The following is a 56,414-nucleotide window of genomic DNA, read 5'->3' as shown; positions in this document are numbered from 1 at the left end:
CGGCGGTGTTCAACAACGCCGGTGTCGCGATGTCCTCCTCGGTGCTCGACGCCGTCGCCGACGACGACGAATGGCTGCGGCGGATCAACTTCGACGGCGTCGTCAACGGCACGCGCGCCTTCCTGCCCATCCTGGTCGAGCAGGATCACGGCGTGATCGTCAACACCTCGAGCGTATTCGGGCTGCTGGGCATGCCCAATCAAAGCGCTTACTGCGCGGCCAAATTCGCGGTGCGCGGATTCACCGACGCCCTGCGCCAGGAACTGCGCGGCACCGGTGTCTCCGCGGTGAACGTCCACCCCGGCGGCATCAAAACCAACATCGCGCGCAACGCCCGCGTCCGCAAGGACCCCGAGGGCCGGGGCCGGACGCACGAGCAGATGGCCGCGGAATTCGAGACACTGGCGCTGACCACGCCGGAGAAGGCGGCCGAAATCATCTGCCGCGGAGTCGAACACGGCAAGTCCCGGATCCTGGTCGGTCCCGACGCCTACCTGTTCGATGCCTTGGCGCGGGTGACGCCCACCCACTACTACGGTGTGGTCGCGCTGCTGGAGCGCCGCCTGCGGGCCCGCGACGCGAAAGGGGCGCGGGCATGAGCGAACACCTCGACGTCCTGATCGTCGGCGCCGGCCTCTCCGGCATCGGCGCGGCCCACCACCTGCGGGCGGCCTTCCCGCACCGCACCTACGCGATCCTCGAGGCGCGCGACACCCTCGGCGGTACCTGGGACCTGTTCCGCTACCCCGGAGTGCGCTCGGACTCCGACATGCACACCCTCGGGTACCGATTCCGCCCGTGGACGCAAGCGGAAGCCATCGCCGACGGGCCCGCGATCCTGCGCTACATCCGCCAGACGGCCGCCGACGCCGGCATCGACCGGCACATCCGGTACGGGCATCGGGTGATCGAAGCGTCCTGGTCCAGCGCCGAGTCCCGCTGGAGCGTGCTGGCCGAACACGACGGCGACACGTGCGAACTCACCTGCGACTTCCTGCTGGTGTGCAGCGGCTACTACCACTACGACGAGGGCTACACGCCGCGGTTCGCCGGAATCGGCGACTTCCGCGGACAGGTGGTGCATCCGCAGCACTGGCCAGAGGACCTCGACTACACGGGCAAACGGGTGGTCGTGATCGGCAGCGGCGCCACCGCGGTGACCCTGGTGCCCGCGCTGACCGACAACGCCGCGCACGTGACGATGCTGCAACGCTCCCCCACCTACATCCTGCCGGTGCCCGCGCGGGACGCGCTGGCCGGCCGGCTGCGCGCACTGCTGGGGCCGAGACGGGCCTACACCGTCGTCCGGTGGAAGAACGTGCTGGTCAGCACCGTGATCTACCAGCTGAGCCGGCGACGTCCACGACTGATACGAAAGTTCATCCGCGACCTGACCGTCAAGCAACTGCCGCCGGGCTACGACGTCGACACCCATTTCAAGCCCGTCTATCAGCCGTGGGATCAGCGGCTGTGCCTGGTGCCGGACGCAGACCTGTTCCGCGCGATCCGCGGCGGCCGCGCCTCGGTGGTCACCGATCGCATCGAACGGTTCACCCCGACCGGGCTGCTCCTGGCCTCCGGCCGCGAGCTCGAGGCCGATGTGGTGGTGACCGCCACCGGGCTGCGGCTGCTCGCGCTCGGCGGCATCCGGCTCACGGTGGACGGGCAGCAGATCGCGCTGCCGCACACCATGGCCTACAAGGGGATGATGCTCAGCGGAGTGCCGAACTTCGCCTTCACCATCGGCTACACCAACGCCTCCTGGACCTTGAAAGCCGATCTGGTCAGCGAATTCGTCTGCCGGCTGCTGCGGCACATGGACGCGGGCGGCTACCGGCAGACCACTCCGTGGCCGGACTCCACCGTGACGCCCGCACCGCTGCTGGACTTCCAAGCCGGGTACGTGCTGCGCGACATCGACCGATTCCCCAAAGCGGGCTCCCGGGCTCCGTGGCGGCTGGGCATGAGCTACGCCCACGACGTGCTCACCCTCCGCTACGGCCGCATCGATGACGGCACCATCCGCTTCACCCGCGGCGGCGCACCGCCCGACGATCACCACACCGTGGCATCGGGACACGACAACCGCCCGGCCACGGGTTCGGGCCGGGCATGAGCAACCGAAGGGAGTAACTAACCTGATTCTCGTGACCCGCGCCGCGCCCGTAACCCGCACCTCCGCCGACAACGACTCGGATTCGGGGTTCCGCCGCCGCCTGCTCGACGCCATGGCCATGGCGGTGTGCGAACGCGGCTACCAGGACACGACCGTCGCCGACGTGGTCCGCCACGCCCGCACCTCGCGCCGCACCTTCTACGAGCACTTCACCAGCAAACAGGACTGCTTCATCGCCCTGCTGAGCGAGCACCACAAGCAGATGATCCAGCGGATCGATGCCGCGGTCGACCCGCACCAGCCCTGGCGTAGCCAGGTGCGTCAGGCCATCGAAGCGTGGATCCGCGTCGCGCGCGAAGAGCCGTCCTTGACGCTCAGCTGGATCCGCGTCGTCCCCGCCCTCGGCGACGACACCCGCCAGTTGCAGCGCGAGGTCGGCGAGGCGTTCGTGACGCTGATCCAGAAACTCGCCGACACACCGGAATTCGCCGCCGCGGGACTGCGGCCGCCGTCGCGGCAGGTGGCGACGATCCTGTTCGGCGGTTTCCGGGAACTCATCGCCACCACCGTGGAGGACGGCGACGACATCGCGGGCATCGTCGACGTGGCGGTCGAATCCGCGATCGCGCTGGTCGGACCGCACCGCTAGCACCCACTCGACGGCGACCGCCCGGCTCACCGGCCGGCGGCGGCGAACGCTCCGTCGGTCAGCACCGGCACCACCTCGCTGCGGTCGAGCTCGGTGGCCACCGCGACATCCTGCGCGAACCCGCCTTCGATCAGTTCCCGGCCCGAGGCGCAGTCCCGGATCAGCGCCGCGACGTCGGCGATCCCGTCGTGCGCCACGGCGGCGGCATGGGCTTCCGGAGACAGCGGTCCGGCTCCGAGACGCGCCAGCGCCGCGGCGACCGCCCCCGCGCCGAGCCAATCCTCCACCGCGGGCCGCAGGCCGGCGCGGCCGGGCCATTGCTCACCGGCGGCGATCACGGCGACCGGCTGCCGTGCGCTGCCCCATCCTTGCCCGGCGATCCAGCCGGCGACCGCGCTCGCGTTGCGCAGGCACGCCGCGACGACCGGCACGCCGTTGACGGCGGCGGAGATGGCCGACCCGTTGGGTGAGGGCAGCACCAGCCGCTCGGCGACCGGTGCACGGCGCAACGCCGCCGCAGACAGCGACCACGGCTGTTGCTCGGACACCGCTCGCCGCCCCACCGCCAGCGCCGCGCCCTGCCGCGCGGCGAATCCGCCGCGCCGCCGTCCCGCCACGGGTAAGGAAGCACCCGCGTCCCCGCTTCGACAGCGACCGACACCGCCGTCGTGAACGACAGGACATCGACCACCACTACGCACGCGCTACCGGGCCCGAGCGCGACCGCACCTGCCGAACCCCACTCCAGCCGCACACCCCACGACCGCTGACGCGCCCACTCGGCGATCTCCGGCATGCCCTTTCCCTCCCACTGCTGACCCGTCCACCCGTTCAGCCCTGCTCGGTCCGCTCCGGCCGGTAGAACCACTCCTCCAGACCGAAATCCTCCCGGATCTTCTTCTGCTCCACGAGGAACTGCTTGGTCCCCGTCAGCAACTGGATGCCCGACGGCGCGAAGATCTCGTCGGGAATGTAGCTCTGACGCGCGGTGGCCCGCACCACCGCCTCCGGTGACTTCGACTGGGTAACTTCGTAGTTCACGTAGTCGTCCCAATGCTGCTTCGCATACCGGTTGGCCTCACCGATCACCGACTGCCACGCGGCGCCGAACCGCGGATGGCTGTCGAGGAAGTCCTGACTGCTGACCGAGGAGCTGGTACCCGCGAGATCGGGATGGTTGTCCTGAATCGAGTCGACCTGGTGGAAACCCTTGGCCAGGAACGCGTGGAAGAACGACGACGGGTTCACATCCGGCAACGCGACCGCCGCGACATCACCGCCGTTGAGCGGCGCCTCCGCGTCGGTGGCCAGCAGGTGCACCAGCTGCGCCTGGATCCCCTCGGCCTTCAGCGCACCCTGCAGGTAGCGGTCGATATAGGAACCGGATTGCACCCCGATCTTCTTGCCCGCCAGATCCTTCAGCGTCCGGATCGACGGATCCTTGGCCACCACACCAGCGTTGTAGTTCACCGCCGCGATGGCCAGCAGCCGCGTCTTCAACCCGCTGCCGCGCGCGACCAGCGCGGGCGTGTCACCGTAGGTGGCGACATCGAGGCGGCCCCCGACCAGCGCCTGGTTCAGGTCGGGCCCGTTGGGGAAGCTGTAGACCTCGATGCTGTCCACACCCAACGGCTTCAGCGCGGGCAGCAGGGCGCCGCGCTGATGGGCGAAGCCCACCGGCCCGGTGAGCACGTTGCCGGTGCCGATGGTGCCGATGCGGAGGGTCTTGATCTCGGCGCGGGTCGCCGAGCCCGCGTCGTCGGCCCCGCAGCCGGTGAGTACCAGCAGCAGAGCCGAAACGACAGCGGGCACGATCAGCCGGATGATGCGCATGATTCGCTTTCGTTGTTCAGAGTTCGGACAGCCGCGGCGGCGGAGCGCCGTGCGGAAGGCGTGGCCCGACCGCGACCAGGCTGCCGGGCTTGCGCCCACGGCCCCAGCCGAGTTCCCTGCGGTAGCGGCCGATGTTCTCGTCGCGGACCGTCTCGTGATCGGCCAGCGGAGTCGCCTCCGGATCGACGTACAGCGCGTCCGTAGGGCAGTACGCCTCGCACATGAAGCAGGTCTGGCAATCGGATTGCCGTGCGATGACCGGGATTCCGCTGTCGGTGCGGTCGAAGACGTTCGTGGGGCACACGTCCACGCATTTGTCGCAGGCGATGCAGTCCCCCGCGCGCAGGATCTCGATCATCCCGCCACCGCCAGGGTGCCGGAGGCCGCGGCCGTCGCCGTCCACACTTCGTCGAGCCCGCCGGACAGGATGTGGTGGTGCTGCTTCGGATCCTGATCCGGGTGGTCGGCGCGTTTGCTCATTCCGCGCGTCTCCGTGCGCGCCAGCGTGGACCGGTACATCAACCGTCCCACGGCGGTGATCGCGGCGGCCTGCCGGGCGCGCACCCGCTCGTCTCCGGTGCCGCCGCCCAGACCGAGGGTGGCGTGCTCCCAGACGCTGTCCAGCTCGGCGAGCGCGGGCCGGATCCGGTCGCCGTGGCGCAGGTAATTCTTCTCGAACGGAATCAGTTCCCGCTGCGCGGCCTCGACCACGTCCTCGGCACGGACCGACGCACCGTGCTGCGGGCGCAACCCCGCGCGCCCGGCCCCGTGCAGATCGGCACTGCGAGCGCGGGCCGTGCGCAATGCGAACGCCGCCGCTCCACGGCCTGCCCAGCTGCCCGAGGACATCGCCCACGCCGAGTTGTGGCTGCCGCCGCCGGTGAACCCACCGCAGATCCGTTCCCTGGTCGCCGCGTCCCCCGCCGCGTACAAACCCGCGACCGTGGTGGCGCAGTCGTCATCGACGACATCGATGCCGCCGGTGCCGCGGACGGTGCCCTCGGCGAGCAGGTCCACCTCGAACCGGTCGGTGAACGGGTCGATGCCGCGCCGGTCGAACTGCAGGAAGAAGTTCGGCTGCCCCAGCCGCATCTGCGCCTGCACCGTCGCGTCGGCGCGATCGAGCTGCGCGAACACCTTCTCCCGCAACAACGTCCGCGCGATCACCGAACGCCCCTTGGTCGAGCCCGCACCCTCGAGCACCCGCCCGTCCTCGTGGAAGAACGTCGCGTATCCGTAGTAGGCGGTCTTGGTGATCGTCGACCCCTTCGGCACGATCGCGTAGGCGTTGGAGAACTCCATGCCCGAGAAGCGAGCACCCACCTCCGCCGCCATCAGCGCGCCGTCACCGGTGTCGACGTTGGTGCCCAGCGCCCGGGACAGGAACGCGCAACCGCCGGTCGCGAGGACCACGGCACCGGCCACAACGCGGTAATCGCGGTCGGCCTGGCGCTGGTAGCCCGCCGCGCCGCGCACCACGCCGTCGTCGTCCACCAGCAATTCCAGCGCGGGCGAGTGGTCGAGGATGCGCACTCCGATCCGTTTCACCCACGCCCGCATCCGGCGCATGTATTCCGGGCCCTGCACGCCGGTGCGGATCTGCTCACCGGTGGCGGGGTCCACGGGGAATGGATAGCGCCCCTCCACCGCGAGCCGGTTCATGTTCGCGTAGGTCTGATCGAGCACCCGGTCCATCCAGTAGTGGTCGGCCAGATGCCCGCCCAGCGCCTCTCGGCTGGCCTTCGCGTTCGCCCGCGCGGCCGCTTCCGGCGCCACGTACCACACGCCGGTGCCGGACGGGGCGGTGGCGCCGCTGGTCCCGCAGTACCCCTTGTCCACCAACGTCACCTCGGCGCCGGCCTCGCGGGCATGGATCGCGGCCCAGCAGGCAGCAGGCCCGCCGCCGATCACCAGAACGTCGGTGCTGATCTGCAACGGTTCACTCATGCTTCTGCTCCTGTCGGTGCCTCGGGATTCACGCCGAGTGCGAGCAGCAGCCGGCGGCGGAGTGCGGAGAATGCGGGGTCGACCACCGACCGCGGGCGGGCGACGGTGATGTCGAAGGATTCGGCGATGCGGCCGTCGCGCAACACGAGCGCGCGATCGGCCAGCAACAGCGCCTCCTCCACGTCGTGGGTCACCAGCAGCACCGACTGCCGGTGCAGCGTCCACAGGCGAGCCACCAGGGCTTGCACTTTCAGCCGGGTCAACGCGTCGAGCGCGCCGAACGGCTCGTCCAGCAGCAGCAGCTCCGGATTGCGGACCAACGCTCTGGCCAGGGCCACACGCTGCGCCTCACCGCCGGACAACGTGGCAGGCCACGCATCCGCTTTCGCGGTGAGCCCCACTTCCTCCAACGCTGTGCGCGCACGCGCCTTGGTCGCCCCGTCGACGCCGAGAACGACGTTGCGCCACACGCTGATCCAGGGAATCAGCCGATGCTCCTGGAACACGATCGCTTTCGATCCGGGCACGTCGAACGACCCGCTGAAGCCGCGGTCCAGGCCGCCGATCCCGCGCAGCAGCGTGCTCTTACCGGAGCCGCTGGCGCCGAGCAGCGCCACGAACTCGCCCGGCGCGATATCCAGATCGACCTCGCGCAGCACCGTGCGGCCGCCGAATGCGCGCGCCGCCCCACGGATGCGGACACCGGTCCCGATGGTCGCGGTCATCTACTTCCCCTCATATCCGGTGCGCCAGGACAGGAACCGGTGTTCCAGCACGCGCACCACCAGGTCGGTGAGCAGCCCGAGCACCGCGTAGATCACCAGGACCAGGAAGATCTGGTCGGTGCGCAGGAACTCCTTGGCATCGTTCATCAAGAAGCCGAGCCCGACCGGCGTGGTCTGCATCTCCGCGACCACCAGGGTGAGCCAGCCGATGCCAAGCGCCTGCCGCAGTCCCACGAAGATCTGCGGCAGCGCGCCGGGCAGAATGATCTTCGTGGTCAGCTCGAATCGGTTGAGGCCCAGCGATTCCGCCGCCTCCACCAGCCGCCGGTCCACCCCGCGGATCCCGGCCAGCACGTTCAGGTAGATCGGGAAGATGGGCGCGACGATGATCAACGCGATCTTGAACGAATCACCGATGCCGAACCAGATGATGAACACCGGCACCAGCGCCAGTGTCGGCAACATCCGCAAAGCCTGCAACGGACCGTTGACCAGATCCTCCGCGATCCGGAACAGTCCGGCCGCCACACCGAATACCAGGCCGATGCCGATGCCGATCGTCAGCCCGACCGCCACCCGGCGCCCGGAGGCGGCCAGATGCTGCCAGAGCTCACCCGAGCGGACCAGCTCCCATCCGGCCTCGAGCACCTCGGTCGGCGCCGGGGTGGTCGTGCCGAGCCAGGATCGTGCCCCGAGTTGCCAGATCAGTACCGCAAGAATCAGTCCGGAGGATGCTCGGGCCGGGCCCAGCAGCTTGCGAGTGAACGGGGCCGGGTTTTCGGTGGTCGCCGCCTCGGCCGGGTCGGAAGATGGCGCCGATGTGATCGGATCCAACTGCAATGTCATCGGACACAGTCCTCACATGAGAAGTACTGTCCCGAACAGTAAGGTGCGCGACCAGTGCGCAGAATGATTGCGATCAGCGCGACCTGAAACCGCCGACCGTGTCAACCCCCGAAGGTCTGCGCTCGAAAGAGTTGCCCCTCGCCACCCCAGCCTCTCCTGTCCCATGCCGGGAATCCGGAGCGCCGCGCAGACGCTCCTCCGGAGGCAGAAAAGCCAGGTGAGACTCGAGTCACCTACAAGGTACCGATGCGGCGGATCTACCTACGTCTCTTAGCCTTGCCGGACCTAGCGCCGTTGAGAAAGTCACACCGATGGTCAGCATCACCCGAACCGCAGCTTGGCTGGGCAACCACTTCGCACCGTTCATCACCACTTCCCTTCCCGGACGAACGGCCGGACCGACGACGTTTCCGGTCGTCGCGGCAGCCGTCTACCCTCAGCTCACGCCCGAAATTCATCTACCGTTGACCACGCGAATGCTGCTGTACGGTGACGGCTCCACCACGCTACTTCTCCAGCAGATCGCGGGGTCGGATATCGCTGCCGATGTATTGCCCTCGCGCACTATCGATGCCGACGAACTCCGCATTTCCTGCTCGGTTTGCGACGACCCGGCCCCCAGTACGCTCAGGGTGCGACACACCAGATTGCGGGATGTGGCTGGGAATGTCCTCAGCGAGAACCTGATCACCTACCGGGAAGCGGACGAGTCGACGCTGATGCCGCCGGACGGTGTCCCGTTCGGAATCCATATCCGTCGGCTGGGCGCATTCGAACGCAGACGCATTGTCGCCACCGGCGTGACGTGTCATCCGTTCGGGCTCTTTCCCGCAGCCGCCGCAGCGCGCGTGTACGAGATCGCGTTCTCGACCCAGCAGAGTGTGCTCGTGCACGAAGTCTTCAACCCCGCGGTGGTCGGCACTCGAACCTGGGGTCACCGCAGGTCCACACCGATCGTCATGGCACGCACGCTCCGCACTTCGGGTGCGGGCACCGGCCTGCACGGCATCGGTGGGCACCTATCCGGCGCGCTCGGAGCGAGGTCGCACAATATGCCGTCGGAAAGATCGATCGAGACCTCGACCGCGGCACACTGAAACGGGGACGCGCTTGCCGGGGGAAGCCTCGACAAGTGCGTTCGCCTATTCCGGCCCCACCCGTCCTAGCAGGCGGCTTCCGCTCGGATCTAGCCAGCCCGCGACCGCTCTCCGGTCATCCGGAGTCAGTCGCAGCGTCACGCTCTCCGTCGAATCGGTACAGGTGATGTGCATGCGTCGACGCTGATCGGAATCCGACAGCAGCAGGCTTCCGCAGCGCGGCAATGCGGAGCAGCCGGGTCGATCGCTACCGATCGAACCCCGCGTCGGCCGCGCCCGCGGTGAGCGCGTCCAGGCCGAAGGCGTCCACCGGACCGAGCGCGCCAGCGGCGAGCAGGCCGTCGTCCAGCGCAGTCTGCGCGCCCCAGGCGAGAATCGCGGCCGTGAAGTCGTAGGGGTCGCCGCCGGTCAATGTCACCGACGCGAGGACGCGTCCGGAGTCGTCGAAGGTCTCGGCGACCGCCCAGGAGCGTGTGCGGGCCCGCGACTCCGGCGTCGGTCCGCCGGTCGAGCCCTTCACGACGCGTTCCAGCACACCGTCGGCCAGCCGTTTCACCGGCGCCACTCGTGCGACGGCGCCGGTGAGCAGCGAGCCCACTTGCAGACCACGAGCGGCCGCGGGCGGCAGGCCGAGGAAGACGTCGGCCTCGCGCAGCCGCGAGGCGGAGCGACTGAGCGCGAAATGTTCCGACCCCGGGATCGACACTCCCGTACGCGCGCGGCCCGCGACGTCGAAAGTGCGAATCCGTGAGCCGGTCCGCTCGGGCACGACCCGGCCACCGCGCAGGGCGAAGCCGTGTTCGAACAGCATCCCGGCCATGGAGGCGCGGGTGCCACCGCTGGTGCCGGGGCCGGCCATGAAGTAGCCGATATCCGCGCGGACGGCCTCCGGCGCTTCGCGTAGCGCGAGACCGGCGGCCAGATTGCCGGGCACGTAATCGAACCCGAACGCGGTCAGCAAGCCCACTCCCGCCTTGCGCGCCTCCTCGTCCCGCTCGAACACGCTGCGGATGAACGGGCCTTCCCCCGTGGAGTCGAAGTAGTGCGCACCCGCCGCCACGGCTGCCGCCAAGGCGGGTCCGCCGTAGCGCAGGAACGGCCCGACCGTCGTCACCAGCACGTCGCCCCGGTCCAGCAGGGCGCGCACCGATCCGGGGTCGGTCACGTCGGCGACCGCGATCTCCGCGCCGCCGAGGTCGGCAGCCAGCTTCTCGAGCGCGGTCGCGTTCCGAGCGGCCAGCACGGGCGCGGCGCCACGGGCGATCAGGGCTTCGGCGGTCAGGCGGCCGGTGTACCCGGTGGCGCCGAACAGCACGATCTTCGGCATTGGCAGTCACCTACGTTCTGGTCGATAGCTCTCGTCGCATGGACGACTCGAGTGCATCCTTCCAGGGTCGCGTGTGCCGACTGGATGACCGCGTGGCCGACTCCTCGTCGACCGCGCGCCGCGAGAGCGTCAGCGCGGGCACCCGATCAGCAGGTCACGTCCCCTACCGCCGCCTTGTCGAACGACACGTGAACATGGTCGTAGTGATTGGCGGTCGGGCTCCCGCGGTCTTCCAGATACGACCAGCCGTGGCCATCGTTGTACCGCTGCCGCCAGATCACGTAGGTCACGCCGAAACGCTGCTGATTGGCGAGTACGAAATCGGCGATCGCGTCGCCGCGCGCGGGATCGGGTGTCATGAGGTCCAGCGCCAAGCCGGCGCCGTGGTCGCCGTCGCTGCGGCCGTTGGCGCCGCCGATGTCGGTGAGGGCGAATGTCTTCTTCAAAAGGTTGCCGACCTGTGCCACGTGCGGCCGAGTGCCGGCGAGTTCCGTAGAACAAGACACCGGCGGGGGCGGTGGGGGCGGGTGCTGTACGGCTTCTCTGGCAGATGGTGGTGGTTGCCCGGCAGCAGCCGCGGCCGCGCCCGCGACCGGCTGCGGCACCGCCGGCGCGGTGGTCGTGACCGTGCTCGACGCGACGGGCGCGGACGGCGGCGAATGGACCGCCGCGGCGTGCTGCGTGACCGGGCCCGGCCGCATCACCGCCCACGCCACGACAGCGACGCCCGCCGCGATGCCGCAGACGGCCAGGAGTACGAGCCTCCGGGCATCGGTTCTTTTGCGGTGTTGACCAGGCATGATGTCGCTTACCGGTTACTGTCGAGAATAGGTCACCGATACATTACGAAATGGTCGCGGAAATGTCACGCCCAGCCGTCCGCGCGTCACACCCATGGCCGATGCCCGCTCGTTCCATGGCGAACAGCAGCGCGGCGGCGACATGCCCGGTGCCCGTGATGACGCGTGGGTGACTCCGAGAATGGCGGCCGTCCGGGTTCACGATGCTGATGGTTCTGCCCGACGACGCGTTCCGAGACCGACGGAGGGGCGGGCTCCCCCACCCGCCGGCCGCCGCCGCGGACACCGACCCTCCGAGGCCCGGCGAACGGATCCCCTACTTCCCGGCACCGGTCGCCGATCTCGCGCCCACGGGTATTCGGCGCCCGCGGCTACGGCCGAAGGCGTTCCGGACTCGCGCGGGTTACCGTCCGTACCGGGATGCCGCGGGTGACGGCGGCGATGTGGGACTGGTGGTTCGGCTGACACTCGGTGGAGTCGGCCAGATACAAGCCCGGCCCCTGGACCTGATGCTGCACTGCGGCCGAGAGATGAGCCACCTCGCCCAGTTCCTGCTCGAGCTCTACAGCCAGTTCAGTGCTCGAGCCGGGAGTTGCCCGTCCAGCCGAGAACCGACCGGCTCGAGGTCACAGGCTCAGCTCCACATCGCTGATCGGATACGCCACACACGAATGGGTGTAACCGAATTGCGCGTCGGACAGCCGCAGCTTCGCTTCTTCGGCGGTGTGCACCTCACCCTTCAGAATCCGTATCCGGCACAGGCTGCATTCGCCGGATCGGCAGGCGGCCTCGGGGCGAATGCCGTTGTCCTCCAGAGCATCCAGCAGCGGCCGGTTGCGGGGGGTGCGGAAGGACACGCTCCCGGCTGTGACGGTGACCTCCGCCGCGGGATCGACATCGGTGGGCCAGTGCGACTGGACGGTCGGGTCGGTAGGTGCGCCGTTGGCCTCGAAACGAATGCGCTTGCGCGGATGACCGAGCGCCGTGAGCTGCTCGAGGGCGTACGGGTACAACGCCTGTGGACCGCACACGTACACCATCCGGCCGTCGAGCTCGCCCGCCAGCCGGGCGATGGTGCCTGCGGTGAGGAAGCCGGTGGCCCCGGTCCAGCCGGTACCGGGTTCGGCGATCACGTGGTCGACGTGGATGCCCGGGTGCGCGGCGGCGATCTCGTTCAGTTCCGGGCCGAAGATGATGTCGGAGGCGTCGCGGGAGCCGTAAACGAGGTGAAACGAGCGGTCCAGACCGCGTTCGGCGATCTCGCGGATCATGCTCATGGCCGGGACCACGCCGGAGCCGCCCGCGAGGAACACCACGGCGCTGCCGTGGAACAGCGGGTTGTGGTGGAAGGTGCCCATCGGCCCGGTAGTGGTCAGCACCTGACCGATCCGGGCGCTGTCGAGCAGCAGATTGCTGACGCGCCCGCCACGGACACGGCGGACGGTCAGGTCGTAGCGGGTCAACCGCGCCGGGCTGGAGGAAATGGCGTACGGGCGGCTGGTGCCGTCGATGAAGACGTTGATGTACTGGCCCGCCAGGAAAGGGGGCAGCTGTTTCTTGTCGAGGCCTTCGAGTCGGATCGTTTTGGTGGAGGCGGTCTCGTCGATGATGTCGGTGACTACCAGCCGGAGGCGTTCGGGATGGTAGGCGTCGATGGTGGCGCGCGTTTCGGCGAGGTGGTCGCGGGTGTCGGGGACGCGGGCATCGATCTCCGCGAGGATCTCCGCCGCTCCGTCGAACCGTGCGGCGAGTGGGTGTTTCATGAGTCGTCCTCGGGTCAGGCGGTTTTGGTGCGCAGGAGACGGCGGGCGACCCGCGCGCCGGCCTCCAGGGTGGGTTGGAATCCGCCGATACCGGCCCAGGATCCGGCCAGATGCAGTCCGGGAACGTGGGTTCGGCGCTCGCTGTCGCGGAACAGCCAACCCTCGGTGGCGTCCTGGTCGTAGCCGTAGATCGCTCCGCCCGGGTGTCCGAGGTAACGCATCATGGTCAGCGGTGTCGCGACGTCGACCTCCTCGATGGCGTCGCGGATGCCGGGAGTGATGGTTTCGCACAGGTCGAGCAGGGTTTCGGCGTAGGCGAACTTGGTGCGCGCGTACTGCGAGGGAGCGACGTTCTTCCAGATGTCGGCGTACTGCAGCGTCATCAGGCTGACATGCGTGGCTCCGGTGGGGGCGAACCCGATGGGCGCGACATCGTAGGAGCTGACGCAGATGCCCCGCGCGGGCTCGAACGATTTCCACGCGTTGTAGGTGCGGTCGTCGTCGGTGTCCCTGTTGACGAACGTGGTGCTGGTGGTGAACCCCAGCTCGGCGGGAGTGGCGTCCAAGCCCATGTGCAGCACGAACCCGGAGACGCCGATCCGCCTGCCCGCCAGGTCGTCGCGCACCTCGGCCGGCACGTCCATCCCTTCGAGCATGCCGTAGGTGCTCGGCAGCGACGCGTTGGACACCACGTCGGGCGCGGTGACCTCCGAACCGTCTTCCAGCCGCACACCCAGGACCCGCCCGGACTCGGTGAGCACCGCCTCGACGCCCGCGTTGAACCGCACCTCACCACCGGCGGCGAGGAAGGCGTCCAGGATGGCGGTGGACATCGCCTGCGACCCGCCGCGCACATGCCAGGGTTTGAATTCGAAGTAGGCGTACAAGGTCAGCGCCAGATCCTGGAAACGCAGTTTCGACGGCGGCTGTCCGATGTAGGTCCAGTACATGCCCAGCGCGACCTTGAGTCGTTCGTCGTCGAAGAACTCGTCGAGCACGACCTTCAGCGGCCGCAATCCGTACTCGAACAGCACCGGGTCGATCTGCTCGACCGGCATCCCGCGCATGGCGGCGATCTGCCAGAAGGTCACCGCCTTCAGCAGGTCGAAGAACTTCGCGACCCGATCGCGATGCCCCGGGAACTCGGCCTCGACGGCGTCGATCGCGCTGTCCCAGTCCGCGGGCAGGGTGAAGTCCAATTCGCCGGGAATCACGGCGCGGTACAGGTCGTGCTCGCGGACGAACTCCAGTTTGTCGGCGATTCCGAGCTGCTGGAACAGACCTTCTCGCAACGAGATCGGCTGCCCCTCGACACCGACGCCCGACAACTGATGCAACGCGACCTCGAACTCGAAACGCCCGCGGCGGAACGAGGTCGCGCAACCACCCGGAACATTGTGCCGCTCCAGCAGCAGGGTGCGCACGCCCGCGCGTTGCAGCGTCGCGGCGGCGGTCAGGCCGGCATTGCCCGCACCGATGACGATGACGTCGTAGTCGCTCACCCTCCGTGCGCCTCACCCTCGAACTGCGCGGCGGCCTCGGCCTTGATGCGCTCGAACTGTTCACCCATGCGCACCGCGAGCGCCTGCGCCGCCGACAGAGGGCGCACCATGACCATGAAGTCGTCGATCTTGCCGTGCTCGTCGAAGTGCAGGAAGTCGCAGCCGGTCAGCTGCTTGCCATCGACGGTGGCCTCGAACACGAACGCGTGATCGCGACCGTTCGCGTCGGCGATCTCACGCACATAGCGGAAGTCCTCGAACACGCGGATCACCGCGCGCAGGATGGCCGCGGTGATCGCCTTGCCTGGATACGGCTTGAACGCCACCGGACTGGTGAACACCACCGTGTCGGCCAGCAGCGCCTCGATGGCGGCCTCGTCACGAGCCTCCACGGCTGCCCGGAAGGGATGCATAACCCACCTCTCATATGCAACTAATTTAGTAATCAATGCTGACACTAACGAGGCCAGCTGCACATGTCTAGAGGGAAAAGGTCAACTTCTTGAATAATCCCCTCCACTGGTAGCCTGGGCAGATGGCGCTACGCAACGCGGTGTTGGCCGCCCTGCTGGAAGGTGAGGCGTCCGGATACGACCTGGCCAAGAGCTTCGACGCCTCGGTGGCCAACTTCTGGATGGCCACGCCCCAGCAGCTGTACAAGGAGCTGGAGCGCATGGCGGCCGACGGCCTGATCACCACCCGGATCGTGGAGCAGGAGCGCAGACCCAACAAGCGCCTGCACGCCATCACCCCTGCCGGGCGGGCAGCGCTGCACGAATTCATCGCAACGCAGGCCAAGCCCACCGCCATCCGCGACGAGATGATGGTGAAGGTGCAGGGCATGGACATCGAGGACGCCCCCACCGTGCGCGCCGCGGTAGCCGACAAACTGGAATGGTCGAAAGCGAAACTGGCCCGCTACGAACGCCTGCGCTCCCGACTGCTGGACGGCCGCAGCGAGCAGGCGTACCTGGCCGAGGCCGAACGAGTCGGCCCCTACCTCACCCTGCTGCGCGGAATCTCCTTCGAACAAGAGAACATTCGCTGGGCCGAGTTCGCACTGGCGGTGATCGATCGGCGGATCGCCGCGCGACTGTGACGACTACGACACAACGCGCTTCAAGACAGACCGACGGCCGGATGAGCTGCCGACGGCGCCGCCGCCACTCGAATCTCCTGCAAACGCTCGGCGAGGGCAGGCAGAACCGTCGAGCATCCGGCGTCCAGCATGAGCGCGGCCAAATCGTCACCGCGCGTGCGGCCACGATTGACGATCACCACGCGACGACCGTGCCTGGCGGCATAGCGCACGAAACGTAGCCCCGACATCACAGTCAGCGACGACCCGGCGACCAGCAGCGCGTCCGCGGCGTCGACCAGCTCGTAGGCCGCGGCGACCCGATCCTTGGGCACGTTCTCCCCGAAGTACACGATGTCCGGCTTCAGCATGCCGCCACAGCGCGCGCAGTCCACCATCCGGAAGCTACCGGTGTCGCCCACCACCGCGTCGGCGTCGGGCGCGACCTCGAGCCCATCGGTACTCACGGCCTCCGCGAAACCCGGATTGGCCGCCTCCAGCCGGTCGGCCAGCGACATCCGCGAAACCAGCAGCGCGCACCCCAGACAGCGCACCCGCGCATAAGTGCCGTGCAAATCGATCACCCGCCGATGCCCCGCCTTGGTATGCAACAGGTCCACGTTCTGGGTGATCAACCCGGTGACCACGCCCATCCGCTCCAGCCGCGCCAAGGCGCGATGCCCCGGATTGGGCCGCGACCCGTCCATCCGCCGCCAACCGACGTGGTTGCGCGCCCAGTACCGCTGCCGGAACACCGGATCGCCGACGAACTGCTGGTAAGTCATCGGATTGCGGGGCGGTGACGAGGGACCGCGATAGTCCGGGATCCCGCTGTCGGTCGAGATCCCCGCACCGGTCAACGCGACGACCCGGCACCCGTCGAGCAAGCCCACCAGCCGCTCGAACCCGGCGCCCAGCGGCGTCTGCACGAAGTCCGGCATGCCGTTCAGGGTACGGCGGCCCACGCGGGAAGGCAGGCCGGGTATCCCACCCGGGCCGCCTTCGCCCAGCTCAAACCCGCCGCATCACCGACACGACCTTGCCGAGCACCACCGCCTCGTCGCCATCGATCACCTCGTAGGCCGGGTTGCGCGGCTCCAAGTACACATGACCGTTGCGCCGCCGGTACACCTTCACCGTCGCCTCCCCGTCGATCATCGCCGCCACGATCTCACCGGAATGCGCCTCCTGCTGCCGACGCACCACCACGATGTCGCCGTCACAGATCGCCGCCTCGATCATCGAATCGCCGCGAACCCGCAGCCCGAACACCGTGCCCCGCCCGACGAGCTCACGCGGCAACGTCATCACGTCGTCGGCGTGCTCCTCGGCCAGAATCGGAGCGCCCGCCGCGATGTCGCCGACCACCGGCACCGCCACCGAATCCTCCGCGACCTCCCGCCGCGCCGGCGCCTGCAGGAACATTCGCACGTCGATCGGACGCGACACCGTCCGGCTGCGCCGCAGAAAACCCCGCTCCTCCAGATTCCGCAAATGCTTCGACACCGACGACGCCGACCGCAAACCCACCGCGTCACCGATCTCGCGCGTATTCGGCGGATACCCGTGCCGGAGCACCCAGTCCCGGATCGTGGCGAGAATCCGCTGCTGCCGCGGCGGCAACGTCGAAGTGTCGAGGTGCTCGAACGCGTCGAGCGGGTCGTATCCGGTCACCCGGGGAATCGTAGAGGCACCGGCCGACACGACGGACCGGCCACCGCACCGGGCACACCGAACAACGCCTGATCGGGTTCGGGAACCCAGCAGGCGGCGGCGGTATCGCGGTTGTAGTTGTCCGCGACGTGCTCGACCAAAGACCGCAGTCCCGGATGCCGGTTGCCCGCCGGCCACAGCAGCGCCAGCGGATACGCCGGAGTGGGATCGACGATCAACAGACGCCGCACGTTCGGATGCCACGGCGTCTGCCCCCCGTCTCCGGTGAACGTCGTCAACGACGACGAACCCGCGATACGTTCGACGATGCCCGCCATACCCTCCAGCGGACCCCTGGTGTCGATCGGAATCCCGCTGAACGCGCTGAGATCGCGATAGAAATCGGCCCACTCCGACGGCACCGCCGCCCCCGGCACCCACACCGGCTGCCCCGCGATCTCCCGCAACGCGATCATCGACCGGCTCGCGAACGGATGATCCTTGCCCACAAGCAAATACAGTGGCTCCAAATACGCCGGAGCGGCGACGATATCGTCGGGCAACGACACCGGGCCACCGTAGGCACGGGCCAAGGCCGCGTCGACGAGACCGCTACCCAGCGCCTCCCGCGAGGTCGTGATCATGTTCGAGATGACGATCTCGGTCTGCGAGTGCGGATGACGCGCCAGATAGAACTCCATCAACTCCGTCGCCGCCATGCGCTTGCCCAGCACCGCCACCCGCAACGGCCGCACCTGTTCCCGCACCGCCCGCGCCGCCGCCTCGGCCCCCGCCAGCAGCGACCGCGCATGCGGCAGCAACCGAGCACCGGCATCGGTCGGCACGCTCCTGCCGTGCCCACGATCCAGAAGTTCCGCCCCCAGCTGCGATTCCAGCTTCGCGATGCGCTTCGACACCGCCTGCTGGCTGATCCCCAGCACCGCGGCGGCGTGACCGAACTGCTCCTCCTCCACCACCGCCACGAACGCGCGCAATGCTGCGAGATCCAGATCCACCATCACCTCCCGCTCTCGACGACCTCACAGCGCTTCCGGCCCCATCATGTCCGGCGGCATGGTCGCCGCCACATCGGGGAGCGGGCCCGCGTAGCGCTCGATCTCCACCAGCGTGAGCTGCCCGGCGCACCCCTGACTGAGCGTCGACGACGGACGGTCGGCGATGAGTACGTTCGGATTGCCGTGGCGGCAGAACGTCGGGTCCGCCGGGTCGGGGTCGTACCACGCCCCAGTGGACAGCTGCACGACACCCGCCCGCACCCCCTCATCGATCACCAGGCCGGCCAGGCAACTGCCCCGATCATTGAACACCCGCACGATCTCACCGGCACAAAGGCCGCGCGCCTCGGCGTCCGAGGGATGCATCCGAACCGGTTCCCGCCCGGAGATCTTCACCGACCGGCTGTAGGCACCCACATCGAGCTGGCTGTGCAGCTTGGTCCGCGGCTGATTCGCCACCAGCTGCAACGGAAACCGCTCCGCCACCGCGCCACCGAGCCACTCCTCCGGCTCCAACCACACCGGGTGCGGCGGGCAATCGGCGTACCCGAACCCCTCGATGGTCGCGGAGAAAATCTCGATCTTTCCACTGGGTGTGCTGAGCGGATACCGGTCGGGATCGGCGCGAAAGTCCGCCGCCAGCACCTGCTCCGGATCCGGCACCGGCAGCTCGAGCACATCGCCGGACCAGAACGCGTCGAAGTCCGGCAACGCGTGGCCCGCCCGGGACTGCTCGACCCGCCAGCGCTCGTACAGATGCCGCAGCCACTCCGTGACCGAGCGCCCCTCGGTGAATCCCGCACCCACACCGAGCCGATCGGCTGTCTCGGCGAAAATCCGATAATCGTCCCACGCCTCGGCGTGCGGGCGGGTGAGCGCCTTCATCGGGAAGAACGAACGATCACCCTCGCCCACGCCGTAGTCGTCGCGCTCGATCGACATCGTCGACGGCAGCACGATATCCCCGTGCCGCGCGGTCGCCGTCCAGAAGGCATCGTGCACGACGACCGTGTCCGGACGCCCGAACGCCGTACGTAACCGAGCCAGATCTTGATGGTGGTGAAACGGATTGCCGCCGCACCAATACACCAACCGCACATCCGGATACACCAGCTCTTGCCCGTTGTAGCGAAACGACCGCCCCGGATTCAACAGCATGTCCGCGATCCGCGCGACCGGGATGAACACCTGTACGCCATTGCGCCCCTGCGGCAGTCGCGGCGCAGGCACGCGCGCCGGCTCCCCCACACTCGCGGCCGACCCGTACCCGTGCCCGAACCCGCCCCCCGGAAGTCCGATCTGCCCCAGCATCGCCGCAAGCGCGACCGCCGCCCACAACGGCTGCTCGCCATGTCGCGCCCGCTGCAGCGACCAACTCACCGTCACCAGCGTGCGCGCGGCGGCCATCTCACGTGCCAGCCCACGGATACGACCGGCAGGGACGCCGGTGATCGCCGCAGCCCACTCCGGATCCTTGACCACTCCGTCCACCACACCACGCAGATACTGCGCGAAGCGGTCGTAGCCGACCGTGTACTCGCGCAGGAACTCCTCGTCCGCCAACCCGTCCGCGTCCAGCACCTGAGCCAGCGCCAACATGATCGCCACGTCCGTGCCGGGCAAGGGCGCGATCCACTCGCCCCCGCTCTCCGGCGGCGTATCGTCGCGCAGCGGGCTGATCGACACGAACCGGCACCCACGCGCCCGCGCCGCCGCAATCCAGCCGCGCGCGTTGTGCCGCGAGACCCCTCCCGGCGACACGGCCGCGTTCTTCGGTGACAGACCTCCGAACGCCACCACCAGCTCGGAGTGCTCGGCCAGCACGCTCTTCGCCGTCGCCTGCTGCGTCACCCAGCCGATGTCACCGATGACGTGCGGCAGGAACACCGCCGAAGTGCCCAGGCTGTAGCTGTTCACGTGCCGGACGTAGCCGCCGAGACAGTTGAGGAAGCGATGCAATTGGCTCTGCGCGTGATGAAAGCGCCCCGCGCTGGCCCAGCCGTACGAGCCGCCGTACACCGCCTCCGGCCCGTACTGCCGGTACACGCGGCCGAGCTCTCCGGCCAGCAGATCCAACGCACGGTCCCACGAAACCGGAACGAAAGAATCCGAACCTCGCGCTCCCGGACCCGGGCCGTGCTGCAGCCAGCCTCGGCGAACATACGGCCGAGCGATACGGGTCGGATGATGTTGCGCCGAAGCGATATTGTCGATAAGCGGCGTCGGCTCCGGGTCACCACGCCACGGCCGCACGGCCGTGAGCCGTTCGCCATCGCTGTCCGCCTCGAACGCGCCCCAGTGAGTCAGATGCGTGGTCACCGTCCCACCGTAACCGCCCCCGCCGACAACCGGACGACGCTCGCCACGGCGCTCAATCGCAAACGCGGCGCAGCTCGAAGATCCGGAACAATCGCCCGCCGGAGCGTTCGTACTCCATGGCGTAGCCAGGCCAGAACTCGACCGCCAGATCCCAGTAGGGCTTTCGCTCCACGCCGGTGATCTCGCGTACCGTGACCACGAAATGCTCGCCCTTGTGCCGGACCGAAGCGGTCTGTGCCGCACGCAGGTTCGCCGACCAAGCCGGATGAGTGGGACTGCCCCAATTCGAACCGAGGACGACGAAGTCCGCACCGCGCGGCACGTACAGCAACGACGTGGTCCGCGGAATTCCGGTCTTCCGCCCCGGCACGGTCACCTCCACGGACGGCAGCCCCGCCAGATCCAGGACGCCCTTCCGCCCGCCGCTCGCACGCCGAATCAAGCGTTCGGCCCGCACCACGAGCGGCGCCGTCCGCATCACCCAGCGTTGCTGCGCGAGGCGTCGGGCCAGTCGTGGCAGCGGATTGGGGACCATATACGCATCCTGACACGGCCTACCTTCCGGACCGGATCCGCACGCCGGGACCGAGGGACATCTCACAGGAGGGCATTCAGGCACTCCTCTTCCTCCTTGCTATTCGGTTGATGCGACGTGAGGTCGGAGAAGTTCGTGATGGAGTAACATAGTTAGATGCGCATATCCACGTATCTAGATGTTATACGGGTCGCCGCCCGCTCCATACGCACTTCCATCACGACTCCTACCCCTCCCGTTCGAACTCCGGGTCCACTAAGACTTGCCGCCTCGCTGCCCCTCCCCGTCTCCCACAAAACGGACAAGCGACCAGTTACCCTGTCCCCGTGGTACCCACTCCCCCGGTCCGTGCGCCGAGGTCGGCGAGCGCCCGTCACCCGTCTCGGAACAGGAGTTCGATGCGTGCACACTCCCGCCACGTCTCGGCCGCGCTCGCGGCCGTCGCCGCGGTCCTGCTCGGAGGCATCGCTCCGGCCGCCGCCCGGCCCGCGCCACCCGCTGTGGTCACGCCGATGGGCCCCGATTTCCTCTGGGGCGTCGCCGCCTCGGGATATCAATCGGAAGGCCACGCTCCGGACAGCAACTGGTCTCGCTATGTCGCGTCGGGGAAAACGCCGGACCCTTATCGGGATTCGATCGACTTCTACACGCGCTACCGCTCGGACATCGCCCTGGCGGCCGGACTCGGCGTGAAGGTGTATCGCATCGGCGTCGAGTGGGCGCGTCTGCAGCCCGAGCCGGGCCAGTGGGACCCCGAGGGACTGAAGTTCTACGACAACGTCGTCGCCGCGATCACGGCCGCGGGCATGCGCCCGATGATCACCATCGACCACTGGGTCTATCCGGGGTGGGCGGTCGACCGCGGGGGTTGGAACAACCCGGGCATCGTCGAGGACTGGCTGGCCAACGCGCGCACGGTCGTCGATCGCTACGCCCCCTATCGACCGTTGTGGGTCACCTTCAACGAGCCGACTTTCTATTTGGTGAACGAGTTGCGCAACGGCGGATTGCCGCTCGCCGCCGCGCCCGCGATGCACGACCGGATCGCCCAGGCGCACAACGGCATCTACGACCACATCCACCGGGTTCAGCCGGACGCCATGGTGACCAGCAATGTCGCTTATATCCCGGCCGCCGAGGACGTGGTGAACAAGCCGCTGGTGGACCGAATCGGCACGAAGCTCGACTACATCGGCATCGACTACTACTACGGCCTCTCCCCTGACAGCCTCACCACGACGGTGAATTTCACGGAGTTGTGGAAGAACCCGCTGCAGCCGGAAGGAATCTATTACGCGCTGCAGCATTATGCCCGTCAGTTCCCCGGAAAGCCGCTCTACATCGTCGAGAACGGAATGCCCACCGAGAACGGCTTGCCGCGGGCGGACGGGTACGGGCGGGCGGACTCCCTGCGCGACACTGTCTACTGGCTGCAGCGCGCCAAGGCGGACGGCATCAACCTGATCGGCTACAACTACTGGAGTCTCACCGACAACTACGAATGGGGTTCCTACACTCCACGTTTCGGCCTGTACACGGTCGACGTGCTGAGCGATCCGGCGCTGACCCGCAAACCCACGGACGCGGTGGCCGCGTACACCGACATCACGCGTGCCGGTGGCGTCGCTCCCGACTATCGGCCGACCCGAGCGCCGAAGGATTGCTCCTTCGTCGACGTACCGGCCGGCTGCTCCGACCCGGTCACCATCCCGCGGTGACACAGGAGTCCTGACCGTACTCGACCGAGCGGAGGTAGATGATGACCGACGATCCCGTCGCGGTGCTGCGGCGCTGGGCTGATTCGGGCGGGATCTGGCGCGTCGCAGGGCGCAGGTCCGGCTCGGTCACCATCGCGTTCTACCAGTGCACCGGTGGCGAGGAGGTCGACCGGCTGACCTCCTCCGATACCGAGTTGCTGCGCTATCTCGGCGAGCGCGACAGCAGCGAGGACTGAACCGCTCAGCCCAGGCCCGCCGCCCCCGACCACAGCCGCTCGAGCACGTACGCGGCCGGTTCCACGGCGGTCACCAGGCCGACGCCCTCCCCCGCGTCGATCGGCGTCACGGCCGGATCGTTCGCGGCGAGCGCGGCGGTGAGCGCGTGCCTGGCCGCCGAATCGGCGGCGAGTTCGTCTTCGCGTCCGGTCCACCGGTCGGTGAATCCGGTGCGCAGTACCCGCGCGGGAAATCGCGTGGGCCAGGGCAATTCCATGCCCACGTCGTAGGCGCGGGTGAGTACGGTGTCCGCGCCGCTCGCGTCGAGCAGGGCGCGACGGCCCGCCTCCGGTAGCAGCGATTCCGAGCACGCCGCGAGGCAGGTGCCGAGCCACGCCCCGCTCGCCCCCGCCCGGAGCACGGCGGCCAGGTCTCGTGGTGCGCCGATGCCGCCCGCGGCGAGCACCGGGACCGACGCGACGGCCAGCACCTCGTCCAGGAGCGGCAGCAGTGGCGCGTTCACGGCTCCGTGCCCGCCGCCCTGCACGCCGCGGGCGACGAGGACGCCGATGCCCGCGTCTTGCGCACGCCGCGCGTCCTGCGCGCTGTAGACCTGGATGGCAGGCACGATCCCGGCGTCCGCGACGCGGGCCGCCCAGCCCAAGTCCTCGCCGAAGCTCACCGAGATCAGTGCGGGACGGGCCTCGATCGCCGCCTCCAACAGTTCCGGCTGCCCGGCGACCACCCAATCGACCAGACCGATGCCGAACGGACCGGCCATGCCGCGAACGTGCGGCAACTCCTGCTCGAGGGCCCGCACCGATCCGGCGCTGCCCATCCCGATCATGCCCAGGCCACCGGCCGCGGTCACCGCCGCGGCGAGCCGTCCGCCGGCGACGCCGCCCATCGGGGCGTTGACCAGTGGGATCCGCGCACCGATCCGATTCGCCCACGCGAGCGCGGCGCTGATGCCGGGGCCGGGAGACTGCTGGCTGGAAGTCGTCACGCGCTCCATCGCAGCACACGCCGCCGCGACGGGTCGCGTGCTCCCCCGTTCCGGCGGCGGCTCACGCGCGGTGACCGAGCATGTCCAGCAGCCCGTCCACCTGGAGTTCGAACAGCTCGTCGCGGTCGGCGAAGGTGTCGGCGCCGTACATGTCGAAGACGTCCGCGCTCACCGCCCCGAACAGCCCGACCCAGAACGTCACGCCGCGGGCGATCAGCCAGTCGGGCACATCGAGCTGGAACTCGTCGCGGATGCGCGCGAAACTGCCCGCGAGCGCGGTGGATATCCGCGGCTCCGCGACCGGCGCCGTGAGCCGGCCGGCTCGGTGGGCAGTGGCGAACAACGTCAGCATCGCGGCGATCACCCGGGTGCCCGGTGCGACGGTCTCGGTGGCGGGTGCGTCGTAGCCGGGGACCGGCGTGCCGAACAGCAGCCCGTACCGGGCCGTTTCGGCCAGCGCCCATCGCCGCACCGTGCGTCCGAGGATCCGCAGCCCCTCGATCGGATCGTCTCCCGACTCGGCCAGCGCGCCGTCGACCGCGTCACCGAGGGCGTTGTATCCGTCGACCACGAGCAAGGTCAGCAATTCGTCGCGACTGCGGACATACCGATAGACGGCCGAGGAGACCACACCCAGGTCACGCGCGACCGCACGCAGCGACAGGGCGGCGGCGCCCTCGGTCGCCAAGTGTTCCCGCCCGATCCGGACGATGTCGTTCATGGTCTGGGCCCTCGCACGGGCTCGGGGTGTCGTCGGCATAGCAGCAACTATGCGCGTTTCAGAGAGCATTATCAACTAAGGTGAGCACCGCTCTATAAACGGGCCGGATAACAGCAAGCAAACCCCGATACCGGAACCGTCCGCTGATTCCAGCCGACTTGCGTACCGTTACTTACCCGGGAGTAGTGTTAGCCGAGTCACTGGCGACACGATCGAGGAGTTCCACATGGACCAGCGGACGACGGATTTCGACGTGCTGATCGTCGGTTCGGGGTTCGGCGGCAGCGTCACCGCGCTTCGGCTGGTGGAGAAGGGGTACAAGGTCGGCGTACTGGAGGCGGGCAGGCGCTTCGCCGACGACGAGTTGCCCGAGAACAGCTGGCAGTTGAAGAAATTCCTCTGGGCGCCCGCGCTCGGCTGCTACGGGATCCAGCGCATCCATCCCCTGCGCAACGTCCTCATCCTCGGCGGCGCCGGTGTCGGGGGCGGTTCGTTGAATTACGCGAACACGCTGTACGTGCCGCCGGAGCCGTTCTTCCGCGATCCGCAGTGGCGTGACATCACCGACTGGCGCGACGAACTGACCCCGTACTACGAGCGGGCGCAGCAGATGCTCGGCGTGGTGCGCAATCCCCACATGACGCCCGCCGACGAGGTCTTCAAGGCCGTCGCCGACGACATGGGCGTCGGCGACACGTTCGTGCAGACTCCCGTCGGCGTGTTCTTCGGCGAGCCGGGCAAGACCGTGCCGGACCCGTACTTCGGCGGCGTCGGCCCGGAGCGCACCGGATGCGTCGAATGCGGCGACTGCATGGTGGGCTGCAAGTACGGCGCGAAGAACACGCTGGTGAAGAACTATCTCTACCTGGCGGAACAGGCCGGAGCCGAGGTCATTCCGATGACGACGGTCACCGAGCTGCGTCCGCACCCCGACGGCACCTGGGACGTCTCCACCGCGCGCACCGGCGCCTGGATACGCAAACAGCCCCGGACATTCACCGCCGCGCACGTCGTGCTCGCCGCGGGCACGCGCGGCACCCAGAAGCTGCTGTTCGCCATGCGCGACAAGGGCGTGCTGCCCGACCTGTCCGATCGCCTCGGCGTGCTGACCCGCACCAACTCGGAATCGATCGTCGGCGCGGCCACCAAGAAGGTGCGTCCCGGCACCGACTTCACCAAGGGCGTCGCGATCACCTCGTCCATCCATCCCACCCCCGACACGCACATCGAGCCGGTCCGCTACGGCAAGGGTTCGAACTCCATGGGCCTGCTCCAGACGCTCATGGTCGACGGCGGCGGACGCATCCCACGCTGGCTGCGTTTCCTCGGCATGGTGCTGCGGCATCCGATGAACCTGCTCAGCTTCCTGAGCACCAAGAACTGGAGCGAACGCACCATTATCTCGCTGGTCATGCAGCACTTGGACAATTCGATCACCACCTATACCAAGCGGGGCCTGTTCGGCCGCAAGCTCACCAGCAGGCAAGGGCACGGCGAGCCCAATCCCACGTGGATCCCGGTGGGCAACGACGTGACCAGGCGCGTAGCGGAGAAGATCGGCGGCATCGCGGGCGGCAGCTGGGGCGAGATCTTCAACATCCCGCTCACGGCCCATTTCCTGGGGGGCGCGGTGATCGGGGCCGATGCCGAGCACGGCGTGATCGACGCCTACCACCGCGTGTACGGCTATCCCACGCTCAGCGTCGTCGACGGCGCGGCCGTCTCGGCCAACCTGGGCGTCAACCCCTCGCTGACGATCACCGCGCAGGCCGAACGGGCGGCGGCGTACTGGCCGAACAAGGGCGAGGTGGACACCCGACCGCCGGTAGGCACGGGATACCGGCGCATCGCTCCGATCGCGCCGGCGCACCCGGCCGTTCCGGCGAGCTCGCCCGCTGCCCTGGTGTTGCCGATCGTGGAGATCAGGGAGACACCCGCCGCCGGATAGGTCCTAGGCGCCGACCGGGGACAGCGGCGGGTGAGCGCCCGCCGCGAAACCCTGAACCGACCGCACAGCAATCTCCGCTGGACTAGCCTTTATCTGGTCTTTTGTCGCTACAAAAGCCAGGAGGCGACCCGTGAGCACACTGCGCCGGGCACTGCTCGCTCCCACGGCCATGGCGGCGGCCGCCATCCTCGCCATGACCGGGTGCGGCGACGGCGAGTCGGGCTCCACGGAGACGGGAGCGTCTCCGAGTTCCGCGGCGATGCCCAACCAGGTCGCCGGTGTGCCGATACCGGAGGGCCGGATCGACGATGCTGTGGGCGAACTGGACCAGCTCGCGGACGGCCTGCTCGCCTCCTCCGGCATCCCCGGCATGGCGGTCGCCGTCGTGCACGGCGGAAAGGTGATCTACAGCAGGGGGTTCGGTGTCCGCAACGTCGTCACCCAGGAGAAGGTCGACCCGGATACGGTCTTCCAGCTGGCGTCGGTATCCAAGCCGATCGGAGCGACGGTCGTCGCGCGGCGGATCGCCGCAGGGGGTGTCGAATGGGACACGCCCGTCCGTCGGCTGCTGCCGTCCTTCACGCTCGCCGACCCCTACGTCACCGAGCATGTCACGGTGGGCGACCTGTACGCACACCGTTCCGGACTGCCCGACCACGCGGGCGACCTGCTGGAGGATCTGGGCTACGACCGTCAGCAGATCCTCGACCGCCTTCGGCTGCTGCCGCTGGGCGCCTTCCGCGACTCCTACGAGTACACCAATTTCGGGCTGACCGCGGCCGCTGTCGCCGTGGCCACGGCGGCGGGGACCGATTGGGAGACGTTGTCGGCGCAGATGATCTACAGCCCGCTCGGCATGACCTCGACCAGCTCGCGGTACGCCGACTTCGCGTCTCGCGCGAACCGCGCCGAGGGGCACGTTCTGATCGACGGGAAGTACGAGCCGGCGAACCCGCAGCGTCAACCGGACGCGCAGTCTCCGGCGGGAGGCGTCAGCTCCTCGGTGACCGACGTGGCCAAGTGGATGACGATGGTGCTCGCCGACGGCTCCGCGGGCGGCTCGGTGCTGGTGCCACCGGAGGATCTCCTGCCCGCCATTTCCCCACAAGTCGTCTCGGCGCCGCCGAAAACGCCGGACGCACGCGCCGGATTCTACGGATTCGGTTTCAACGTGAGCGATTCCGCCTCCGGCCGGGTCGTCCTCGGGCATTCGGGGGCGTTCGGTCTCGGCGCGGGTACCGCGTTCACCCTGATTCCCTCCGCCGACGTCGGCATCGTGACACTCACCAACGCGGCGCCGATCGGTGTGCCGGAAACACTGAACGCGGAGTTCGCCGATCTGGTCCAGTTCGGGAAGATCCAGCAGGACTGGCGCTCGCTGTATCGCACGGCGTTCGAACCACTCGGCGCCCCGTCCGGGGCGCTGGCCGGCAAGCAGCCGCCTAGTCATCCGGCTCCCGCGCGGCCGCCCGCGGCGTACGCGGGCACCTACGACAACGCCTACTACGGCCCGGCGACGATCAGTGCCACCGACAACTCCCTCACCCTCACCCTCGGCCCCAACAACATGACCTTCCCCCTGAAGCACTGGGACGGCGATACTTTCGTTTTCACGCCCCCTGGCGAGAACGCCAATCACGGCTCGGTCTCCAAGGCGATCTTCCGCGGCACCGAACTCACCCTGGAGTACTACGACACCGAACACCTCGGCGTATTCACGCGTCGCTGACGGTCACTGCGACGCAGCCGGGATCTCGCGCTCCGGAGGCTGCGCACAGCCGATCGCGGACGCGTCGCGCGTTTCCAGGGGTTTGCCGACGACGGTTGCGGGAAGTCGCTGGATGCAGGAGAGGAGGCAGTGATGACCGAACCGAACGAGACCTACGACCCGCCGCAGGACACGGGCGCGCCCGACTCGACCGAATCCGATCCGGCGGCCCTGAACAGCGCCGAGGATCTCGACGAGGACCGACTGCGTTCCGACCCGCTCGAGGCCGGGATGGACCCGCCGGAGCACTGGAGCGGTGTCACCAAGTACGGCGTGACCCCGTGGGAGCAAGCGCATCCTCGACCGATCGGCGACCGGCTCGCCGAGGAGGAGCCCGACATCGATCCGGACCGAGAGACCGGGGACACCGAGAAGCTCGAGAACGATCGCAAGCTGGAGGACATCAGCAGCGACAGCGACGCCGTGCGCGCCGAGCACCGCTACGAGGAGCAGATCGGTGTGGCCGCCGACGTCGCGGGCGGTTCGGTAGCCGACGACATCCGGCGACCCGCTCCGCCCGAATAACAGCAGCCGTCGAGCCGATCGGAAGGACACGCCGCCGCTCGGCCCGCCGCCGGTGATCGCCATCGCCGCGTATCGCGCGATCGCTTCCGGGGCGGGCCGAGCGGTGGCGCTCCGATCGCCTACCTCACTCGTCCGGAAGCCAGACCAGACAGAACGTGTGCCCAACCGGGTCGGCGTAGACGCGGAACGCTCCATCGGTGTCGGCTTGCACCAGCGTCGCACCCAACGCGAGCGCCGCCGGCTCGGCTCGCTCGATATCGTCGACCAACACGTCGAAATGCATTTGTTGCGACGCCTCGGGGTCGGGGAAACGCGGCGGCTTGTACTGGGGCGCTGTCTGAAATGCGATGCGCCGCCCAGATGTCTCGACCAGCACCACCCAGTTCTCGTCATCGTCCTCGAGCAGATCTCCCCCGAGCAGCTCCTGGTAGAACCTGGCGAGTTTGCGCGGTTCGGGGCAATCCAGCACGACGCTGCGCAACTGACCGACCCCATTGTTCGATGCCATACTCCGACCTTCCTGACCTACGCCATTCGTCGTTGCCTACCCGCACCGCCCATCCACAAACACGGCGGTCCGGAGCCCACCCTCTGCCTCGCCGAAGGACTGCGCGAGCGCAGCAAACGACCGGTCGGCCTGGCCGAATGCAACGGCCCGCCCGGCGTCACGAATCACGCCGGGCGGGCCGCTTCCCCGTTCGCCATGCGACGCCGCCACGTCACACAGCCCGATCATCGTAAGCGCCGAATCGGGTCATCTCCGGCAGCCACGCCGGATCATCGGATGTCCGATAAGGCCGCCCCGGTCACAGTAGTGGGCGCTATTCGCCGTGCGAGGCTCGCCAGAGGGTGTGTTCGCGGCTGATCGCTTCCTCGGCGTCGGATACCGCGACGGCCCAGTCGCCTTCGGTGTGGTTCTGCTCCAGAACTTCAGCGACGATGCTCAATTCGTTCGAGGCGACGGCATAGGCGGCGGCCGCGGTGCTGTGCTGCCGGGCCGACGACCACGCGGCCAGACCCGCGACGGCCGCCGCGAAAATGCCTGCCAGGTCGAAATTGACCGCGTTGAACGCCTTTGCCAGCGCCCCGGCGACACCCGCGACCTCGAAAACGAGCGACATCGTGCCGTATATCTGGGATCTGCGCTGATGGTAGTCGGATTTGGTGGCATACCACCGTTGTTGTTCCCGGATGCGGTCGTCCAGGTAGACGCGGCGGCGTTCGTCGAACGGGGCGGAACGCAACTGCCGCATGCGATCGCTGATCGCCGGGGCGGTGGTCGGCCGCAGCGCGAGCGCCGAAATGTCCTGACGTAACAGCCGTATGCGGTCGATCAGCATCCGATCGGCCTCGGCCGGGGAAAGCGTGCCGACGAACGGCGCACCCTGGACGGCGTACTTCCAGGTCAAGGTCTTCACCGACTCGGCGAGCGCGCGGCCTTCGTACCACGACTTGCCCGGACGGCTGCGTAAGACCCCGACGTCGACGGCCAGGATTCCGACGAACGCCATCGCGGTCAGGATGGCCGCTATGTCGGTGCCCGACGAGCCGACGCGGACGGTGAAGGCCGCGCATGCCGCTGCCACCACAGCCAGCCAGAGCCGGGCCCCATAGGCGCGGAGATAGAATTTCTGGCCGTACATTGCCGCCGTGTCCGCGGACTGGAAGAGCCCGGGATAATCGTCAGCGTGCTGCACAGGCCGCGCACCCCCCTCGAACCGACATGGCCGAAGGGTAGCAGTCGGGTGCTACTTCTCGAAACGATTTGCGCAGCTTCACAATTGCGATTGCGCGCGCCGAAGATCCGTGTTCCACGCGACGCGGCGCGTCATCCATGACGGACCTGCAGATCCGCCATGAGATACCGGGTCGTGGCCCGATGACCATCCGTCACGGCGATCCGGGCGACCCGCGGGGTGGTACCGGCATTCGGTGAACGGCTGTCCATTCGAGACCAGTGGTGCAGCACCTGCGCTTTCAGGAATGCTCGATCGCTTTTGTCGTCGCAGAGGAAGACGACCTTGGTGATGGGGAAGCGGTCGATCACGCGTTGCAATTCGAACCGCGTTCCGGCGTTGGCCGGGACGTATCCGGCCAGATCCAGTACGACGTAATCGACGCGGGACAGCAGCATGTCCACTGCCGCTTGCCAGAAACTGACGTGGCAGAGAATGGGACGGACCGGGTAACTGCCCGCAGGGTCGCGGACCCGCACCCCTAGATCCGTCACGCCCATCAGCCGCCTGCGCCCTGGCGGGAACGGCTCGGCCGGGTGCTTGGCCAGCTCCTCGCGCAGCATGCGGGGCGAAGCCACGAACATGGTGCGGAAGGTATTGTCCTGGCGGATTTTCCGGACTTCTTCCGGGCTGACCGACGCGGCGCTGCGCAATAGGTGCACATACCCGAATTCTCGCCACGCGCCGCGCAGGAACTCGCGGGCGCGCGCCCGATTGTCGAACAGGCGAAGATAGACGATCTGTACCGGCTTCGCGCCGATGACGTTGGATCGCAGCGACACCTGCCGAAGAGCGCCCCCGCCTCGCGGCGGGGTAATGAACTTCACGGTGAGCGCCGGGATCTCCGCTGCGCGAGACCAGGCCGGATCCGGTCCGATCGGACTGATCCGGGCGCTGTACGCGGGGTCCGTGGACCACTTCTCGACAGTTCGGCTCGCATTCCACCGCCGCCACCGCAGGGCGACCGACACCAACAGCACGGCGGCAAGCAGTGTCACGAACCCGAGGACGGCCGGCTCCAATTCCGGCGCGGGACGCCGCGTCCCGTCGGGCTCCTCCACCGACACACCGCCGACCAGGACCCCGACGAACAGCGCGACCGGCACGCCTACCCAGAGCAGGCGCCGCACCGCAGCCGATCGATGACTCCGGACCGCCTGCACCGTGGCCATGTGCGTCTCCCGTGGCGGCACCAGCATCGCGATCTGATCGGGAGCGCGCTCCACGCGCCGCCGGATCGACCTCGCTCGCAATCCGCGCGATGCGTCGCCGACGGCCTCCGCACCGGCGGCGAAGGCCCCCACACCGAGCACCGCCAGCGGAAACAACACCAGCTGCCGCCACGACGACAGATCCACCACGGGCACCCATACCGCCAGCAGTTGCGGCCCGCGAGCCCAGACCACGACGACAGCCGCCACCGCCGCCGCGAAGCGGACGGCGTTCCCGGCCGCCGAGCGTATCGACGCGGTTTCCTCCTCGCGGACGCGCCTGTACAACTCGTTGTCGCCGATTCCGCTGACTACCACTGGCGTACCGTCCCGCCCCTGCCGACGAACATCCACGAGCCGCCGCGCACTCCGGCCGCATTTCTCGCCGAGCACCAGTATGGACCCGGGCCCGGGCGAGCACATCCGCTATTCCCGCACCCCGCCGTCGGACTGTTCCGGTGACGAGCGACGGCTCGCCGCAGCGCTACACGATGCGCACCGGCGCGGACTTCGGGAAGACGACCGGCAAGGCCCCGAGCGCCCGGTGGAACGGGCCGGGCCGCCATTGCAGTTCGCTCTTGGGCGTGGCCAACTGGATCTCCGGCAGCGCGTCGAGCAGCTGATCGATGGCATTCTGCACCGTCATGTAGGCGACGGATTTGGCTGGGCAGGCGTGCGGTCCCGCACTCCACGCCAGGTGGGAGCGGTTGCCGATCCGGCTGCCGCCGGGCTCGTCGGTCCCCCGGATCTGGGGGTCGTTGTTGCAACCGGCGAGGCTGATGACGACCGGCTGGTCGGCCGGCAGCCAGACACCGTCGACCATGATCGGCTGCCGCGGGTATGTCGTGCAGAAGTTCGCCATCGGCGGGTCGTTGAACAGGACCTCGTCGAGCGCGTCGGTGGTGGACAGATTCCGGCCGAGGACGTCGCCGAAGCGGAACCGGTCGTCGGTGATCATCAGCAGCAGGGCGTTCGTGATCAGGTTGCGCTGCGCCTCGAATCCGGCCCCGTAGAAACTCATGAGCTGGGCGAATATCTCGATGTCGTCGAGCTCGGTCGAGTGATGCGCCAGCCGCGACGTGACGTCCTCGCCGGGCTGTTGGCGCTTGAGCCGGATGAGCTGCATCAGCGCCTCTTTCAGCATCTTCATGCCCTCGGGCCCCCGCACCGTGTCGAAGCGCGCGGCCATACCGGTCGCGACCCGCTCGCCGATCTCGGCCGGGCAGCCGACCATCTGGTTGAGGACTTCGAGGACGAGCGGAAAGGCGTACTGGCTCACCAGATCGGCGGATCCGGCTTGGCAGAACGAATTGATCAGCGGGACCGCGATCTGCTCGACCATGGCAGGCACGTCGAACAGATCGATTCCGTCGATGGCGTCGACGGAGGCGTGCCGATAGCGATCATGGGCGAGCCCGGTGTTGTACCGCGCGGCCGGATACCACTCCATCATCGGCCGGACGGGCGAGTCTTCCGGGATGGTCTTCTGCCACGTGCGGGGATCGGCCGGGAAATGGTCGGGATCACTGAGGATGCGCACCGCGGTCTGGTAGCCGATCACCAGGGTGGCCGGGACGCCGGGTGCCAGCTCGATCGGAACCAGCGAGCCGTGCTCGCGACGCATCTCGCGGTATGCGCGGTGCGGGTCGGAGACGAACTCCGTCGTGTACAGCTGCACGCGCGAGGCATCCGCGTCGGTCGGGAATCCGTGCTGGACGGGGCACGCTCCGGTTCCAGTGGGGTGCGGCGCGGCCATCGGGGACTGTGGTGTGGTCAAGAACGTGACTCCAGGTAATGGAACAGCAATTCGACGAACGTGATCGGTGAGCGGGCGCACGTGCCTTCCAAGACCTGTCGTCCAGAGCTGGGCGACCCGCTTACGCTAGCAACATAGCAACGCTCCGTTCGTGGCGCTGACGAAGGCGGCATCGGCCGGTCCACGAGAGCCGCTAGCGGACAACGCAATTCGCCGAATCATCCGGCGGCATCCCGGCGAACGCGCTGGTCGACTCGGTACGGCACGGTCATCGCGAACCAGCTCGGAACCGTACTCGGCCCGTGGCTATCGTGGCAACCCGCCGACGGCGATTCGGCGTCGGCTATCGCGGGGCAGATCACTGTTCGCGGCCGTCACCGGCTCCGGCCAAGGTCACCGTGGTCGCGGCCGCTTGCCGCGCGGCGTCCACAGTGCATCGGCCGAGCCCGCAGGCGGTGGCGACGCCGTAGGCCGCGCGTCCGGCCGCTTGCTCGAACAGAGCGAGCGCGCGAGCGCTGTCCTCGCCGGAGTCCGGAGAGACCACGCCGGCGATCACTTTCCAGTCCGGATCGAGCTTGCGCAATGGTGCGTAGAACCGTGGGTCCTGCGGAGCCGGCTCGGCGCCGTAGGCGCACGGGATATGCACCGGGGGTAGTGGAGTCCCCTGTTCGCGCAGCAATCGTGCGGTGCGGCCGAGCAGCTTCACCGCCGGGGCGAGAGTGCGTGGGCTCAGCAGGCTCTTGTGCTGGTAATCGCCGTAGCACAGGTGGACGATCGCTTCCGCCCCGATCTCGTGCATGCGGCCGAGGACACCGGCGAGTTGCCGCGCGACCAGCGGGGCGAGTGCCCACTGCGACCGCAGCTGCTCGGCTTTGACCATGCTCAGCAACGCGATGGGCGACTCGAGCTGCCAGACCACACGATCGCCGTACCGCTCGACGATCTCGGCCATCTCCTGGACCACCGCTTCGGTGAACACCGGCAGCTGCCGCAGCGCATCGACCACGAGCCCGGAGCGCCGCACCGCGGGCCAGACCGGGAGCCCACCGGAGACGGCGGCGGCCGCGAAGACGAACATCGCCAGATCCAGCGGGTTGGGTTGGCTGATCTGGACTTTCGTCGTGGCCAGCTCCGGGCGATCGCTTCGCAGCGACTCGAACGCCTCCACGACCCGGCCGATTCGCTCGACCCGATTCATCGAGACATGCCGGGGCTCCAGCGTGCACCCGGACCGCAGGCCGTAGCTGGGGAAATCTCCGTAGTCGGCATACTCGCCCGCCCGGACGATCTCGAAGACGTCGGCGTGCTGCTTGCGCGTGCGCAGGTAGTCCATGATCCAGTCCGGATCGAGGTCGCACGGCAGCGCGGTGACCGGCCGCCCCTCACTGTGGTCGGCAAACCATTGCATGACGGCACGATCACCCGTCATCAGTTCGGCAGGCAGGCTGCCGACATAATGCGCGAATCTGGTCATCTGTGGCTCTTCTGTTGTCGGGCCGCGGGATACGCGACCCAGGGCATCTCCGTTACGCCGATCGGTAGCTGTGCAAGCGTACACGGACGCGCTCCGATCCCGCACCCCCTGATGTCCACCCGCTATGGAGAAGCGCAGGATGGTCGCGTGGATCCGTACCGTCACACCGAATCTGCGAAATTTCGCCACACGCAGATGGATTCGCGGTCTACCATCGGTCTCGTCCGGAACGGTTCGCCGGGTAGGACAATCCGACGGCGGCCGGTTCGTACCGGCGCCGTGTGTCGCGTACCGATTTGCTGTGCACCACTGATCAGAGCCGAACAAACGTAGACTGTCGACAGCGTCATCGTCGATCGTCTCGGTAGAGATCTCGGGGGTGAGGGCCACGCAGGACAATCGAAATGCTCGGGTCGAGGCGTTCCCGGCTGTTCGCCGGTGAAATCCGTCTCCCCGCGATCCGATCGACGATTCGAAGCAATTTCGGCACCCGCGCGCCCTGCGGTGCTCGAAGTACGCCGGTTCACCCACCCGTCGGCGCGGTAGATCCGCGGTGCCTCGCCCGCGCGACGGTCGCGAGAACCATCAGACAGAACGGAGTACCGCATGGCCTTCGAATTTCTCGTGCCCGCACTCACCGCGCTGGTCGCGGTGGTCGTCTTCGTGGCCGGGGATCGCCTACATCCGAAGGCGTGGCGGCACACCGACGACGACACCGTCGGCGCGCTGGTGCTCAATTTGATCAACACGATTTTCATGGCGGTGGTCGCGTTCATCGTGGTGATCGCCTGGCAGCAGTACGACAACGCGCGCAATCACACCATCGCCGAAGCCAAGGCGCTCATCGATACCTACTGGGCCGCGCACGGCATGCCCGAGCCCGACCACGCGAGAATCCAGGGACTGGTCCGCGAGTACACCGAGCAGGTCCTCACCGAGGAATGGGCGGTCATGGCCGATGACGGTCGTCTCAGTCAATCCACCCAGGACACCCTCGACGACCTGCGTGACGCGGTGGCCGCGGTGAACCCGGCGGACGACGGGGTCGACGAACTCCGCACCAGCGCTCTGACCAGTCTCGACGCGGTGGCCCAAGCCCGCGCCGACCGTGCCCTCGACGCTGCTTACCGAGTTCCCGGCTTCCTCTACCTGGCCATGTGGATCTGCACCGTCCTGCTGCTGTTCAGCGTGGTTCTCTCCGGCGTCCAGGTCACCAAGCGCAGCGTCGTGACCACTGCGCTGCTCGGCGCGATCGTCGGTGTGGTGATCCGGGCGATCTACAACCTCGACGAGCCGTTCTCCGGCGGGAACGTGGTCCCGAAGGAAGCCTTCGAACTCGCTCTGTCCCGGTATCAGCACACCACGTGACCTTCCGGCCCGGTTTCGACTACGACGAGGCGACTGCACATGCGAAGCAACCGAGACGCAACTCGAACTCCGAGATGGGCAAAGGGTTTGGCCACGGCGATGCTGCCCTTGACCGTGATGGTATTCGCGGCTCGGCCGCTGGAAGCATCGGCGGAAGCCCCGCCGTGGCTGCCACTCGGCGACCTGGCGACCGGAAGTTCAGGGGACGCTGCCGGTCCCGTGAGCCCCCACGCGAGCAGTGATCCGAGCTTCGGCTCCGACCTTCTCTCATCCGGCAGCGCCTCCGGACCCGGTTCCGAAAGTCCCACTGGCGGTGGATCTCTGGCGCTCGGGCCGATTCGACTGCCTTCCGGCAGTGCGGGCAATGTCGCGACCGGCAGCGCCGGGGCCGGCGGTGCACGCGGTGGCCTGCTCGCCACCGGTGATCACGAACTCGGCAACGGCACACCGCCGACGGCAGACGCCGCACCCACGCCGACCGCCATGACGGCGAGTCCGGCCGAAACATTGGAACTCGACACGGGCAGTGTCCAGCTGGCGTGTTCCGGAAGCGCCGCCACCGGTAGCGCACTGTTGCTGCTCGGGCTCGCGACGGGCAGCGGCTTCGGCTCCCTCGGCTCCAGCTCCCTCGTGCCGGGCCTCATCGGTCCCGGGTCCAGCGGGTCGAGTCTGGGCAGCGCCGCCGTCGGCAGCGCCTTCTCCGGCAGCGCTTTGCTGACCTGCTTGTTGCTGCTTCCCACCGCCCCGCCGGTGCCTATGAGCCCCCTCCAGCTCGGGCCGCCGCCCCCCGAAGTCCGCATCGTTCCTGCTCCGGCCGACATACCCATGCGGACACAGCCGCGAGCCGAGAGCCCTTCGATTCAGTCGCCCACGCCCCCGCCGAATCGCCCGCGGGGAAAAGACGTTCGAGCTGTCGAACCGCTCCACGACCCCGAAACGTGGAATCTCATGAAGCTGATGACGGTTTTGGTGGTCACGGTCATCACCGTCGTCGGCATCCGCATCTCGCCCGGCGCGAGACGAGCCCGCTGAGCGCCGGGGCGCGCGGACAGCCGGTCGCTGCCACGAATTACAGCCCCGGGTGCGAGCTGCCGGACGGTACGGTCGTAAACGCTCGTGCGGGTGTCGGTTCAGCCCGACACCCGCACCCTCGGCAACGCCCGCGACTACGTCAGCGCGGGGCCATCCGGATGGCGCCGTCGAGACGGATGGTCTCGCCGTTCAGCATCGGGTTCTCCACGATGTGGCGCGCGAGCGCTGCGTATTCGGCGGGATCGCCGAGTCGCGAGGGGTGCGGCACCTGCGCGCCCAGGGAGGCGATGGCCTCGTCGGGTAGCGTGGCGAACAGCGGGGTGTGGAACAGACCCGGCGCGATGGTCACCACGCGGATTTTGATCGCCGCGAGGTCACGCGCCACCGGCAAGGTCAGGCCCACGATCCCGCCCTTGGAGGCCGAGTACGCCGCTTGCCCGATCTGGCCGTCGAACGCCGCCACCGACGCGGTGTTGATGATGACACCGCGCTCCTCGCCGACCGGTTCGGTCTTCGCGATCCGTTCGGCGGCCAGCCGGATCACATTGAAGGTGCCGATCAGGTTGACGTTGATCACCTTGGTGAAGTCCGCCAGCGGGAACGCCCCGTTCTTGCCCACGGTCTTGATGGCGTTGCCGATACCGGCGCAGTTCACCGCGATCCGCAGGTCGCCCAGCTCCTGCGCGGCATCGAGGGCCGCCGTGACCTGCTCCTCGTTTGTGACGTCGGCCGCGGCGAAGACCACGCCGTCACCGAACTCTTTGGCGACGGCTTCCCCGGAGGACGACGGCAGGTCGATGATCACGACCTTCGCCCCCTTGCCGTGCAGCTCCCGCACGGTCGCCAAGCCGAGTCCCGACGCGCCACCGGTCACCGCGGCGACCGAGTTGCTGATCTCCATCCCACTCCTTCTCTCCGGGTCGTCGAACGGCGGCGCGAGCCGCCGGCCGACGGTTTCCGCTGTCACCCCGGTGCGGGGAGCCAGGCGCCGTGTCCGTTCGGGACACGGCGACAGGCTAACCGCCCAGGGAGCACTAAGTAAACAGCCATTCTCCTTCGAAATGGCGCGGAGGCCACCCGGGGCGACGCGAACCCCCTGCAAGAGCGGGCACCTCGGCGTGATGGCAAGCTGTCCGTTATGGCCGATATTCGCCTGGACGTCTCCGACGCCATCGCCACCATCACCCTCGACCGTCCCGCGCGGCTCAACGCGTTCACCACAGCGATGGGGGCCGAGCTGATCGAGGCCTTCGACACCTGCGACCGCGACGATCGGATCCGCGCGGTCATCCTCACGGGCGCCGGGCGCGCCTTCTGTGCCGGCGCGGATTTGTCGGCGGGCGCGGAGACCTTCGTGGCGGACGACCCGGATGCCGCCGAATCCTTCCGCGACAGCGGGGGCGAAGTCGTGTTGCGCATGTTCGAATCCCGTAAGCCGATCATCGCCGCCGTCAACGGCCCGGCCGTCGGGGTAGGCATCACCATGACGCTCGCGGCGGACTTCCGGCTCGCCGTGGACAATGCCCGGATCGGGTTCGTCTTCAATCGGCGCGGCATCGTTCCCGAGTCCTGCTCCAGCTGGTTCCTGCCCCGGCTGGTACCGATGCAGACCGCGCTGGACTGGGTGTACTCGGGCCGTCTCGTGGACGCGGCCGAAGCGCTCGACGCCGGATTGTTCTCCGCGCTGTATCCGGCGGACACCCTGCTCGACGAGGCCAGCGCGCTCGCCCGCCGCGTGACCGAGCATTCCGCACCCGTCTCGGTGGCGCTGTCCCGGCAGATGCTGTGGCGCAACCTCGGATCCGAGCATCCGATGATCGCCCACCGCATCGAATCCCGCGGCATCTACCACCGCGGCGCCGCCGCCGACGCCAGGGAAGGCGTGACGGCGTTCCTGGAGAAGCGGCCCGCCCGTTTCCCGGACAGCGTCGAGCGCGACCTCCCGGACATCTTCGGCGACGATCTCGCGGTCCCGCCGTTTCGGCCCTAGATCGTCCGCGGCACAAGCACATTCGACGGTCCGGTCGGCCGCGATCAGGATCCGCCGACCGTCGCGAGGAACTCCCGCGGCAACGCGGTGATCGCCACCGGCCGTATCAAGTCGAAATCCCGCACGACGTTCCCACGGACGGATACTGAGTCCGGAAAGCCGTTACCGGTGCCCTGCTCCCCCGAGCTCGGTCCACGCCACGGCGCGCAGCGGGAACGAACCCATTCCGCGCACCGGCGCCGGCAGTGCGACCAGCCTGGCGCCTGCGCCGGGGACCGCGTCCAGATTCGTCATCTGCTCGATGATCGGAATTCCGGCGCCTAGCAGCGTGTGGTGACACGGCCGCGTCGGCAGGGACGTGTCGTCGATGTTCAGCGAGTCGATACCCACCAGAGCCACATTCGCCGCCACCAGGGCATCCGCCACCTCACCGATCAGGAACGGATGCCCGGGTTCCCGATACGCCGGCGAGCCCCACTTGGCCGACCACCCGGTGTGCACCAGCACCGCCTTGCCCCACAGGCGCGCGGGATCGCCGAGCACATCCGGCCCGACCGCGCGCAGGCCCGAGGCGCGGATCATCACGATCGGCACGTTGAACAGCCGTTCCACCGGCAGCTCGGCGACATCGGCTCCCCCGGCGTGGAAATGGAAGGGTGCGTCGATATAGGTCCCGGTGGGACCCACCATATCCACGCGCGCGATGTCGTAGGTCATGCCGACCAGCGGCGATTGGTCACGCCCCACCGCCGTAGTGACCCGCGGCGCGGGCAGGCCCGGCTGGGTGAGCATGCCGTCCGAGATCGGATGCGACAGCTCCATGATCGCTCGGCTCATGCCAGGGACGCTACCGCGCTCGCGCCGGGAGGCGTTCCCTTCGGCGGCGCCGTGCCGGTCGAAATCGGTACATGCGAATCGGTCCGAAGAAGCGCAGAATGGAAACCGGAAGGTCGTTATGCGATTGCTACAGGGTCTACTCGGCGTGGTGCTGGGAATCCTCACGGCCGTGCTCGGCACGGTACTGGGGGTGTTGGCGGCCGTGCTGTGGCTGGTCGGCGCGGTACTGTGCGTGACGATCCTCCTGCTTCCGCTGGGCCTACCGGTCGTGAAACTCGCCCGCCGTCTGTTCAGTCTCTCCCGGCAGCTGATGCGTCTGCCCTGAGGACTCTCGCCGCCGCGTCAGTCGATCAGGTCGCGGAGGGCTTCGATGACGACGCCGGGCATCTCCTCCGGAAGAAAATGACCGCATCGCACTGTGCCGGCCCGCAGATCGCGCGCCCAGCCGGACCAGATGGACCGTGGGTCGAACGGAAGGACGATCTCACCCGGATCCTGCCAGAGCGCGGCGACCGGCATGCTCAGCCGCCGACCCGCACGACGGTCGGCTTCGTCGTGGACATTGTCGAGGTATGCGCCGGCTCGATAGTCGGCGCAGATCGCACGGACAGCGTCGGGGGCGCGGGACGCCGCGAGATACGCGGCGCGGACGTCGGCGGGGATCGCGCCGGGGATCCGGCACCAGCCGTCGAGGAAGTGCCCGAAGAACAGATCGGGGTCGGCGAGGATCATGCGCTCGGCCAGCTCGGACGGTTGCGCGAGCAGGTACAGATGGAAGGCGAAGATCCCGGAGGTGCCCCGCAGTGTGGACCACATGTCCGCTGCCGGCAGCACGTCGAGTATCGCGAGATGGCTGATCGAGTCCGGGTGGTCCAGACCCGCACGGAAAGCGACCAATCCGCCTCGATCATGACCCGCGAGCGCGAAACGATCATGGCCGAGTGACCGCATGAGCTCGATGACGTCGGCGGCCATCGTCCGCTTGGCGTACATGTCGCCATCCGGCTCGCCGACGGGCTTGTCGCTGTCGCCGTAACCGCGCAGATCCGGGCAGATCACCAGATGATCCCGCGCGAGGTCGGTCGCCACATGGCGCCAGGCGAGATGGGTCTGCGGGAAGCCGTGCAGCAGCACGATCGGAGCGCCGGACCCGGCCATGGCGACGTGCAGACCGACGTCACCGACCGGCACCCGCTCGTAGCTGAAGCCGGCGATTCTGTTGCTCATCTCTCGGACGGTAGAGCACGGCACCGACAGGCGCGGGGCATCGCCCTCTGGTCGAAACGGCTGCGATTCCGGCGGACTCGACGGCACTGAACCGTGCGGCTTCTCCGTGCGCGACGATACCCGCGTCACGAGTCCTAGACAGGTAATCTTCGATCGTTTTCCTGAATCCAGATCCGCCTCTGCCTCCTGATTGATAGTCTTATCCCGGTTGAACTATCAATTGCTCAACCCTCCCGCACGGAGCGACAGCCGACCGCTTCGCGCGCCGGGATGGGTTGTCGCGCCGAGGAGTAGAACGTGTCCGAGTACGCGGCGCCCGCTCAGCGGTTCCCCGGCGAAGGCCGGGAGCCGGTTCCGCTCCTGGTCGCGCTGAGCAGCCGAACCGCCGCGAACGCACGCACTTTCGGTCGCACAGTCCGGCTAGGCGTCCGCTCCACCGCGTTGCTCGTCTCCGATCTGTTCCTGCGCCGCTTCCCGGCACGCGAGGCGCTGGTTCAGGCCTGGTTCTTCGCCTCGGTGTCGCTGCTGCCCGCGATCCTGATCTCGCTGCCGATGGGCGTGGTGATCGCGGTCCAGGTCGGCAGCATCACCGAGAACGTCGGCGCCGGTTCGATGGCGGGCGCGGTCGGCGGCATGGGCGTCATGCAGCAGATCGCTCCGCTCGCCGCGGCGTTGCTGGTCGGCGGCGCCGGCGCGTCGGCGATCGCCTCGGACCTGGGGGCCCGCACGATCCGAGAAGAGATCGACGCGTTGCGCACCATGGGAATAGACCCGCATCGCCGGCTCGTCGCCCCGCGTCTTCTCGCGATGACCGTGGTGGCGCCGATGCTGGCCGTGCTCGTCATCCTGATGAGCATCCTGGCCGGCTTCCTCGTCGCCTCCCTCGGGCAAGGCGTCGCACCGGGTTCGTACTGGTCGTCGTTCGGCAGTTTCGCCACCGTCACCGACCTGGGCATCTGTATCGGCAAGGCGGCGGTCTTCGGCTATCTGGTCGCGGTGATCGCCTGCCAGCGCGGACTGGAGGCGCAGGGCGGGCCGAAGGGCGTGGCCGACTGCGTCAACGCCGCGGTCGTGCTCGGTCTGCTGACGTGCCTGGTGGTGAACCTCGTCATCACGCAGGTGGTGCTGCTGTTCCTGCCGTTGGAGTTCCTGTGATGGCGTTGCGCAGTGGGCTGCGGACCGCCCGGCCGTCGGAGTATCGCCCCTGGGGGCTGCGCTGGACACGACGTCTCGCACGGCTGTGGGATCCCCTGGAGGAGTTGGGTTTTCAACTTCGTTTCGCCACCGCGGCCTGCCTGGGCGCCGGTTACGCACTGCGCCGCTACCGCAAGCAGGTCGTGGCCGTCTTCACCGATCTGGCCTGGGGCGGCGGCCGATCGGTGATCGTCGGCGGCGGCGTGGTGCCTGTGCTGGTCGTCATGGGTGTGGTGGCGGGAGCGATGATCGGCATCGTCGGCTTCACCGCACTGGACATGCTCGGCTTGGGGCCGCTGGCCGGGGCGATGTCGGCCCTGGCGAACCCGCGGGAACTGGCCCCGCTGATCGCCGCGGTGGGCTTCGCGGCGCAAGCCGGATGCCGGATGACCGCCGAGATCGGGGCCATGCGCATCTCCGAGGAGATCGACGCGCTCGAAGCCCAGGCGATCGACCCGATCCCGTATGTGGTGTCCACCCGGTTGATCGCCGCGGTGATCACGGTGGTGCCCACGTATCTGATCGCGCTGGCGCTCGGCTTCTGCACGACCCGCCTCACCGTCACCGCGGCACACGGCCAGGCGTCCGGCGCGTTCACGCATTACTTCCAGCTGGTCGTCGCCCCGATGGACCTGGTGTATTCGCTGATCAAAGTCGTGGTTTTCGTGCTCCTGATCACCGCGGTGCACGCCTACCAGGGTTTCTACGCGACCGGCGGGCCGGAAGGGGTCGGCATCGCCTCGGGCCGGGCGATCCGCGCGAGCCTGGTGCTGATCGCCTCGGCGGACATGGTGATGACGATCGCCATGTGGGGTTTCGATACCGATATCAGCTTCGCGGGGTGAGGAATCCATGAGTCGTGCGACGCAGTTCTCGGTCCGCGGACCCGGCCGAACGGGTCTGCGGTTGCGCGGGTTGGTCCTGCTCGCGGCGCTGGCCGTGCTCGCAGCGGCCGTGTGGCGCACGGTGGAGCCGAACCGCGCGGGCCTGGCCGGCTTCGATCTGGTCATGACCGGCCTCGGCGACGGCGTCGGCACGCACACCGCGGTCCGCCTGCGCGGCATGACGATCGGCTCGATCGAAGGAATCGATCCGATCGGCGCCGACCGGCAGCGGGTGCGAGTCGGTGTCGCGGCGCCGCGGCTGGCCGAGTTGTCGACGAGCATGCAGACCCGGTTCGTCTCCGCCAACGTCTTCGGATCGACCGCCCTGGAACTGGTTCCGATGCCGGGCGGCGACCCGCTCACCGCGGGCGCGGTGCTCGACCTGGGCGATCGAGTGGACAACTTCACCGTAACCCGGATCCTGCGCGACTCCGGTCACGCCGTCGCCGACGTGCTGACCTCCCGGATGTCGGCGTCGCTGGAGAACGCGGCGAGCCTGACCGCGGCGGCGGCCCCGATGCTGACCTCGGCCCTCCTGCTCGCCCGCACCTGGCAGCGCGCGCAGCCCGGCCCGCTGGCCGAGCTGCTACGTAAGTCGGCGGACGTCACCGAAGGAGTCGGCGCGTTCACGCCTTCGGCGTTGAGCATTCTGACGGCCCTCGCGTCGGTGACGGAACTGGACGACGACCTGCGAACCCGCCAGGCTTCCGACACCATCTCCGAGGTCTCCAACCTCGTCTTCGCCTTCGCCGGTGAACTGGTCGGCGCGCTCGGGCCCACCGCGCAGGCGGTGGACATGCTGCTGGACATGGTGATACCGCTCGATCGCGCGATGCGCGGGGTCACACCGCGGCAGGTGCACGACCTGGCCACCGGAATCGACGGGGCGTTGCACCGCCGCGCGGACCGGGTGGTGCTCGACGTGGAACTGCTGATCGCGGCGGTGCCCGCGTTCCGTCTCCCGGTCCAGGCCGCGGGCGGTGCGGCACGATGAGGACACCACGGGCCGCCGCACTACGCCTGCTGCTGTTGCTGCTGGTAGTGATCGCCGTGGTCACCGCGGTCGTGCAGACGATTCGCCGGCCTGTCGGGGGCGAGACCATCAGCTATCACGCGGAATTCGGCGACGTCTTCGGACTGCAACAAAACGCGGACGTGCGGCTGCGCGGCGTCCAGGTCGGCAAGGTGACCGCCATCTCGCTGACGCCCGAGCACCGCGCCACCGTACGATTCACGCTGCTGTCGCGGTATCGGCTGCGCAGCACCGACCGCATCGCCGTCCGCTTCCAGAATCTCACCGGCCAGCGATATCTCGCGGTCACCGCGACGGAAGAACCGGGACCGTTCCTCGACCCGGCCGAGCCGGTGCGCAACACCGTCGACTCGTTCGACATCACCACGGTCTTCAACGGATTGCGCCCGCTGCTGCGCGAAGCCGACCCACAGGTGTACAACCGGTTCGCCGCCGACCTGGTCGCCATGATCGAAGGCAGCGGCGGCGACGTCGCCCCGCTGTTGCGCGATTTCGCCGCGCTCACCGCCTACGCCGAGGACCGCACGGCCGTCATCGCGACCATCGTCGCGAACCTCGACGCGGTGGCGCTGCGGTTGCGCGGACGTTCGGCGAATCTGGAGAACGTCCTGCGCGTCTTCCACTCCATCTTCATGCCGGTCGCCAGCCGTATGGAGGAATTCCTGAGCCTGATGGACAAGGGCTCGGTCGAGATGTCCGAGATCGTGCGCAGCGCGGAGGCCCTCGCGCGCCTGCTGCTCGGCGCCCGCGACAGCTCGGACGCGCTCACCGAGCGCATCCGGCAGGCCATCCCGGACACCACCGCGGCCGTGCGCGCGTTGTCGGCGCTGCCCGGGCTGCTGGAAGGGCTCAACGCGCTGATCCCCCGGTCGGAGCCGTCCCGGCAGTGCGCGAACGGCACCTTCGCGGTGCCGATCACCGCGGCGGTGCTGCTGCACGGACGCCCCTTGACGGTCTGCGAAGGGAGCCGGCGATGAGATCCGCCCTGCCGCGCCCGGTGTTCTCGCTGGGCGCCGAAACCCCCTCTGCGCGTGCCCAGATGGTGTGGGCTCTGGTCAGCGTGATCGCCGTGACGCTGGCCTTCGCCACGGTGGGCGTGCTGTATCTCCGCCCGCCGGATTACGTGACCTATCGGCTGCAGTTGCCGGAAACGGGCGGCTTGACGACCGGCGACAGCGTACGCATCGCCGGAGTGAAGGTGGGCCGGGTGACGTCGATCCGCCTGGGCGAGGAACACGTCGACGTGGAATTCATCGTGCGATCCGGCAGACGTCTCGGTGACCGTACCGCCGTGGACGTGCGCATGCTGACCCCGGTCGGCGGGCTCTACCTGGCGCTGCTGCCCACGGGCGGTCAGCCGCTGCGCGCGCCCATTCCGGCGGAGCGCGCACGCCTGCCGTTCCTGGTGCAGGAGCTGATCCCGGAAACCGTCCGGGTCACCGAGCAGATCGACACCGAGTCGCTGCGCACGACGCTCGACGCCGCCGCGCACGCGCTCACCGACGCCCCCGGCACGGTCCGGCAAGCGGTGTCCTCGCTCGGCGCGGTGGTCGGCGCGCTGGCCGAACAGCGGAATCAGGTGCAAGGACTGCTCGAACTGTCCAACGAGTACTTGGTCACCGCACGGGACAACGAAATGCTGGCCACCGAGGTGATCCGCGCCTACGCCATTCTGGGACCGCAGATCGTGGCGGCGCGGGCCAAGGTCGAGATCTTCGCCGACAAGGTGACCGCGGTCGTCGGGCTGCTGTTCGATTTCCTCGCCGGTCCCTACGCCGAGAAGCTCGAACCGATATTCTTCCCGGTCGAGCAGAGCCGCGATCTGAGCCGCGACCTGTTGAGTTCGACGGACGCCGTGATCACGGCGATGACTCGCACGCTGGAAGGACTCGCCGGATCGGCCGGGCCGGAGGGCCGTGCGCTCATCGATCAGAGCGGGCTGACCGTGCACCGTCCCGAGGTATGCCTGCCCGTGCCCGGAGCGGGGTGCTGATCATGCTGGTATCAGCGAGGCGACGCCGAGTACCGGCGCTACTGATCGCGACGGCGGTGGCGATCACCACGGTGGCCGGTGCCGCGATGCACGGGGCCGAGCGCCCTGCCCGCGCGGTCTGCGCCTTGTTCGACGACACTTTCGGGCTCTATCCCGATGCGCCCGTGACGATCCGCGGTGTAGCCGTGGGGAAGGTGCGCGCGCTCGTTCCCGACCGCGAACACGTCCGGGTGGAGATGGCTCTCGACGAGCGCGCCCTCTCCGACCGCGTGCGTGCGGTAGTGGTGAATTCCTCGATCCTGACCGACCGTCGCGTGGAACTCGTGGATGCTTCGCCGCGGGGCGGACCGGCGCTGCCCGCGGATCAGTGCGTCCAGCCCGACCATACGGCGACACCGGTGAGCGTATCCGACGCGCTGGGCTCGTTCACCGGGCTGCTCGACGACATCACCCGCCCCGGACCGGACGGCACCACACCGTTGCGAGCGCTGCTCGACGGCGCGGACCGCGAAGTGCACGGACTCGGCCCGGCCGTCGATCGGCAGCTGCGGCAGTTGTCGGATCTGCTGGCCGCGCCGGACACGTTCGCGACCCAGCTCGGCGAACTGCTGGACAACTCCGCCGAATTGAGCCGGTTCGCTGCCGCCGAATGGACCGACATCAAGACCTCGCTGATCACCTTCGGGCCCGGGCTGGAACTGCTCGAACGCACCCTGGTGATCGTCAAGATCCTGGTCGGCAAGCTCGCGGCGGCGATCGGCCCGCTCGACCGGTTGTTCAACCACCACTTCCCCTACCTGATGGAGATCCTCGAATCCTCGGTCCCGATCGTGACGTTGGCGCGAACCAGGGCCGAGGAATCCCGTGATCTGCTCGCGGGCGTGCCGGGGGTCATGACCATGTTGCGGAACATGATCCAGGACGGGTCCGGCGTCACGTTCGACTACCGCCCACCCACACTCGTGCTCGGCGCGGCCGACGCGCAGGCGCTGTGCGCGTCGGTACCGGATCCGCGGACGTGCGCGGTGCTTTCGGCGAAGTCCGCCGCGATGCCGCTGCCTGCGGCCCTCCTCGCAACCGTCGGAGGCACGCGATGAACCGGAGACTGCGCCCGGCCGCACGGCGGCTGCTGCACGCGGGCATCACCGTCATCCTGCTCGCCGGTTGCGGTTTCGACCCGAGCGACCACGCGCTACCCGGAACCGGAGTCGACGGGCCCACCTACCGTCTCGCCATCGAATTCGAAACCGTGCTGAGCCTGCCCGCAGGCGCCCGGGTCCGCAGCAACGGCGCGGACGTCGGGCAGCTGCGTTCGATCGACCTCGTGCCGCACGCCGCGGTGGCGCACATCGACGTGCGCGCGGGCGTGCGCCTCCCGGTCGGAACACGCGCCGAGCTGCGGCAGACCACCGTCCTCGGCGATATCTACCTCGCGCTGTCGCCACCGCCCGACGATCGCGCCGGTCTGCTCCACGACGGGGACACGATTCCGTTGCGCGACACCGGCACCGGCCCGCAGATCGAGCAGATCCTCGAGCGGATGGCCGCGTTCGTCAACGGGGGCAGCGCCGCCAGGATGCAGGACGCCATCGAGCGGATGAGCAGCGCCCTGCCCGAGGACCCCGCCGAGACCAGGGAGCTGGCGGGGCGCATCGCCGCCGATCTCGGTGACGCGGCCGACGGGATCGACGACATCGACCGGATCGTCGCTGCCACCGCGCAACTGACGCAGCGACTGCATCAGATGCGCGAGGACGTCGGATTCGTCTTCTCGGAGACCGCGGCACGGCGGCTCGGGCGCGTCCCGGAATTCATGACCGCGGTGCTCAACGTCGTGATCGACGTCAACACCCTCACCACCGGGTTGGACTGGCTCATCCCCCGGCTGCCCCCGCTCAACGACGCGATGGAGCGAACGGCGATCCTGTTGCGTGAGCCCTCGCCCGACGCGACGGTCTGGGTGGGCAACGGCGCGCTGCTCGCGGAAGTGCTGTCCGGCAAAGTCGTTTCGTTCCTCGGCGACCCCGCACTGGATCTGCGGCGCGTCGGGCTCGCGGGCAGCTCCGACCGGGACGTGGACGCGCTCATCCTGCTCCGCCTGATCGGAGTGCTGCCATGACCCGGATTCCCGCGTGGTTGTCCGGCCTGGCGCTGGCGGTGGTCACCGCGCTCGGCAGCGGCTACCTGATGCTCGGCGTCCTCGATGTCGAGCCGATGGCCGCGCGCGACCGCGTCACGGTGCGCATGGACCACGCCGCAGGTCTGCGCCCCGGCTCGGCCGTCGTCTACCGGGGCGTCGACATCGGAACCGTCGACGAGGTGCGCAGCGTGCCCGGAGCCGTCCGGGTCCGGCTGTCCTACGACCGCGTCCACCGGATCCCGGCGAACACCGCGATGAAGATCGAGAACCTGTCCGCGCTCGGCGAGCCCGTCTTCGCGTTCCTGCCCGGTCCGATCGACGACCCCGGCCGCACGGCTTACCTGCACGACGGTGACGAGCTGATCGGCACGATCGACACGCCCGCCACCGTGCCGGAACTGCTGGCCGCGTCGTCACGTCTGCTCGACCAGACCGACGCGGCCGCGATCGGCCGGCTGGTGGACACGTTCGCCGCGGCGGTCGAGCATGCCGGGCAGATGGCGCCGTCCATCGCACGAGCCGCCGGACTGCTCGCGCTCACGCTGGCCCGGCATCAGCCTTCGCTCGAAGCGGTGCTGCGTAATCTGCTGCGCCTCATGCCCGACGTCGACTGGGTGCGGCCCGCGCTGACCGCCGCGCCGCCGCAACTCGACCGGTTCGGGGAGACGCTCGGCGTGTCCTACCTGTATCTGTTCGAGGGGTCGGCGCTGTTGCGCGGTCGCGAAGTGCTCGGTTCCTGGCGGGAAGAGGAGCAGCGTTTCGTCGACTTCCTGCGACAGCTCGCTCCCGAACTCGGCGCGCTCGGCGTGGCGCTGCGGCCGGTCTCGTCGGCGTCCGGGGCCTCGCTCGGGGTGGTCGACATGGCGACCCTGCTCGACCGGGCCCTCACCGCATTACCCGGCGACCGCTTGCGGATCACCCTCCGGACACCGCCGGTCGGGGAAGGAGAACGATGAGCACCACCGACAAGACCGTCCGGAAGGCCGCGAGCCGCACCGCAAGTGAACCCGGAGCCGAACCCGACCGTGCCGTCGTCGATGACCAAGGCGAACCGGTAGACACGCCCGGCAGGGCCGGAAGCCCACGACGCCTGCGCGTTCCCCGACGACCAACCCGTTCCACCGCCGCCGCGCTGGTGGTGACCGCGCTCGCCGTCGTGGCCGCCGTATCGTTCGCTGTCGGCCGGCTCGGCGACAGTTCCGACGACGAACTGGCGTCGCTGCGTGCGCAGCTCGCGGTCGACGCGGCCGCCGAACAGGCCGCCTCGACATACGCGCTCACTGTGTCGCAGGTACGGGCGGGCGATATCGAGGGATGGCGGAAAGCCCTGCAGACCGGCGTGAGCCAGCAGCTCGCACCCAAGCTGTCGGCGGCGGTCGACGTCGTCGGGCCGTGGTTGAGCCAGATGGAATACACCGCGACGGCGAAGCTGCTCGCCGCGAAAGTCTCCCGGCGCGACGGTGATCTGTACGTCGTGCAGGTTTTCGTCGACATGAATTCGCGGAGCAGGCAGACGCCCGAGGGCGTCACCGCGACCGCCGCCTACACCGTCACGCTCAACCGCGCCGCCGACTGGACCATCACCGACGTCGGCGGCGTCACCCCGGATCTGCCCGCGCCCGCACCGCGATGAGCAGGCACCGGCTTCCATGGTGCCCGAACAGGAGAAGATGATGACCAGAGCCGCGCGTAATGCCGTCACAATCCAGACGGCGACTCCCGAAGCGACCACGAAGGCGGCTGCCACCCGAGAGGTGTCGGTCGACGGTGAGCGGATCGAGCTGGTGTCCCCGGATTCGATGACCGCCGAGATGGTCGGTCACTGGACCTATCTCGTGGTCGAGGGCGCCGCGTTCGCGATGCAGGGACTGCACCCGGTGATCCGGGATGTCGTCGACCGGTATTCGGTCGCCCGCACCGATCCGCTGGGCCGCGCGATCCGCTCCGTCGACTCGGTGCTGCGCTGGACCTACGGCGGTCTGGAGGCCATCGAGGAGGGCAAGCGGCTTCGGTCCCTGCACGAACCGCTGACCATGCGCAACGCCGAGGGCAAGCACATCAGCGCGCTCGATCCCGGGGCGTATCAATGGGTGATCGCCACCGCCTACGTGACCACCGCCAAGGCGGGGCCCCTGCTGATCGGTCGCGAGTTCACCGCGGCCGAGCTCGATGATCTGCTCGCGGACAACATCCGCATCGCCCGGATCCTGCGCGTACCGATGAAGGGCTACCCCTCGAATAGGGCGGAATTCGACGCCTACTACGAGCACATGGTCACCGACGTGCTCTGCGCGACCGACGACGTGCGCCGGCAGTTCGCCGATCTGCGCGACGGCGATACCGAGCAACTGCGGGCATTGCCCGGGCCCCTTCGCGCCCTCGTCCGCGGGCTGGCCCGCCCCATGCTGCGTTTCAACTACCTGTCCATCGTCGGACTGCTCGATCCGCGCCTGCGCGCCATGGTCGGGGTCGAGTGGAGCGAACGGGAACAGCGGCAGCTCGAACGCGTCTACACCGTCATCCGCTTCGCCTATCGGGTGCTTCCGGAGCGGCTCACCTACTTCCCCATCGCCTACCACGCCAGGAAGCACCATCGGTGCATACAGCGCATGCAGGAGCGGGAACTGAAGTCAGCGGCTTATCGCGTGCGCCCCAAGCAGTAGCCGCCGGGTGACTAACCTGCGCCCGGGTGCGGGAACAACAGTGGCGCCAGGAATCGCCGGGCGAACTCCTTCGCCGCCGCGGCATCGGCGAGCGGCAGCGCGCCCCGCGGATTGGAGATGAACGACATCGTCAGGCGGACGAACAGCTCGGCGACCACCTCGGCGTCGAAGACGCCCAGTTCGCCCCGCTTCTGCCAGTGCACGATGAAGCGCGCGACCAAGGTCCGGCCCTGCTCGATGAATTCGTCACCGGTGAGGAACCGCGTGAGTTCACCGGCCGCCGACGAGACGCGCAGGCTGTGCGTCAGCAGACGCGGGGCCTTCGCCTCGCTCACGAACGCCGAGAACATTTCCGCCAGCGCGCTCACCGGACCCGCCGAGCGCTGCACCGCCTCCGCCACGATGATGCCGACCCGCTGTGATTCGGCCATGAGGGCGTACCGCACCAGGGCGGACTTGGTGCCGAACCGGCGATAGACCGTGGCGACGCCGACGCCGGCCCCCTCGGCGATGCGGACCATCGTCGTCTCCTCGAATCCCACCTCGGCGAAGCAGTCGCGGGCGGCGTCGACGATGCGGCGCGATCTGGCGTCCAGTGCGGTGAGGTCGGCCCACGCGTCACCCACCGCCGCCGAGAACTCCGCGACGGTCGGGTTGTCGCCCACCCGCCCCTGCGAGCGCGCGGAGGCGTGCGGTTCGACCGGGCCCGTGGCCCTGTTCCGCCGCGTGCCCGCCTCGGGCTTGCTCGAATCGTTCCGGTGCGCCCTCATCGGCGTGAGCCTACCGCCCGTCCGTCGCGCCACCTCGCCACCACCGCCAGCCGTTTCCGCGGACCGGGCGCAGCGGGTCTCGCCGGTTACTCCGCAGGAATGATAGTCTAAGACCTATATCACTATCACCAGTAGTCCAGAGGTGACCCATGGCAACGAACGCAGAGCTGCCCGTTGTTTCCGAGCCCACCGCCGGCGCCGCGCCATCGGCCCGGGTGCGCCCCGAGGTCCTCGCCGAATTCCGCAAGCACACCGGCAGCGTGCTGTCGGGCGTCTTCGCCGGCTCCGCCTTCGATCAGGTGGCGCTCGTCCCCGTCGCCGCCGCCGTGGACCGCACCGGCCGCTTCGCCGCGAACTTCGCCGATCGCGGGGTCCGTTCGGGTTTCTCGGCCTTGCTGGCGATGTGGGGCGACCCCGCGGACCGGCTGGCCGAAGCCGAATGGCTCAAACAACGCCATCGTGACGTGCACGGCCGGGGGCGCGGCGACTACCACGACGTCCGCTACAGCGCCCTGAACCCGCAGACATGGATCTGGGTGGGTGTCAGCGGGATGTTCGTCGCGCTCAACACCTTCACCTACTGCACCGGCACGGTGCTGCGCCCGGAGGAGAAGGAAGCCGCGTATCAGATGCTGCGCGAAGGGTTCTCCGGGCTGGAGCTGGCCGCCCGGTCGGGCAAACTGCCCCCGGATCTGGCGTCGGCGACCGAGTACTACGACGCGATGGTCGAGCACGAACTGGCCGCCAACCCGTTCCTCGTCGAGCAGTTCGCCGGACTGACCAGGCTTCCGCTGCCCACCCTCGGGCTGCCGCCGCTGGTTCGCACGGCGCTCATGCCGTTGTGGCTGCTGCTGCGGCCCTTCGCCGGGCATGTGATCCAGGTGTGCTCGGCCGAAGTCATGCACCCCGGCGTCCGCGCCATGGTCGGCTTCGAAATGAAGCGGCACCACCACCTCGAGTTCGCCGTGTACGTGTGTGTGTTGCAAGCGGCGTGGCGCCTGCTGCCGGATCGGCTGTTGCTGCTTCCGCTGGCTTACAACCGCCTGCAATACGAGAAGTTGGTCCGCTTCCACCGCAAGTACGCACTGGACTCCTTCGCACCCCCCTCCGGCGCGGCAGGCGGCTGCCCGATCTGAACGACCTCGCCGCTCCGGCATGGCGATGATAGTAATTCGAGGATTTACTATCAGAGAATGCGCGGGCGAGGCGCGGTTGCGTCCCGCCCGGCGAGCTGCCATCCTCATGTCCATGATCTCCCACGGAAAGGGCGTCCTGCGCCCGGCTCGATGAGCCCCCACGCGGCCACGTTCGTGGCCCACGCCCTATCTCTCTCCGCCCTGCACGGTCCCGGCCCTTGGCCACGTGATGGGTACCCCCTACCGGACGAGCGGCCCCACGAAGCGGGCGAAATCGCCCTTCCCAGCGTCGTCTACGACGGCGTCAGCACACATCACTTCGGGTCGGACACGCACCCCGTCGCCGAACTCACCGATCGCATCCTCGCCGACCTCGACGATCCGGCCCGCCTGCTCGAGCACTTCGCCGGCCTGCGGGCGGTGCACGTCGCGGACGACCTGGTGACGGAACTCAGCTCACGCTCGTATCCACTCGAAAAGCTCCATCGCGCAGCACGATTCGTGACCGAGAACGCCACCCGGCGCGAGGTCGCCAAGCTCGGCATCGTGCTGCTGGGCACGTGTGGCGACGAGCGCGACCGCGAGCTGCTCCAGTTGCTCGGATCGCTGGAGGAATTCGCCCTCTTCGCCGTCGTCGCGCTCATGAAAACCCAGCCCGATCGGCACCGCGCGGTCTTCGAACTGGCCCAGCGCCTCGACGGCTGGGGGCGCATCCACGCCGTGGAACGGCTGAAGGGCTGCGTCGATCCCGACATCAAAGCGTGGTTGCTGCGGGGCGGCTTCCGCAACGGCGTGATGAACGAGTATCTCGCGTGGATCGCCGCCACGACCGGCGGTCTCTACGAGGCTCTGCTCGACGACGACATCGACGACGCCCTGCTCGACGGCGCGGCGGACATCCTGCGGGCCCTCGCGCTCGGCGGCCCCGCCGAAGACATGTCCGACTACGACGACGCGGTGCCCGCCCTGCACCGCTTCGCCGAGCTGCTCGCCCGCGCCGAGCCCACCCTCGGGCGGCTCGACGCGGCGCTGACTCTCGCACGCCTGACGTCCGACACCGCCTTCGAGTGGCCCGACGGCGAGCCGGACCGGCTGCGCGCCAGGTACGCCTCCCTCACCGCGCAGCAGCGGTGGCGCGATCTGGTGACGCGCGAACTCGCGACCCACGCCGTCCCGGCCGGTTCCGAGACTCCCGGCGAGCGCCGGTCCCACGCGTTCGAGGTCGCGCTCTCCTGCGCGGGACGACTGGGGATGAGCGCGCTGCCGGACGCGTTCGCGCGCTTGCGGAGCGATCCCCACAACGCCTATGTCTGGCAGTGGGCAATGCACCATGCCGGCCGGACCGCGGTCGAGCAGGTCGTTGCTCTGGCCGAAGAGCTGCTTCCGCTCGACGATCTGGCGACCGGCCCGACCGAAGCGCTGGGCCTGGGCCCCGGCTATGAGGCCGACCGGGCGTTCGAGGTCATCGTCTGGAATCTGCGCGAGCATCCAGGCGCCGGGCGCACGCTACTGCCGGTCGCGCTCGGCAATCGGGTCGTCCGGTGCCGCCGGGGCGCCCTCGTCGTGCTCGGCGCCTGGCCACCGGAAACTCGCCCGGCTCGAGCCCGCGAGTGGGTCGCGGCGGCCGCCGAGCGGGAGATCGACCCGGAACTCCGCCGGGACATGCTGGCGTTCCTGGAGACATGAACCGTCCGCCGCGGTGGGCGACCGGAGTCGCCCACCGCGCTCGGCTCCTGCAAGCGATGATCCGCGTCGAATCCGGGCGACCCGGGCCGGCGAACGCCCCTTCGGCGCAGAACTTCCCCACCGCCCGCAGATCGACTGAGCCTGTCACCGTGTCGGGCCGATGCCGCCGCAGTCGAAGCAATCATTTGCCCAGGGTGACAATGCAATACAGCTTTTGGCTGTCACGATCGGAGACGTACTGTCGATACGCGCGCTCGCAGCAGATCAGCGGGCCCCGGCGGCGATGCACCGATTCCGGAGGCGGCGCAGCAGGTAGCGTGTGCCGGTATGGCGACCCCGTTGGCGTACACGGCCACCTACTCCCATTCGGCCGACGCGCTTCGCGCGGCGCTGGCCGACGCGCAGTACTGGAAAGACCGCGTCGAGGAGGTCGGTGGGGCCGACGCGCGGCTCGTCGAGTTCGACGCGGCCGAGGAGCGGCTGCACGTGCAGATGGTGCAGACCGTACCGGCGGCGGAGTTGCCCGGCGCCGTCACCGCGGTGCGACCCGAAGGTCTGGTCATCACCCGCACCGAGACCTACACCCACGAGGGCGGCAGTTTCGACGCCCGTGTGGAGGGCGTGCCCGCCAAGGTGACCGGCACCGTCCGGCTCACCGAGAGCGACAACGCGGCGGTAGCGGTCGTCGAGGCCGCGGCCGAGGTCGGCATCCCCCTGTTCGGCAGGAAGATCGAGGCCGCCGTCGTGGCCAGGCTCGTCGAGATGCTCGCCGCGGAAGCGGAATACACCGACGCCTGGATCGCCGACCACTGAACCCGGCGAAGAACTCCGTGGTGTCCGTCGAGGACGATGGCGTCTACGGACGATCGGCGAGCGCGCTACCGATCGTGTCCCATGACTTGTGCAGGTCGTCTTGCCAGTAACCCCAGGAGTGAGTTCCGCTCGGACGCAGCTCGAACGTGGCCGGTACACCCAGATCGCGCAGCCGATCCCGGAGTTGGCGCGTGCACAGATTGGTGACGGCTTCCATCGGAGCGCCGATGATCAACTGGTAGGCCAGCTGTATCCCGGACCCGTGCGCGCCGTCGAGGGTGTCGTGTGGTCCGGGTGTGCCGGTGCCGGTGGAGACGTAGATGGCGGTACCGCGCAGTTTGTCGGCGTGTAGGTAGGGGTCGT

General features: G+C 68.6%; 54 protein-coding genes and 2 pseudogenes (1 of these 56 running past the window's edge). 27 read left to right on the top strand and 29 right to left on the bottom strand.

Going from position 1 to position 56,414, the window contains the following annotated elements:
• The 3 genes in view from ABZ552_RS29390 to ABZ552_RS29380 are tightly spaced (at most 31 nt apart) and all read left to right on the top strand, a layout consistent with a single transcriptional unit that may run on beyond the window.
• Nucleotides 1-599 carry the 3' portion of an SDR family NAD(P)-dependent oxidoreductase gene (locus ABZ552_RS29390; protein ID WP_281879769.1) on the top strand. The gene continues 259 nt to the left of window position 1, outside the view, so 599 of the gene's 858 nt are visible here — the last part of the coding sequence; its start codon lies beyond the left edge, outside the window; it ends in the stop codon at nt 597-599.
• A complete protein-coding gene (locus tag ABZ552_RS29385; protein WP_357441224.1) occupies nt 596-2,116 on the top strand; it encodes an NAD(P)/FAD-dependent oxidoreductase in 1,521 nt (506 codons plus the stop codon). Before ABZ552_RS29390 ends, ABZ552_RS29385 begins: the two co-directional genes overlap by 4 nt.
• Nucleotides 2,117-2,147: 31 nt before the next feature.
• Complete coding sequence (locus ABZ552_RS29380) at nt 2,148-2,765, top strand: TetR/AcrR family transcriptional regulator (protein WP_281879767.1); 618 nt, start codon at nt 2,148-2,150, stop codon at nt 2,763-2,765.
• A gap of 26 nt (nt 2,766-2,791) precedes the next feature.
• Here ABZ552_RS29380 and ABZ552_RS29375 read toward each other — a convergent pair whose 3' ends face one another.
• The 6 genes from ABZ552_RS29375 to ABZ552_RS29350 form a co-directional block, all read right to left on the bottom strand.
• Entirely contained in the window at nt 2,792-3,382 is a 591-nt protein-coding gene (locus ABZ552_RS29375) for a 2-phosphosulfolactate phosphatase (RefSeq protein WP_350356384.1), read from the bottom strand.
• 214 nt (nt 3,383-3,596) lie between these two features.
• Nucleotides 3,597-4,598 carry an ABC transporter substrate-binding protein gene (locus tag ABZ552_RS29370; RefSeq protein ID WP_281879766.1) on the bottom strand — a complete coding sequence of 334 codons (1,002 nt, stop codon included), beginning with the start codon at nt 4,596-4,598 and terminating at the stop codon, nt 3,597-3,599.
• Between the two features lie 16 nt (nt 4,599-4,614).
• Nucleotides 4,615-4,956: a ferredoxin family protein gene (locus ABZ552_RS29365; RefSeq protein WP_281879765.1), complete on the bottom strand. Its 342-nt coding sequence runs from the start codon at nt 4,954-4,956 to the stop codon at nt 4,615-4,617.
• Nucleotides 4,953-6,545 (bottom strand): FAD-binding protein, encoded by a 1,593-nt coding sequence (locus tag ABZ552_RS29360; RefSeq protein WP_281879764.1) that lies wholly within the window; start codon nt 6,543-6,545, stop codon nt 4,953-4,955. The genes ABZ552_RS29365 and ABZ552_RS29360 overlap by 4 nt, the downstream gene beginning before the upstream one ends.
• Nucleotides 6,542-7,270: an ABC transporter ATP-binding protein gene (locus ABZ552_RS29355; protein ID WP_281879763.1), complete on the bottom strand. Its 729-nt coding sequence runs from the start codon at nt 7,268-7,270 to the stop codon at nt 6,542-6,544. The genes ABZ552_RS29360 and ABZ552_RS29355 overlap by 4 nt, the downstream gene beginning before the upstream one ends.
• The gene (locus ABZ552_RS29350; protein WP_281879762.1) at nt 7,271-8,116 is read right to left on the bottom strand and encodes an ABC transporter permease; all 846 of its coding nucleotides are present in this window, start codon (nt 8,114-8,116) and stop codon (nt 7,271-7,273) included.
• Between the two features lie 311 nt (nt 8,117-8,427).
• Here ABZ552_RS29350 and ABZ552_RS29345 point away from each other — a divergent pair, with 311 nt between their 5' ends.
• Complete coding sequence (locus ABZ552_RS29345; RefSeq protein WP_281918217.1) at nt 8,428-9,213, top strand: hypothetical protein; 786 nt, start codon at nt 8,428-8,430, stop codon at nt 9,211-9,213.
• A gap of 247 nt (nt 9,214-9,460) precedes the next feature.
• Here ABZ552_RS29345 and ABZ552_RS29340 read toward each other — a convergent pair whose 3' ends face one another.
• Entirely contained in the window at nt 9,461-10,540 is a 1,080-nt protein-coding gene (locus ABZ552_RS29340) for a saccharopine dehydrogenase NADP-binding domain-containing protein (RefSeq protein WP_281879759.1), read from the bottom strand.
• A gap of 146 nt (nt 10,541-10,686) precedes the next feature.
• On the bottom strand, nt 10,687-11,340 hold the full coding sequence (locus ABZ552_RS29335; RefSeq protein ID WP_350356383.1) for a hypothetical protein: 654 nt from the start codon (nt 11,338-11,340) through the stop codon (nt 10,687-10,689).
• Between the two features lie 399 nt (nt 11,341-11,739).
• Here ABZ552_RS29335 and ABZ552_RS29330 point away from each other — a divergent pair.
• A pseudogene (locus tag ABZ552_RS29330) lies at nt 11,740-11,802 on the top strand (hypothetical protein); the annotation flags it as partial.
• 164 nt (nt 11,803-11,966) lie between these two features.
• On the opposite strand, the gene ABZ552_RS29325 reads toward ABZ552_RS29330, so the two are convergent.
• The 3 genes from ABZ552_RS29325 to ABZ552_RS29315 are packed head-to-tail and all read right to left on the bottom strand — an operon-like array spanning nt 11,967 to nt 15,018.
• On the bottom strand, nt 11,967-13,103 hold the full coding sequence (locus ABZ552_RS29325; protein WP_281879758.1) for an FAD-binding oxidoreductase: 1,137 nt from the start codon (nt 13,101-13,103) through the stop codon (nt 11,967-11,969).
• Between the two features lie 14 nt (nt 13,104-13,117).
• Nucleotides 13,118-14,605, bottom strand: coding sequence for an NAD(P)/FAD-dependent oxidoreductase (locus ABZ552_RS29320; protein WP_281879757.1), 1,488 nt, complete (start codon nt 14,603-14,605; stop codon nt 13,118-13,120).
• A complete protein-coding gene (locus ABZ552_RS29315) occupies nt 14,602-15,018 on the bottom strand; it encodes a nuclear transport factor 2 family protein (RefSeq protein ID WP_281879756.1) in 417 nt (138 codons plus the stop codon). Before ABZ552_RS29315 ends, ABZ552_RS29320 begins: the two co-directional genes overlap by 4 nt.
• A 122-nt stretch (nt 15,019-15,140) precedes the next feature.
• Here ABZ552_RS29315 and ABZ552_RS29310 point away from each other — a divergent pair, with 122 nt between their 5' ends.
• Entirely contained in the window at nt 15,141-15,704 is a 564-nt protein-coding gene (locus tag ABZ552_RS29310; protein WP_281879755.1) for a PadR family transcriptional regulator, read from the top strand.
• 20 nt (nt 15,705-15,724) lie between these two features.
• On the opposite strand, the gene ABZ552_RS29305 is transcribed toward ABZ552_RS29310, so the two are convergent.
• From ABZ552_RS29305 to ABZ552_RS29285, 5 genes are all read right to left on the bottom strand, one after another.
• Nucleotides 15,725-16,624 carry a Sir2 family NAD-dependent protein deacetylase gene (locus ABZ552_RS29305; protein WP_281879754.1) on the bottom strand — a complete coding sequence of 300 codons (900 nt, stop codon included), beginning with the start codon at nt 16,622-16,624 and terminating at the stop codon, nt 15,725-15,727.
• A gap of 70 nt (nt 16,625-16,694) precedes the next feature.
• The gene (gene lexA, locus ABZ552_RS29300; RefSeq protein ID WP_281879752.1) at nt 16,695-17,357 is read right to left on the bottom strand and encodes a transcriptional repressor LexA; all 663 of its coding nucleotides are present in this window, start codon (nt 17,355-17,357) and stop codon (nt 16,695-16,697) included.
• Nucleotides 17,354-18,355, bottom strand: coding sequence for a LysR family transcriptional regulator (locus tag ABZ552_RS29295; protein WP_281879750.1), 1,002 nt, complete (start codon nt 18,353-18,355; stop codon nt 17,354-17,356). The genes lexA and ABZ552_RS29295 overlap by 4 nt, the downstream gene beginning before the upstream one ends.
• 21 nt (nt 18,356-18,376) lie before the next feature.
• Entirely contained in the window at nt 18,377-20,671 is a 2,295-nt protein-coding gene (locus ABZ552_RS29290; protein WP_281879748.1) for a molybdopterin-dependent oxidoreductase, read from the bottom strand.
• 52 nt (nt 20,672-20,723) lie between these two features.
• Nucleotides 20,724-21,206, bottom strand: a complete 483-nt coding sequence (locus ABZ552_RS29285; protein WP_281879747.1) for a nitroreductase family deazaflavin-dependent oxidoreductase — start codon at nt 21,204-21,206, stop codon at nt 20,724-20,726.
• 398 nt (nt 21,207-21,604) lie between these two features.
• Between ABZ552_RS29285 and ABZ552_RS29280 the strand changes: the two genes are divergently transcribed.
• Both ABZ552_RS29280 and ABZ552_RS29275 read left to right on the top strand, forming a co-directional pair.
• A complete protein-coding gene (locus ABZ552_RS29280; RefSeq protein WP_281879746.1) occupies nt 21,605-22,924 on the top strand; it encodes a family 1 glycosylhydrolase in 1,320 nt (439 codons plus the stop codon).
• Nucleotides 22,925-22,965: 41 nt separating this feature from the next.
• Nucleotides 22,966-23,160, top strand: coding sequence for a hypothetical protein (locus tag ABZ552_RS29275; RefSeq protein ID WP_281879745.1), 195 nt, complete (start codon nt 22,966-22,968; stop codon nt 23,158-23,160).
• 5 nt (nt 23,161-23,165) lie between these two features.
• Here the strand turns inward: ABZ552_RS29275 and ABZ552_RS29270 are convergent, their stop codons facing one another.
• On the bottom strand, nt 23,166-24,080 hold the full coding sequence (locus tag ABZ552_RS29270) for a nitronate monooxygenase (protein WP_357441344.1): 915 nt from the start codon (nt 24,078-24,080) through the stop codon (nt 23,166-23,168).
• Nucleotides 24,081-24,207: 127 nt separating this feature from the next.
• The gene (locus ABZ552_RS29265) at nt 24,208-24,906 is read right to left on the bottom strand and encodes a TetR/AcrR family transcriptional regulator (protein ID WP_281879743.1); all 699 of its coding nucleotides are present in this window, start codon (nt 24,904-24,906) and stop codon (nt 24,208-24,210) included.
• Nucleotides 24,907-25,093: 187 nt separating this feature from the next.
• Between ABZ552_RS29265 and ABZ552_RS29260 the strand changes: the two genes are divergently transcribed.
• The 3 genes from ABZ552_RS29260 (at nt 25,094) to ABZ552_RS29250 (ending at nt 29,108) form a co-directional block, all read left to right on the top strand.
• Entirely contained in the window at nt 25,094-26,815 is a 1,722-nt protein-coding gene (locus ABZ552_RS29260) for a GMC family oxidoreductase (RefSeq protein ID WP_281879741.1), read from the top strand.
• A gap of 193 nt (nt 26,816-27,008) precedes the next feature.
• On the top strand, nt 27,009-28,544 hold the full coding sequence (locus tag ABZ552_RS29255; protein WP_281880934.1) for a serine hydrolase: 1,536 nt from the start codon (nt 27,009-27,011) through the stop codon (nt 28,542-28,544).
• Between the two features lie 132 nt (nt 28,545-28,676).
• A complete protein-coding gene (locus ABZ552_RS29250; RefSeq protein WP_281879740.1) occupies nt 28,677-29,108 on the top strand; it encodes a hypothetical protein in 432 nt (143 codons plus the stop codon).
• A 124-nt stretch (nt 29,109-29,232) separates the two neighbouring features.
• On the opposite strand, the gene ABZ552_RS29245 is transcribed toward ABZ552_RS29250, so the two are convergent.
• The 5 genes from ABZ552_RS29245 to ABZ552_RS29225 form a co-directional block, all read right to left on the bottom strand.
• The gene (locus ABZ552_RS29245) at nt 29,233-29,616 is read right to left on the bottom strand and encodes a VOC family protein (RefSeq protein WP_281879739.1); all 384 of its coding nucleotides are present in this window, start codon (nt 29,614-29,616) and stop codon (nt 29,233-29,235) included.
• Between the two features lie 313 nt (nt 29,617-29,929).
• Entirely contained in the window at nt 29,930-30,805 is an 876-nt protein-coding gene (locus ABZ552_RS29240) for a DUF4231 domain-containing protein (protein WP_357441209.1), read from the bottom strand.
• A 131-nt stretch (nt 30,806-30,936) separates the two neighbouring features.
• Nucleotides 30,937-32,373: a hypothetical protein gene (locus tag ABZ552_RS29235; protein WP_281879736.1), complete on the bottom strand. Its 1,437-nt coding sequence runs from the start codon at nt 32,371-32,373 to the stop codon at nt 30,937-30,939.
• Nucleotides 32,374-32,539: 166 nt separating this feature from the next.
• Nucleotides 32,540-33,811, bottom strand: a complete 1,272-nt coding sequence (locus ABZ552_RS29230) for a cytochrome P450 (protein WP_281880933.1) — start codon at nt 33,809-33,811, stop codon at nt 32,540-32,542.
• 358 nt (nt 33,812-34,169) lie between these two features.
• On the bottom strand, nt 34,170-35,285 hold the full coding sequence (locus tag ABZ552_RS29225) for a hypothetical protein (protein ID WP_281879734.1): 1,116 nt from the start codon (nt 35,283-35,285) through the stop codon (nt 34,170-34,172).
• Nucleotides 35,286-35,891: 606 nt separating this feature from the next.
• Here ABZ552_RS29225 and ABZ552_RS29220 point away from each other — a divergent pair.
• Entirely contained in the window at nt 35,892-36,653 is a 762-nt protein-coding gene (locus tag ABZ552_RS29220) for a DUF4239 domain-containing protein (protein ID WP_281879732.1), read from the top strand.
• A gap of 425 nt (nt 36,654-37,078) precedes the next feature.
• Here the strand turns inward: ABZ552_RS29220 and ABZ552_RS29215 are convergent, their stop codons facing one another.
• Entirely contained in the window at nt 37,079-37,393 is a 315-nt protein-coding gene (locus ABZ552_RS29215) for a hypothetical protein (protein ID WP_281879731.1), read from the bottom strand.
• Between the two features lie 431 nt (nt 37,394-37,824).
• Nucleotides 37,825-38,586 (bottom strand): 3-hydroxyacyl-CoA dehydrogenase, encoded by a 762-nt coding sequence (locus tag ABZ552_RS29210; protein ID WP_281879730.1) that lies wholly within the window; start codon nt 38,584-38,586, stop codon nt 37,825-37,827.
• 237 nt (nt 38,587-38,823) lie between these two features.
• Here ABZ552_RS29210 and ABZ552_RS29205 point away from each other — a divergent pair, with 237 nt between their 5' ends.
• Complete coding sequence (locus tag ABZ552_RS29205; RefSeq protein ID WP_281879728.1) at nt 38,824-39,675, top strand: crotonase/enoyl-CoA hydratase family protein; 852 nt, start codon at nt 38,824-38,826, stop codon at nt 39,673-39,675.
• A 162-nt stretch (nt 39,676-39,837) separates the two neighbouring features.
• Here the strand turns inward: ABZ552_RS29205 and ABZ552_RS29200 are convergent, their stop codons facing one another.
• Entirely contained in the window at nt 39,838-40,512 is a 675-nt protein-coding gene (locus ABZ552_RS29200; protein WP_281879726.1) for a cyclase family protein, read from the bottom strand.
• A gap of 118 nt (nt 40,513-40,630) precedes the next feature.
• Between ABZ552_RS29200 and ABZ552_RS29195 the strand changes: the two genes are divergently transcribed.
• Nucleotides 40,631-40,837: a hypothetical protein gene (locus ABZ552_RS29195; RefSeq protein ID WP_281879725.1), complete on the top strand. Its 207-nt coding sequence runs from the start codon at nt 40,631-40,633 to the stop codon at nt 40,835-40,837.
• A gap of 17 nt (nt 40,838-40,854) precedes the next feature.
• On the opposite strand, the gene ABZ552_RS29190 is transcribed toward ABZ552_RS29195, so the two are convergent.
• Nucleotides 40,855-41,739, bottom strand: coding sequence for an alpha/beta hydrolase (locus tag ABZ552_RS29190; protein ID WP_281879724.1), 885 nt, complete (start codon nt 41,737-41,739; stop codon nt 40,855-40,857).
• A 360-nt stretch (nt 41,740-42,099) separates the two neighbouring features.
• On the opposite strand from ABZ552_RS29190, the gene ABZ552_RS29185 reads away from it, so the two are divergent.
• From ABZ552_RS29185 to ABZ552_RS29140, 10 genes are read left to right on the top strand one after another with little or no spacing between them, the layout of a single operon-like run.
• Nucleotides 42,100-42,894 (top strand): ABC transporter permease, encoded by a 795-nt coding sequence (locus ABZ552_RS29185; RefSeq protein WP_281919568.1) that lies wholly within the window; start codon nt 42,100-42,102, stop codon nt 42,892-42,894.
• Nucleotides 42,894-43,778: an ABC transporter permease gene (locus ABZ552_RS29180; RefSeq protein WP_281879723.1), complete on the top strand. Its 885-nt coding sequence runs from the start codon at nt 42,894-42,896 to the stop codon at nt 43,776-43,778. The genes ABZ552_RS29185 and ABZ552_RS29180 overlap by 1 nt, the downstream gene beginning before the upstream one ends.
• Nucleotides 43,779-43,785: 7 nt before the next feature.
• Nucleotides 43,786-44,811 carry an Mce family protein gene (locus ABZ552_RS29175; protein WP_281879722.1) on the top strand — a complete coding sequence of 342 codons (1,026 nt, stop codon included), beginning with the start codon at nt 43,786-43,788 and terminating at the stop codon, nt 44,809-44,811.
• The gene (locus tag ABZ552_RS29170) at nt 44,808-45,827 is read left to right on the top strand and encodes an MlaD family protein (RefSeq protein WP_281879721.1); all 1,020 of its coding nucleotides are present in this window, start codon (nt 44,808-44,810) and stop codon (nt 45,825-45,827) included. The genes ABZ552_RS29175 and ABZ552_RS29170 overlap by 4 nt, the downstream gene beginning before the upstream one ends.
• A complete protein-coding gene (locus ABZ552_RS29165) occupies nt 45,824-46,843 on the top strand; it encodes an MlaD family protein (protein WP_281879720.1) in 1,020 nt (339 codons plus the stop codon). Before ABZ552_RS29170 ends, ABZ552_RS29165 begins: the two co-directional genes overlap by 4 nt.
• A gap of 2 nt (nt 46,844-46,845) precedes the next feature.
• Nucleotides 46,846-47,940 carry an MlaD family protein gene (locus tag ABZ552_RS29160; RefSeq protein WP_281879718.1) on the top strand — a complete coding sequence of 365 codons (1,095 nt, stop codon included), beginning with the start codon at nt 46,846-46,848 and terminating at the stop codon, nt 47,938-47,940.
• Entirely contained in the window at nt 47,937-48,962 is a 1,026-nt protein-coding gene (locus ABZ552_RS29155) for an MlaD family protein (RefSeq protein WP_281879717.1), read from the top strand. Before ABZ552_RS29160 ends, ABZ552_RS29155 begins: the two co-directional genes overlap by 4 nt.
• Nucleotides 48,959-49,939: an MlaD family protein gene (locus ABZ552_RS29150; RefSeq protein WP_281879715.1), complete on the top strand. Its 981-nt coding sequence runs from the start codon at nt 48,959-48,961 to the stop codon at nt 49,937-49,939. The genes ABZ552_RS29155 and ABZ552_RS29150 overlap by 4 nt, the downstream gene beginning before the upstream one ends.
• Complete coding sequence (locus ABZ552_RS29145) at nt 49,936-50,616, top strand: hypothetical protein (protein ID WP_281879714.1); 681 nt, start codon at nt 49,936-49,938, stop codon at nt 50,614-50,616. Before ABZ552_RS29150 ends, ABZ552_RS29145 begins: the two co-directional genes overlap by 4 nt.
• A 40-nt stretch (nt 50,617-50,656) precedes the next feature.
• Nucleotides 50,657-51,646 carry an oxygenase MpaB family protein gene (locus ABZ552_RS29140; protein ID WP_281879713.1) on the top strand — a complete coding sequence of 330 codons (990 nt, stop codon included), beginning with the start codon at nt 50,657-50,659 and terminating at the stop codon, nt 51,644-51,646.
• An 11-nt stretch (nt 51,647-51,657) separates the two neighbouring features.
• Here ABZ552_RS29140 and ABZ552_RS29135 read toward each other — a convergent pair whose 3' ends face one another.
• The gene (locus ABZ552_RS29135; RefSeq protein ID WP_281879711.1) at nt 51,658-52,416 is read right to left on the bottom strand and encodes a TetR/AcrR family transcriptional regulator; all 759 of its coding nucleotides are present in this window, start codon (nt 52,414-52,416) and stop codon (nt 51,658-51,660) included.
• 149 nt (nt 52,417-52,565) lie between these two features.
• On the opposite strand from ABZ552_RS29135, the gene ABZ552_RS29130 reads away from it, so the two are divergent.
• From ABZ552_RS29130 to ABZ552_RS29120, 3 genes are all read left to right on the top strand, one after another.
• Nucleotides 52,566-53,552, top strand: coding sequence for an oxygenase MpaB family protein (locus ABZ552_RS29130; protein ID WP_281879710.1), 987 nt, complete (start codon nt 52,566-52,568; stop codon nt 53,550-53,552).
• A 150-nt stretch (nt 53,553-53,702) separates the two neighbouring features.
• Entirely contained in the window at nt 53,703-55,238 is a 1,536-nt protein-coding gene (locus ABZ552_RS29125; RefSeq protein ID WP_281879709.1) for a hypothetical protein, read from the top strand.
• Nucleotides 55,239-55,565: 327 nt separating this feature from the next.
• Nucleotides 55,566-56,051, top strand: a complete 486-nt coding sequence (locus tag ABZ552_RS29120; RefSeq protein WP_357441196.1) for a DUF2505 domain-containing protein — start codon at nt 55,566-55,568, stop codon at nt 56,049-56,051.
• A 43-nt stretch (nt 56,052-56,094) separates the two neighbouring features.
• On the opposite strand, the pseudogene ABZ552_RS29115 reads toward ABZ552_RS29120, so the two are convergent.
• Nucleotides 56,095-56,414 (bottom strand): annotated as a pseudogene (locus ABZ552_RS29115) (esterase family protein); the annotation flags it as partial.

The organism is Nocardia sp. NPDC019219, from assembly GCF_040632645.1.
GTDB lineage: Bacteria > Actinomycetota > Actinomycetes > Mycobacteriales > Mycobacteriaceae > Nocardia > Nocardia sputorum.
This window is presented reverse-complemented; position numbering and strand designations above follow the sequence as displayed.

Coding starts and splice junctions, on each gene's coding strand:
- ABZ552_RS29305 (WP_281879754.1), bottom strand. CDS start 16,624: ATGCCGGACTTCGTGCAGACGCCGCTGGGCGCCGGGTTCGAGCGGCTG.
- ABZ552_RS29360 (WP_281879764.1), bottom strand. CDS start 6,545: ATGAGTGAACCGTTGCAGATCAGCACCGACGTTCTGGTGATCGGCGGC.
- ABZ552_RS29275 (WP_281879745.1), top strand. CDS start 22,966: ATGACCGACGATCCCGTCGCGGTGCTGCGGCGCTGGGCTGATTCGGGC.
- ABZ552_RS29125 (WP_281879709.1), top strand. CDS start 53,703: ATGAGCCCCCACGCGGCCACGTTCGTGGCCCACGCCCTATCTCTCTCC.
- ABZ552_RS29335 (WP_350356383.1), bottom strand. CDS start 11,340: ATGCCTGGTCAACACCGCAAAAGAACCGATGCCCGGAGGCTCGTACTC.
- ABZ552_RS29150 (WP_281879715.1), top strand. CDS start 48,959: ATGACCCGGATTCCCGCGTGGTTGTCCGGCCTGGCGCTGGCGGTGGTC.
- ABZ552_RS29310 (WP_281879755.1), top strand. CDS start 15,141: ATGGCGCTACGCAACGCGGTGTTGGCCGCCCTGCTGGAAGGTGAGGCG.
- ABZ552_RS29130 (WP_281879710.1), top strand. CDS start 52,566: ATGGCAACGAACGCAGAGCTGCCCGTTGTTTCCGAGCCCACCGCCGGC.
- ABZ552_RS29250 (WP_281879740.1), top strand. CDS start 28,677: ATGACCGAACCGAACGAGACCTACGACCCGCCGCAGGACACGGGCGCG.
- ABZ552_RS29120 (WP_357441196.1), top strand. CDS start 55,566: ATGGCGACCCCGTTGGCGTACACGGCCACCTACTCCCATTCGGCCGAC.
- ABZ552_RS29365 (WP_281879765.1), bottom strand. CDS start 4,956: ATGATCGAGATCCTGCGCGCGGGGGACTGCATCGCCTGCGACAAATGC.
- ABZ552_RS29340 (WP_281879759.1), bottom strand. CDS start 10,540: ATGCCGAAGATCGTGCTGTTCGGCGCCACCGGGTACACCGGCCGCCTG.
- ABZ552_RS29170 (WP_281879721.1), top strand. CDS start 44,808: ATGAGGACACCACGGGCCGCCGCACTACGCCTGCTGCTGTTGCTGCTG.
- ABZ552_RS29205 (WP_281879728.1), top strand. CDS start 38,824: ATGGCCGATATTCGCCTGGACGTCTCCGACGCCATCGCCACCATCACC.
- ABZ552_RS29230 (WP_281880933.1), bottom strand. CDS start 33,811: ATGGCCGCGCCGCACCCCACTGGAACCGGAGCGTGCCCCGTCCAGCAC.
- ABZ552_RS29220 (WP_281879732.1), top strand. CDS start 35,892: ATGGCCTTCGAATTTCTCGTGCCCGCACTCACCGCGCTGGTCGCGGTG.
- ABZ552_RS29370 (WP_281879766.1), bottom strand. CDS start 4,598: ATGCGCATCATCCGGCTGATCGTGCCCGCTGTCGTTTCGGCTCTGCTG.
- ABZ552_RS29315 (WP_281879756.1), bottom strand. CDS start 15,018: ATGCATCCCTTCCGGGCAGCCGTGGAGGCTCGTGACGAGGCCGCCATC.
- ABZ552_RS29210 (WP_281879730.1), bottom strand. CDS start 38,586: ATGGAGATCAGCAACTCGGTCGCCGCGGTGACCGGTGGCGCGTCGGGA.
- ABZ552_RS29385 (WP_357441224.1), top strand. CDS start 596: ATGAGCGAACACCTCGACGTCCTGATCGTCGGCGCCGGCCTCTCCGGC.
- ABZ552_RS29155 (WP_281879717.1), top strand. CDS start 47,937: ATGAACCGGAGACTGCGCCCGGCCGCACGGCGGCTGCTGCACGCGGGC.
- ABZ552_RS29190 (WP_281879724.1), bottom strand. CDS start 41,739: ATGAGCAACAGAATCGCCGGCTTCAGCTACGAGCGGGTGCCGGTCGGT.
- ABZ552_RS29175 (WP_281879722.1), top strand. CDS start 43,786: ATGAGTCGTGCGACGCAGTTCTCGGTCCGCGGACCCGGCCGAACGGGT.
- ABZ552_RS29245 (WP_281879739.1), bottom strand. CDS start 29,616: ATGGCATCGAACAATGGGGTCGGTCAGTTGCGCAGCGTCGTGCTGGAT.
- ABZ552_RS29280 (WP_281879746.1), top strand. CDS start 21,605: ATGCGTGCACACTCCCGCCACGTCTCGGCCGCGCTCGCGGCCGTCGCC.
- ABZ552_RS29325 (WP_281879758.1), bottom strand. CDS start 13,103: ATGAAACACCCACTCGCCGCACGGTTCGACGGAGCGGCGGAGATCCTC.
- ABZ552_RS29160 (WP_281879718.1), top strand. CDS start 46,846: ATGCTGGTATCAGCGAGGCGACGCCGAGTACCGGCGCTACTGATCGCG.
- ABZ552_RS29295 (WP_281879750.1), bottom strand. CDS start 18,355: ATGGTGGATCTGGATCTCGCAGCATTGCGCGCGTTCGTGGCGGTGGTG.
- ABZ552_RS29350 (WP_281879762.1), bottom strand. CDS start 8,116: ATGACATTGCAGTTGGATCCGATCACATCGGCGCCATCTTCCGACCCG.
- ABZ552_RS29145 (WP_281879714.1), top strand. CDS start 49,936: ATGAGCACCACCGACAAGACCGTCCGGAAGGCCGCGAGCCGCACCGCA.
- ABZ552_RS29345 (WP_281918217.1), top strand. CDS start 8,428: ATGGTCAGCATCACCCGAACCGCAGCTTGGCTGGGCAACCACTTCGCA.
- ABZ552_RS29255 (WP_281880934.1), top strand. CDS start 27,009: ATGACCGGGTGCGGCGACGGCGAGTCGGGCTCCACGGAGACGGGAGCG.
- ABZ552_RS29200 (WP_281879726.1), bottom strand. CDS start 40,512: ATGAGCCGAGCGATCATGGAGCTGTCGCATCCGATCTCGGACGGCATG.
- ABZ552_RS29195 (WP_281879725.1), top strand. CDS start 40,631: ATGCGATTGCTACAGGGTCTACTCGGCGTGGTGCTGGGAATCCTCACG.
- ABZ552_RS29135 (WP_281879711.1), bottom strand. CDS start 52,416: ATGAGGGCGCACCGGAACGATTCGAGCAAGCCCGAGGCGGGCACGCGG.
- ABZ552_RS29355 (WP_281879763.1), bottom strand. CDS start 7,270: ATGACCGCGACCATCGGGACCGGTGTCCGCATCCGTGGGGCGGCGCGC.
- ABZ552_RS29260 (WP_281879741.1), top strand. CDS start 25,094: ATGGACCAGCGGACGACGGATTTCGACGTGCTGATCGTCGGTTCGGGG.
- ABZ552_RS29265 (WP_281879743.1), bottom strand. CDS start 24,906: ATGCCGACGACACCCCGAGCCCGTGCGAGGGCCCAGACCATGAACGAC.
- ABZ552_RS29285 (WP_281879747.1), bottom strand. CDS start 21,206: ATGGTCCCCAATCCGCTGCCACGACTGGCCCGACGCCTCGCGCAGCAA.
- ABZ552_RS29165 (WP_281879720.1), top strand. CDS start 45,824: ATGAGATCCGCCCTGCCGCGCCCGGTGTTCTCGCTGGGCGCCGAAACC.
- ABZ552_RS29225 (WP_281879734.1), bottom strand. CDS start 35,285: ATGACCAGATTCGCGCATTATGTCGGCAGCCTGCCTGCCGAACTGATG.
- ABZ552_RS29140 (WP_281879713.1), top strand. CDS start 50,657: ATGACCAGAGCCGCGCGTAATGCCGTCACAATCCAGACGGCGACTCCC.
- ABZ552_RS29180 (WP_281879723.1), top strand. CDS start 42,894: ATGGCGTTGCGCAGTGGGCTGCGGACCGCCCGGCCGTCGGAGTATCGC.